Source organism: Tatumella citrea (assembly GCF_002163585.1).
In the GTDB taxonomy this organism is placed as follows: Bacteria; Pseudomonadota; Gammaproteobacteria; order Enterobacterales; family Enterobacteriaceae; genus Tatumella; species Tatumella citrea.
Genome location: NZ_CP015579.1, coordinates 2,475,420 through 2,532,273, shown reverse-complemented (window position 1 = coordinate 2,532,273; position 56,854 = coordinate 2,475,420). Strand labels below are relative to the sequence as shown.

The 56,854-nt window shown below is 49.6% G+C and carries 56 protein-coding genes (2 of these 56 only partly in view); 32 read left to right on the top strand and 24 right to left on the bottom strand.

What is annotated here, in order from left to right; translation table 11 throughout:
* Positions 1–40 carry the final stretch of a Vmh family MBL fold metallo-hydrolase gene (locus A7K98_RS12095; protein ID WP_087488789.1) on the top strand. The gene continues 815 nt to the left of window position 1, outside the view, so the window shows 40 of its 855 coding nt (coding positions 816–855); its start codon lies off the left edge, out of view; the stop codon is at positions 38–40.
* An 86-nt stretch (positions 41–126) separates the two neighbouring features.
* Here the strand turns inward: A7K98_RS12095 and A7K98_RS12090 are convergent, their stop codons facing one another.
* Genes A7K98_RS12090 through A7K98_RS12080 form a run of 3 tightly spaced genes read right to left on the bottom strand, consistent with a single transcriptional unit; the run spans position 127 to position 2,350 of the window.
* Positions 127–897: an amino acid ABC transporter substrate-binding protein gene (locus A7K98_RS12090; protein WP_087488788.1), complete on the bottom strand. Its 771-nt coding sequence runs from the start codon at positions 895–897 to the stop codon at positions 127–129.
* A 15-nt stretch (positions 898–912) separates the two neighbouring features.
* On the bottom strand, positions 913–1,674 hold the full coding sequence (locus tag A7K98_RS12085) for an amino acid ABC transporter ATP-binding protein (protein ID WP_087488787.1): 762 nt from the start codon (positions 1,672–1,674) through the stop codon (positions 913–915).
* Between the two features lie 4 nt (positions 1,675–1,678).
* Complete coding sequence (locus A7K98_RS12080; RefSeq protein ID WP_087488786.1) at positions 1,679–2,350, bottom strand: amino acid ABC transporter permease; 672 nt, start codon at positions 2,348–2,350, stop codon at positions 1,679–1,681.
* A gap of 258 nt (positions 2,351–2,608) precedes the next feature.
* Between A7K98_RS12080 and A7K98_RS12075 the strand changes: the two genes are divergently transcribed.
* Together A7K98_RS12075 and A7K98_RS12070 are read left to right on the top strand one after the other, a co-directional pair.
* Positions 2,609–2,968, top strand: coding sequence for a DUF488 domain-containing protein (locus tag A7K98_RS12075; RefSeq protein ID WP_087488785.1), 360 nt, complete (start codon positions 2,609–2,611; stop codon positions 2,966–2,968).
* A gap of 132 nt (positions 2,969–3,100) precedes the next feature.
* A complete protein-coding gene (locus A7K98_RS12070) occupies positions 3,101–5,398 on the top strand; it encodes an FdhF/YdeP family oxidoreductase (protein ID WP_087488784.1) in 2,298 nt (765 codons plus the stop codon).
* A gap of 95 nt (positions 5,399–5,493) precedes the next feature.
* On the opposite strand, the gene A7K98_RS12065 is transcribed toward A7K98_RS12070, so the two are convergent.
* The gene (locus A7K98_RS12065) at positions 5,494–5,901 is read right to left on the bottom strand and encodes a nuclear transport factor 2 family protein (RefSeq protein WP_087488783.1); all 408 of its coding nucleotides are present in this window, start codon (positions 5,899–5,901) and stop codon (positions 5,494–5,496) included.
* 96 nt (positions 5,902–5,997) lie between these two features.
* On the opposite strand from A7K98_RS12065, the gene A7K98_RS12060 reads away from it, so the two are divergent.
* The gene (locus A7K98_RS12060) at positions 5,998–6,594 is read left to right on the top strand and encodes a TetR/AcrR family transcriptional regulator (protein ID WP_087488782.1); all 597 of its coding nucleotides are present in this window, start codon (positions 5,998–6,000) and stop codon (positions 6,592–6,594) included.
* On the opposite strand, the gene A7K98_RS12055 is transcribed toward A7K98_RS12060, so the two are convergent.
* Positions 6,595–7,074, bottom strand: coding sequence for a GNAT family N-acetyltransferase (locus A7K98_RS12055; protein ID WP_087488781.1), 480 nt, complete (start codon positions 7,072–7,074; stop codon positions 6,595–6,597).
* An 83-nt stretch (positions 7,075–7,157) separates the two neighbouring features.
* On the opposite strand from A7K98_RS12055, the gene A7K98_RS12050 reads away from it, so the two are divergent.
* Positions 7,158–8,075: a LysR family transcriptional regulator gene (locus tag A7K98_RS12050; RefSeq protein ID WP_087488780.1), complete on the top strand. Its 918-nt coding sequence runs from the start codon at positions 7,158–7,160 to the stop codon at positions 8,073–8,075.
* Between the two features lie 21 nt (positions 8,076–8,096).
* On the opposite strand, the gene A7K98_RS12045 is transcribed toward A7K98_RS12050, so the two are convergent.
* The 3 genes from A7K98_RS12045 to A7K98_RS12035 all read right to left on the bottom strand — a co-directional run bounded on the left by A7K98_RS12045 (position 8,097) and on the right by A7K98_RS12035 (position 9,950).
* Entirely contained in the window at positions 8,097–8,450 is a 354-nt protein-coding gene (locus tag A7K98_RS12045) for a PTS fructose-like transporter subunit IIB (protein WP_087488779.1), read from the bottom strand.
* A gap of 92 nt (positions 8,451–8,542) precedes the next feature.
* Positions 8,543–8,857, bottom strand: coding sequence for a PTS fructose-like transporter subunit IIB (locus tag A7K98_RS12040; protein WP_087488778.1), 315 nt, complete (start codon positions 8,855–8,857; stop codon positions 8,543–8,545).
* A 10-nt stretch (positions 8,858–8,867) separates the two neighbouring features.
* Positions 8,868–9,950: a PTS fructose transporter subunit EIIC gene (locus tag A7K98_RS12035; RefSeq protein WP_087488777.1), complete on the bottom strand. Its 1,083-nt coding sequence runs from the start codon at positions 9,948–9,950 to the stop codon at positions 8,868–8,870.
* Between the two features lie 308 nt (positions 9,951–10,258).
* Here A7K98_RS12035 and ptsP point away from each other — a divergent pair, with 308 nt between their 5' ends.
* Both ptsP and A7K98_RS12025 read left to right on the top strand, forming a co-directional pair.
* Entirely contained in the window at positions 10,259–12,760 is a 2,502-nt protein-coding gene (ptsP, locus tag A7K98_RS12030; protein WP_087488776.1) for a phosphoenolpyruvate--protein phosphotransferase, read from the top strand.
* A gap of 184 nt (positions 12,761–12,944) precedes the next feature.
* On the top strand, positions 12,945–13,439 hold the full coding sequence (locus tag A7K98_RS12025) for a DUF2938 domain-containing protein (protein WP_169715415.1): 495 nt from the start codon (positions 12,945–12,947) through the stop codon (positions 13,437–13,439).
* Positions 13,440–13,448: 9 nt separating this feature from the next.
* On the opposite strand, the gene A7K98_RS12020 is transcribed toward A7K98_RS12025, so the two are convergent.
* Complete coding sequence (locus A7K98_RS12020; protein ID WP_087488775.1) at positions 13,449–14,279, bottom strand: helix-turn-helix transcriptional regulator; 831 nt, start codon at positions 14,277–14,279, stop codon at positions 13,449–13,451.
* Positions 14,280–14,437: 158 nt separating this feature from the next.
* Here A7K98_RS12020 and A7K98_RS12015 point away from each other — a divergent pair, with 158 nt between their 5' ends.
* A complete protein-coding gene (locus A7K98_RS12015) occupies positions 14,438–15,205 on the top strand; it encodes a phytanoyl-CoA dioxygenase family protein (protein ID WP_087490485.1) in 768 nt (255 codons plus the stop codon).
* A 247-nt stretch (positions 15,206–15,452) separates the two neighbouring features.
* On the opposite strand, the gene A7K98_RS12010 is transcribed toward A7K98_RS12015, so the two are convergent.
* Both A7K98_RS12010 and A7K98_RS12005 read right to left on the bottom strand, forming a co-directional pair.
* Positions 15,453–16,841, bottom strand: a complete 1,389-nt coding sequence (locus tag A7K98_RS12010) for an APC family permease (protein WP_087488774.1) — start codon at positions 16,839–16,841, stop codon at positions 15,453–15,455.
* Between the two features lie 146 nt (positions 16,842–16,987).
* On the bottom strand, positions 16,988–17,818 hold the full coding sequence (locus tag A7K98_RS12005; RefSeq protein WP_087488773.1) for an AraC family transcriptional regulator: 831 nt from the start codon (positions 17,816–17,818) through the stop codon (positions 16,988–16,990).
* Between the two features lie 207 nt (positions 17,819–18,025).
* Here A7K98_RS12005 and A7K98_RS12000 point away from each other — a divergent pair, with 207 nt between their 5' ends.
* The 5 genes from A7K98_RS12000 to A7K98_RS11980 all read left to right on the top strand — a co-directional run bounded on the left by A7K98_RS12000 (position 18,026) and on the right by A7K98_RS11980 (position 23,159).
* Complete coding sequence (locus A7K98_RS12000; protein ID WP_087488772.1) at positions 18,026–19,165, top strand: tyramine oxidase subunit B; 1,140 nt, start codon at positions 18,026–18,028, stop codon at positions 19,163–19,165.
* Positions 19,166–19,186: 21 nt separating this feature from the next.
* Positions 19,187–19,609 carry a RidA family protein gene (locus A7K98_RS11995; RefSeq protein ID WP_087488771.1) on the top strand — a complete coding sequence of 141 codons (423 nt, stop codon included), beginning with the start codon at positions 19,187–19,189 and terminating at the stop codon, positions 19,607–19,609.
* A gap of 16 nt (positions 19,610–19,625) precedes the next feature.
* A complete protein-coding gene (locus tag A7K98_RS11990) occupies positions 19,626–20,921 on the top strand; it encodes an NAD(P)/FAD-dependent oxidoreductase (RefSeq protein ID WP_087488770.1) in 1,296 nt (431 codons plus the stop codon).
* Between the two features lie 293 nt (positions 20,922–21,214).
* Positions 21,215–22,594 (top strand): GGDEF domain-containing protein, encoded by a 1,380-nt coding sequence (locus A7K98_RS11985; RefSeq protein WP_157665944.1) that lies wholly within the window; start codon positions 21,215–21,217, stop codon positions 22,592–22,594.
* Positions 22,595–22,742: 148 nt separating this feature from the next.
* A complete protein-coding gene (locus A7K98_RS11980) occupies positions 22,743–23,159 on the top strand; it encodes an NUDIX hydrolase (protein WP_087488768.1) in 417 nt (138 codons plus the stop codon).
* On the opposite strand, the gene A7K98_RS11975 is transcribed toward A7K98_RS11980, so the two are convergent.
* Positions 23,149–23,940, bottom strand: a complete 792-nt coding sequence (locus A7K98_RS11975) for an IclR family transcriptional regulator (RefSeq protein ID WP_087488767.1) — start codon at positions 23,938–23,940, stop codon at positions 23,149–23,151. The two genes, A7K98_RS11980 and A7K98_RS11975, sit on opposite strands and share 11 nt — an antisense overlap.
* Before the next feature lie 138 nt (positions 23,941–24,078).
* Here A7K98_RS11975 and A7K98_RS11970 point away from each other — a divergent pair, with 138 nt between their 5' ends.
* The 4 genes from A7K98_RS11970 to A7K98_RS11955 all read left to right on the top strand — a co-directional run bounded on the left by A7K98_RS11970 (position 24,079) and on the right by A7K98_RS11955 (position 29,614).
* The gene (locus A7K98_RS11970; RefSeq protein WP_087488766.1) at positions 24,079–25,533 is read left to right on the top strand and encodes an NAD-dependent succinate-semialdehyde dehydrogenase; all 1,455 of its coding nucleotides are present in this window, start codon (positions 24,079–24,081) and stop codon (positions 25,531–25,533) included.
* 61 nt (positions 25,534–25,594) lie between these two features.
* A complete protein-coding gene (locus tag A7K98_RS11965) occupies positions 25,595–26,761 on the top strand; it encodes an iron-containing alcohol dehydrogenase (protein WP_087488765.1) in 1,167 nt (388 codons plus the stop codon).
* 48 nt (positions 26,762–26,809) lie between these two features.
* A complete protein-coding gene (gene attM / locus A7K98_RS11960; protein ID WP_198361106.1) occupies positions 26,810–27,601 on the top strand; it encodes an AttM family quorum-quenching N-acyl homoserine lactonase in 792 nt (263 codons plus the stop codon).
* Between the two features lie 732 nt (positions 27,602–28,333).
* Positions 28,334–29,614, top strand: coding sequence for a hypothetical protein (locus A7K98_RS11955; RefSeq protein ID WP_087488764.1), 1,281 nt, complete (start codon positions 28,334–28,336; stop codon positions 29,612–29,614).
* Positions 29,615–29,707: 93 nt separating this feature from the next.
* Here A7K98_RS11955 and A7K98_RS11950 read toward each other — a convergent pair whose 3' ends face one another.
* Together A7K98_RS11950 and yajD are read right to left on the bottom strand one after the other, a co-directional pair.
* Positions 29,708–30,295, bottom strand: coding sequence for a hypothetical protein (locus tag A7K98_RS11950; RefSeq protein ID WP_087488763.1), 588 nt, complete (start codon positions 30,293–30,295; stop codon positions 29,708–29,710).
* A 122-nt stretch (positions 30,296–30,417) separates the two neighbouring features.
* Positions 30,418–30,765, bottom strand: coding sequence for an HNH nuclease YajD (gene yajD, locus A7K98_RS11945; RefSeq protein ID WP_157665942.1), 348 nt, complete (start codon positions 30,763–30,765; stop codon positions 30,418–30,420).
* A gap of 461 nt (positions 30,766–31,226) precedes the next feature.
* Between yajD and A7K98_RS11940 the strand changes: the two genes are divergently transcribed.
* Positions 31,227–31,916, top strand: a complete 690-nt coding sequence (locus A7K98_RS11940) for a lipopolysaccharide core heptose(II) kinase RfaY (protein ID WP_157665940.1) — start codon at positions 31,227–31,229, stop codon at positions 31,914–31,916.
* Positions 31,917–32,265: 349 nt separating this feature from the next.
* On the opposite strand, the gene A7K98_RS11935 is transcribed toward A7K98_RS11940, so the two are convergent.
* The 3 genes from A7K98_RS11935 to A7K98_RS11925 all read right to left on the bottom strand — a co-directional run bounded on the left by A7K98_RS11935 (position 32,266) and on the right by A7K98_RS11925 (position 34,652).
* On the bottom strand, positions 32,266–33,111 hold the full coding sequence (locus tag A7K98_RS11935) for a fumarylacetoacetate hydrolase family protein (protein WP_087488760.1): 846 nt from the start codon (positions 33,109–33,111) through the stop codon (positions 32,266–32,268).
* Positions 33,112–33,629: 518 nt separating this feature from the next.
* Complete coding sequence (locus A7K98_RS11930) at positions 33,630–34,085, bottom strand: nuclear transport factor 2 family protein (protein WP_198361105.1); 456 nt, start codon at positions 34,083–34,085, stop codon at positions 33,630–33,632.
* 12 nt (positions 34,086–34,097) lie between these two features.
* Positions 34,098–34,652, bottom strand: coding sequence for a VOC family protein (locus A7K98_RS11925; protein ID WP_087490482.1), 555 nt, complete (start codon positions 34,650–34,652; stop codon positions 34,098–34,100).
* A gap of 137 nt (positions 34,653–34,789) precedes the next feature.
* Here A7K98_RS11925 and A7K98_RS11920 point away from each other — a divergent pair, with 137 nt between their 5' ends.
* From A7K98_RS11920 to A7K98_RS11910, 3 genes are all read left to right on the top strand, one after another.
* Positions 34,790–35,698, top strand: coding sequence for a LysR family transcriptional regulator (locus tag A7K98_RS11920; protein WP_087488759.1), 909 nt, complete (start codon positions 34,790–34,792; stop codon positions 35,696–35,698).
* 147 nt (positions 35,699–35,845) lie between these two features.
* On the top strand, positions 35,846–36,250 hold the full coding sequence (locus A7K98_RS11915; RefSeq protein ID WP_087488758.1) for a nuclear transport factor 2 family protein: 405 nt from the start codon (positions 35,846–35,848) through the stop codon (positions 36,248–36,250).
* A 52-nt stretch (positions 36,251–36,302) separates the two neighbouring features.
* Positions 36,303–36,686, top strand: coding sequence for a putative quinol monooxygenase (locus A7K98_RS11910; RefSeq protein ID WP_087488757.1), 384 nt, complete (start codon positions 36,303–36,305; stop codon positions 36,684–36,686).
* A gap of 66 nt (positions 36,687–36,752) precedes the next feature.
* Here A7K98_RS11910 and A7K98_RS21350 read toward each other — a convergent pair whose 3' ends face one another.
* Positions 36,753–36,896, bottom strand: coding sequence for a hypothetical protein (locus A7K98_RS21350; protein ID WP_157665938.1), 144 nt, complete (start codon positions 36,894–36,896; stop codon positions 36,753–36,755).
* A gap of 99 nt (positions 36,897–36,995) precedes the next feature.
* On the opposite strand from A7K98_RS21350, the gene A7K98_RS11905 reads away from it, so the two are divergent.
* Both A7K98_RS11905 and A7K98_RS11900 read left to right on the top strand, forming a co-directional pair.
* On the top strand, positions 36,996–37,946 hold the full coding sequence (locus A7K98_RS11905; RefSeq protein WP_087490481.1) for an AraC family transcriptional regulator: 951 nt from the start codon (positions 36,996–36,998) through the stop codon (positions 37,944–37,946).
* 200 nt (positions 37,947–38,146) lie between these two features.
* Positions 38,147–39,526, top strand: coding sequence for an MFS transporter (locus A7K98_RS11900; protein ID WP_087488756.1), 1,380 nt, complete (start codon positions 38,147–38,149; stop codon positions 39,524–39,526).
* Positions 39,527–39,665: 139 nt separating this feature from the next.
* Here A7K98_RS11900 and A7K98_RS11895 read toward each other — a convergent pair whose 3' ends face one another.
* Positions 39,666–40,412, bottom strand: a complete 747-nt coding sequence (locus A7K98_RS11895; protein ID WP_087488755.1) for an SDR family oxidoreductase — start codon at positions 40,410–40,412, stop codon at positions 39,666–39,668.
* A gap of 590 nt (positions 40,413–41,002) precedes the next feature.
* On the opposite strand from A7K98_RS11895, the gene A7K98_RS11890 reads away from it, so the two are divergent.
* Positions 41,003–41,704 carry a zinc-binding dehydrogenase gene (locus A7K98_RS11890; RefSeq protein ID WP_322787356.1) on the top strand — a complete coding sequence of 234 codons (702 nt, stop codon included), beginning with the start codon at positions 41,003–41,005 and terminating at the stop codon, positions 41,702–41,704.
* Between the two features lie 264 nt (positions 41,705–41,968).
* Here the strand turns inward: A7K98_RS11890 and A7K98_RS11885 are convergent, their stop codons facing one another.
* On the bottom strand, positions 41,969–43,207 hold the full coding sequence (locus A7K98_RS11885; RefSeq protein WP_087488754.1) for an MFS transporter: 1,239 nt from the start codon (positions 43,205–43,207) through the stop codon (positions 41,969–41,971).
* 494 nt (positions 43,208–43,701) lie between these two features.
* On the opposite strand from A7K98_RS11885, the gene A7K98_RS11880 reads away from it, so the two are divergent.
* From A7K98_RS11880 to A7K98_RS11865, 4 genes are all read left to right on the top strand, one after another.
* Complete coding sequence (locus A7K98_RS11880; RefSeq protein ID WP_087488753.1) at positions 43,702–45,936, top strand: xanthine dehydrogenase family protein molybdopterin-binding subunit; 2,235 nt, start codon at positions 43,702–43,704, stop codon at positions 45,934–45,936.
* Positions 45,937–45,938: 2 nt separating this feature from the next.
* A complete protein-coding gene (locus tag A7K98_RS11875; protein ID WP_087488752.1) occupies positions 45,939–46,412 on the top strand; it encodes a (2Fe-2S)-binding protein in 474 nt (157 codons plus the stop codon).
* On the top strand, positions 46,409–47,713 hold the full coding sequence (locus A7K98_RS11870) for a c-type cytochrome (protein WP_087488751.1): 1,305 nt from the start codon (positions 46,409–46,411) through the stop codon (positions 47,711–47,713). Before A7K98_RS11875 ends, A7K98_RS11870 begins: the two co-directional genes overlap by 4 nt.
* Positions 47,714–47,926: 213 nt before the next feature.
* Positions 47,927–48,904, top strand: a complete 978-nt coding sequence (locus tag A7K98_RS11865; protein ID WP_087488750.1) for an XdhC family protein — start codon at positions 47,927–47,929, stop codon at positions 48,902–48,904.
* A gap of 398 nt (positions 48,905–49,302) precedes the next feature.
* On the opposite strand, the gene A7K98_RS11860 is transcribed toward A7K98_RS11865, so the two are convergent.
* Positions 49,303–50,067, bottom strand: a complete 765-nt coding sequence (locus tag A7K98_RS11860; RefSeq protein WP_087493481.1) for an SDR family oxidoreductase — start codon at positions 50,065–50,067, stop codon at positions 49,303–49,305.
* A 165-nt stretch (positions 50,068–50,232) separates the two neighbouring features.
* Here A7K98_RS11860 and A7K98_RS11855 point away from each other — a divergent pair, with 165 nt between their 5' ends.
* A complete protein-coding gene (locus tag A7K98_RS11855) occupies positions 50,233–51,123 on the top strand; it encodes a LysR family transcriptional regulator (protein WP_087488748.1) in 891 nt (296 codons plus the stop codon).
* Positions 51,124–51,159: 36 nt separating this feature from the next.
* Here the strand turns inward: A7K98_RS11855 and A7K98_RS11850 are convergent, their stop codons facing one another.
* Positions 51,160–52,137, bottom strand: coding sequence for an aldo/keto reductase (locus tag A7K98_RS11850; protein WP_157665936.1), 978 nt, complete (start codon positions 52,135–52,137; stop codon positions 51,160–51,162).
* 26 nt (positions 52,138–52,163) lie between these two features.
* Entirely contained in the window at positions 52,164–53,015 is an 852-nt protein-coding gene (locus tag A7K98_RS11845; protein WP_087490480.1) for an aldo/keto reductase, read from the bottom strand.
* Positions 53,016–53,730: 715 nt separating this feature from the next.
* Between A7K98_RS11845 and A7K98_RS11840 the strand changes: the two genes are divergently transcribed.
* The 3 genes from A7K98_RS11840 to A7K98_RS11830 all read left to right on the top strand — a co-directional run bounded on the left by A7K98_RS11840 (position 53,731) and on the right by A7K98_RS11830 (position 56,216).
* Positions 53,731–54,780, top strand: a complete 1,050-nt coding sequence (locus A7K98_RS11840; protein ID WP_087488746.1) for an NAD(P)-dependent alcohol dehydrogenase — start codon at positions 53,731–53,733, stop codon at positions 54,778–54,780.
* A gap of 249 nt (positions 54,781–55,029) precedes the next feature.
* Positions 55,030–55,428 (top strand): (R)-mandelonitrile lyase, encoded by a 399-nt coding sequence (locus tag A7K98_RS11835; RefSeq protein WP_087488745.1) that lies wholly within the window; start codon positions 55,030–55,032, stop codon positions 55,426–55,428.
* Positions 55,425–56,216, top strand: coding sequence for a carboxymuconolactone decarboxylase family protein (locus A7K98_RS11830; protein WP_087488744.1), 792 nt, complete (start codon positions 55,425–55,427; stop codon positions 56,214–56,216). Before A7K98_RS11835 ends, A7K98_RS11830 begins: the two co-directional genes overlap by 4 nt.
* A gap of 89 nt (positions 56,217–56,305) precedes the next feature.
* Here A7K98_RS11830 and A7K98_RS11825 read toward each other — a convergent pair whose 3' ends face one another.
* On the bottom strand, positions 56,306–56,854 hold the 3' portion of the coding sequence (locus A7K98_RS11825) for a LysR family transcriptional regulator (RefSeq protein WP_087488743.1). 351 nt of this gene lie beyond the right edge of the window; 549 of the gene's 900 nt are visible here — the last part of the coding sequence; its start codon lies off the right edge, out of view; it ends in the stop codon at positions 56,306–56,308.

The window sequence follows — 56,854 nt, the reverse complement described above, 5'->3', positions numbered from 1 at the left end:
GAGTGCTAAAGTGAATACCGGAGAAATGCGCTGGCCGTAAGGGTAACACTGCCTGCAGAGGATAATGCCGGATAAAAAATGGCAGGCTCAGAGGCCTGCCATCACCTTTAAAAGTCTGTCGGACGATTAATGCGACACATCTTCACCGAAATATTTTTCGGAGATTTTTTCATAAGTACCGTCTTTCTTAATGGTCGCCAGAGCGTCATTAATGGCGCTCTGCAGGGTAGATTCATCTTTACGCAACAACACCGCAGAAGCACTGGCATTATCTTCAGAAGCGACGATTTTCACTGGCGCATCAGGACGGTGCTTTTTGAAATCCAGGAATGACAGTTTGTCATTCACAGTCGCATCAGCACGGCCCTGTACCACCAGGTCGATTGACTGGTTAAACCCGTCGGTGCTGACCAGGTTTGCGCCATACTGACGGGCAATTTGGGCGTAGTTACTGGTCAGTGACTGGGCAGAGTTTTTCCCTTTCAGATCGGCGAAACTGTGAATGCTGGTATTGTCATTCTTAACCACCACCACGGCTTTAGAGACGATGTAAGGTGTGGAATAGTCATATTTTTTCTGACGTTCCGGAGTCACACCCACTTCATTAATCACTACATCATAACGTTTGGCATCCAGACCAGCGATCAGACCGTCCCATTTGCCTTCAACAAATACCGGTTTAACGTGCAGTTGCTGTGCAATGGCACGGCCGATTTCCACATCAAACCCGGTCAGATCTCCGGAAATTGTATGAAAGGTAAACGGAGCATAGGTCCCTTCAGTACCAATTTTCAGTTCGCCTGCAGCTTTAACGCGTGCCAGGGCATCGTCTGCCAGTGCCGCATGCGCAAAGCTTAATGACATCAGTGCAGACAATAACAACGTAGTTTTTTTCATTTTTATACTCCTGGATTATGCCGGGCCGACAGGCAGGCCGTCGGTCAGGGTGGCAATATATTTGGCGGTTCTGGGTTTTTGAGGATGACGGAACAGAGTCTCTGAGTCGCCGGTTTCCACAATCTCACCCGATTCAAGAAAAATAGTATGACTGGCGACCGAGGCAGCGAGCCGTAAATCATGGGTTGCCATCAGCATGGTGGTGCCTTCATCAGCCAGTTGGCGAAGCACAGCGACAACTTCCACCGACAGTTCCGGGTCCAGCGCAGAGGTTGGCTCATCACACAGCAAGACTTTGGGTGAGGGGGCCAGTGCCCGGGCAATCGCGACACGCTGCTGCTGTCCACCGGACAAGGTCACCGGCATCACATCACGTTTGTGAAGCAACCCGACTTTATCCAGCAATTCATCAGCCCGTGCGGCAGCGTCTGCTTTTGACCATTTATGCACCACAATCAGCCCTTCAGTAATATTTTCCAGCACACTTTTATGCGGGAACAACGAGAAGTTCTGAAATACCATACCGGTCTGACGACTGATACGTTGGATATCTTTGCTGCGCAGCGGCTTGTTATGAAATTCCAGCGTTTCCTGATCCAGTGTCAGTGAACCGGATTGCGGTATTTCCAGCAGATTAACGCAGCGCAGTAGCGTACTTTTGCCACTGCCGGAAGGGCCAATCAGCGCAGTTACCGACCCTTTAGGCAAATTCAGCGAAATATCCTTCAGGACATGGTTATCCTGAAAAAACTTGTTAATTCCGGTTAATGAAATCATCAGGTTACGACTCCGCCTTCTCTTCGCGGGAGAAGTGAATCTCCAGTTTATTTTGCAGTGCTGACAACAGGGTGCTGAAAAACAGATAAATCACCGCCGCTTCGGTATACAAAATCAGTGGCTGGTATGTCACTGCGGCAATTCTCTGTGCTGCCAGAAACATCTCCGGAACGGTAATTACCGAGGCGAGTGACGTATCTTTGACCAGTGAGATAAAGGTATTAGACAGAGGCGGAACCGCAATCCTTGCTGCCTGAGGCAAAATAATCCTGACCAACGCCTGGCGCCAGCTCATTCCGATAGAATGGGCCGCTTCCCACTGGCTGGTTGGTACTGATTTAATGGTGGCACGAATGATTTCAGAGGAATATGCGCCGATATTCAGCGTAAATCCAATCACGGCAGCCGGGAACGCGGCAATGGTGATACCGGCACTGGGCAGGGCATAGAAAATCAAAAACAGCTGCACCAGCAGCGGCGTACCCCGAAGTAACCAGACATAAAAACGCGCCACTGCAACCAGCGGTTTAGGCCCGTACAGACGGATCAGCGCAATAATGAAACCAAGAGACAGCCCGAGAACGAAAGAGAGTAACGTTAAAGGGATAGTAAACGTCAATCCGGCATGTAACATCGGCCAGAATGATTCTGCTGCAAGATTCAGCCATGCTGGCACAGTACACCTTCCAAACAATTGATGAAAAAAATGGGCCAGCCACCGGGCTGACCTTTTCGCTTATTTTAGGCAGTAAATTATCACAGGGAAATATTATTTGTGCATATCTTTATATTATAAATGAGCTGCTATGGATTTATCTGCTATGAGTTGGTGATCAGATGACAGGTTATCTCATTGCTCATTTAATTTTTGAATTTAACCGCTACCCGGCGTTAAGATGATGAAATGTTGTGTGGAAACCCCCGGGAGGAACAAATGATCCGCTATAAACGTGTTTATGATCCGGCTGAACAGGAAGATGGCTGGCGGGTATTAGCTGACCGGCTATGGCCGCGTGGTGTGAGTAAAACTCTGCTCAGGTCAGATGAATGGTGTAAAACCCTGGCCCCGTCAACGCAACTCCGTCAGCATTTCCATCAGCAAACCATTAGTTACTCCCGTTTTGCCACCCTCTACCGGGCTGAGCTGGCAGCCCCCGAACTGCAGGCTGAATTACAACAACTGGCGGCGCGGGCATCCGTTGGAACAGTAACGCTGCTTAGTGCTGTCAAAGATCTGCAAAACAGCCATCTGACAGTGCTGGCTGAGGCATTGCAACATCAGCTTAAACTTTAATGTATTCCTCCGGCGTCATTCAATGCCAGCACAGGCTAGCTTTGCAATGCTCTGCTACCCTTAACAGTAACTATCCGCAGAGATAATCCGCAGCATAACCTGCAATGACTGTGAGCAACCGGAGGCAATGAAATGGCTAAAAGACGTAGCGTGCCTGGAATTCACCCTTATGATGGCCCCGCCGGAGGGTGGGGAGCACTGAAAGCAACGGCCATTGCCGTTCGTACTCAGATGGATATTCTCACCGCCCCGCCAACCTTGTTACGCACCAACCAGCCGGATGGTTTTGACTGCCCGGGATGTGCATGGCCTGATAAGGATCATCGTTCAACCTTTCAGTTTTGCGAAAATGGCGCCAAGGCCGTGACCTGGGAAGCAACCAGTAAACGGGTGACCGCTGATTTTCTGGCGGCTAATACGGTGAGCTCGTTGCTGGAAAAGTCAGATTATGAGCTGGAAAACTACGGACGGCTGACCACTCCGCTGGCCTACGATCCTGCCAGCGATACCCTGAAGCCCGTCAGCTGGGATGAAGCCATGCATCAGATTGGCGGGGTACTGCAAGGTCTGGAACCTGATCAGGTCGAATTTTATACCTCCGGTCGTGCATCCAATGAGGCGGCCTGGTTATTTCAGTTGTTCGCCCGTGAATATGGCACTAATAATTTTCCCGACTGTTCGAATATGTGCCACGAAGCCACCAGTGTTGGCCTGCCGCAGTCAATCGGTATTGGTAAAGGCACCGTTTCTCTGGATGACTTTGACCACGCAGAACTGGTGATCTCGATTGGCCATAACCCGGGTACCAACCATCCACGGATGATGGGTACTTTACATGAACTGTCACGCAAGAATGTCCCGATCATCGTGTTTAACCCGTTGCGTGAAAGGGCGCTTGAACGTTTTGCCGATCCGCAGAATGTTGCAGAAATGGCGACTTACAGCTCAACGGATATCGCTTCCGGTTATTATCAGGTCAAAGCCGGAGGAGATGCGGCAGCTCTTAAAGGAATCGCTAAAGCCTTGCTGGAATCCGAAGCGCTGCAGGGCGGTGTGATTGATAGTGATTTTATCGCTGAACATACCCACGGCTTTGAGGCGTTCTGTGGTGACTTGCAGGCTACCGGCTGGCAGGAGATAGAGCGGGAAAGTGGTCTGAAACAGGAAGAACTTGAATCTGTTGCCGCCATCTATGCCAAATCAAATGCCACCATTATCACTTACGGAATGGGGATCACTCAGCATAATAAAGGCACAGAAAATGTGCGGCTCATCGCTGACCTGTTACTGATGCGCGGCAACATCGGCAAGCCAGGTGCAGGTATTTGTCCGCTGCGAGGGCACTCGAATGTGCAGGGGAACCGGACGGTTGGAATTACCGAGAAACCATCAGCAGATTTTCTGTCCCGACTGGAAAAACAGTTCGGCTTTACTCCGCCAAAGCAACATGGTCACGATGCTGTAAAAGCGATGCAGTCAATGATTGATGGTAGTGCCCGTGCTTTGCTGTGTCTTGGGGGAAATTTTGCGGTGGCATTGCCGGATTCACAGGCCTGCTTTCCTGCAATGAAAGCTCTGGATCTGAGCGTACATATTGGAACCAAACTGAACCGCAGCCATTTGCTGGTGGCCCGTCAGACCTACATTTTGCCTTGCCTCGGCAGAACCGAGCTGGATATTCAGTCCTCCGGGCGTCAGTCAGTGACCGTAGAAGATTCAATGTCGATGGTTCATGCTTCCTCCGGAAAACTTAAACCTGCATCACCAGAACTGCGTTCTGAACCGGCCATTGTCGCGGCGATGGCAATCAGTACTTTGCCAGCAACGAAAGTGGCATGGAATGAGCTGGTGGCAGACTACGACCGGATTCGTGACCTGATCGAAAAAACCGTTCCCGGCTTTGATGACTATAATCAGCGGATCCGCCAGCCCGGGGGATTCCGTATGCCTCTGCCACCCACTGAACGGCACTGGCCAACCGCGTCCGGTAAAGCGGAGTTTTCGGTGTTTCGCGGTATTCATGAAAATATCCAGGTGGAAGGCGACAACATTCTGCGACTGATCACCTTACGCAGCCATGATCAATACAACACCACCATCTACGCGCTGGATGACCGCTATCGCGGGGTGTTTGGCCGGAGGGATATCTTATTTATGAGCGATAACGATCTTGATCGTCTCGGGCTGGAGCATGGTGATGTGGTTGATATTGAAACTGCGTTGCCGGGCAGCGGGTTAAAAATGGAAGGGATCACTGTGGTCGCCTATAACATCGCCGATGGTTCGGTGGGTGCTTATTATCCGGAAGCAAACGTGCTGGTGCCGCTGGATTATAATGACCCGCAGAGCGGTACCCCGTCTTATAAGTCAGTACCGGTGAAGGTCAGCCTGCGCTCTAAAGAACTGGCTGAGTTACCCCGTTCCGCCTGACCGTTGTTTTGCCGGAGACATGCCGTGATATGGGGTGTGTCGCCGTTTTACGGGGAGCGGGTGGCTGTCCTGACAGCCACCCGCTATTTACTCGACTATTTGCGGCAGGCTTCAGATACAGCATAACTGTCTTCAAATAACCGGAAGGCGCTAATCTGCTGCTGTTCAACCAGCAAGCTGAACACGAATTCTGTCTCAATCAGCTTACCGGTACTTTTCACCCTTGAAGCCAGCTCGCCTAACACCACCACGCGATCTCCTTCGGCTAGCATCTGATGAATGGTAAATTTTTCAGACTGAATATACTCCCTTATCTGCCGGTAGAACTCAGCAACTCCCTCCGGCCCTGTTTTTCGGCCAATCCACGGTACCCGGGAGGTGTCTCCGGCGATATACCAGTCAATATTCTCGCTAACCAGTGGGGCAAGTTCACTGAGGTCATCAGCGGTGGCTGCGGTATGAAAAAATGCGCGGACAATATCGGCAGGCGATCGGTTTTGCATGTCATTTCCTTTCTGTAGTGAGTATTATGAAAATATATCAGGCAGCGGCCGGCAGCAATCATTAATGTAATATTTGCTACATAAATAAGGGTGTTTATGAGTACACGGGGAAGACCACGGAAATTTGACCGTCTGCAGGCGTTGGAAAAAATACTGATTCAGTTCCGGGAAAAGGGCTACGAAGGGGCAACCCTGGTGGACCTCATCACAGCAGCCGGAATTGCGCCACCCAGTTTTTACGCGGCATTTGGCTCCAAACAGGCTGTATTTTGCGAAGCTGTTGATCACTACATTGCCACCACTGCGGCCCCGGTTATTGCTGCATTACAGCAGGAAACCACACTGCATCAGGCACTGTCGGGAATGTTGCAGCAAAGTATAGAGGTCGCATTGTCCTGTCAGCCGGGCGGGTGTCTGCTGATTGTCGGGGTTGTGAACTGTTTGCCTGAAAATCAGCAAGCCCGTGAGTATCTTAAATCGATGCGGGCACTGACCCGGCGATTTATTCGTGAACGTGCAGAACTGGCTCGTGAACAGGGCGAGATTCGTAGTGAGGCTGATTGTGGATTACTGGCGGACTATTTTCATGGGGTAATGCAGATGATCTCTTTGCAGGCCAGAGAGGGTGCCACCCGTAATGAGCTGTTGGCACTGATCGCTCCGGCCCTGCAAAGTCTTAGTTTTTTTCAGTAATCAGCTGTTAGCAAAGCTATGCAGTGCTTCACCATCCAGACGATAACGTACCCATTCACTTTGTGGCAGGGCACCAATGCTTTTATAAAAATCGATGGCTGGTGTATTCCAGTCAAGCACACTCCACTCTAAGCGACCGCACTGACGTTGAACGGCCAGCCCGGCAATATGCTTAATCAGTGCCTTTCCGGCGCCCTGACCACGGGCTGCCGGTGAAACATACAGATCTTCCAGGTAGATACCGTTACGTCCGAGCCAGGTGGAGTAACTGGTGAAAAAGACCGCATAACCAATGATTTTTCCGTCAGCTTCGCTGATCAGTGCTTCGGTTTTGCTGTCTGCCCCAAACAATGTGGCGCGAATTTCTTCCGGCGAAGTAACAACCTGTTCCGGAGCTTTTTCATAAATAGCCAGTTCGGTAATCATATCGAAGATAATCTGGCTGTCGTCAGGCTTTGCCTGGCGGATACGCAGGGTCATTAGTGATCCTTAATAAGTCAGTGATTGCAGGTGATAAGCATAATCGTTATGCTCCGAAGAATTAAGTGCAATGAAATCACTGAATGATGAATATTATGCATCCTGTATTACGTCGTCTGGATTTGAATCTGCTGCTGGTTCTGGATGCCGTCCACCGGCATGCCTCAGTCAGGCGTGCGGCTGAAGAACTTTCCATGAGCACTTCTGCCCTAAGCCATGCGCTTTCCCGGTTAAGGGAATCACTGAATGATCCACTGTTTTACCGTGAAGGTCACCGGATGATCCCAAGCGTGTTTGCCACAGCATTAGCACCTTCGGTCAGCCAGTTGCTGGGGCAGCTTAATCATGTACTGGCACCCCAGCCAGCCTTTAACCCATTGACCAGTCAGGAATGTTTTACCATGGGCATTACGGATTACACCGCAGCCTGTGTTTTTCCGCAGTTAATGGCATCTCTGCAACAGCAGGGGCCGGCGTTAAGTTTCGATTTACGCTATCTCTCATCGGGACTGGCAATCAATGAACTACTGGCGGGTGAAATTGATCTGGCGTTGGGGTTCAGTGTACCGCATCAGCCACCGCACCCGGAGCTGGATGAAATAGACTGGATGCAGGATGAATATGTAGTCATCAGCCATCAACAGCGATCCGCGCTGACCTTTGAAGATTATCTGGCGGCTCGCCACCTGGTGGTGACTCCCTGGAATGAACGACAGAGTGTGCTGGATTTTCAGCTGGAGCAACTGGGCCATCAACGGCAGATTGCGATAAAAACACCGTCAATGCTGAGCGGCCCGTGGATAGTGGCTGAAACGGATTTACTGATGGCAATCCCGCGTCGGGCCGCGGAACGTTTACAACATTCACTGCCCGTTACTGTCTGGGAATTGCCGTTTGCGGTCGAGCCTTTCACGGTTAAAATTTTATCTCACCGACGTAGCGGTAAAAAGCAGGCGACAGACTGGCTGAAAAACCTGCTGTGTAGCATCGACAAACAGTAACCGCCTGCTGAAAATTTGCGATCAGCTGACAATCATCCGCGTCTTTTCCGGGGCTGAAAGAAGTTTTCGCACAGCACTAATCACTCTGGCCGGATCGGTCAGAAACGGGCTGATACGTGATGTCACGCAGCGGCTGTCTGCAAAGCGCTCAGCACCGTTCAGTTCAATATCGGTGATTAGCAGGACAGCATCGGCATGACGGATTAACTGTTCTGTAAGCGGATTTTCGATACCCAGAGCACCCTGGGTCTCAATGTGAATATTCCAGTTTTCTTGCTGGCAGATTTTTTCCAGCCGTTCAGCGGCCATATAAGTATGGGCAACGCCACTGACACAGGCAGTAACAGCGACTAAATTCCGTCCGGTGAGTGGCATAAATCCTCCGGGCAACACGGTTAATCATCTACGCAGCAAACGGAACCTGTGCGGCCACTGCAGGCCGCAGGCTGGGAACCGGCAGCCGTGGATTACTGGCTCAGATGTGCATCTATCTTAGTCATTATAGCGTCTGCACGTTTAACCGCATCACTGATATTGACCCTGACAATCGTTTTACCGCTAAAACGTTCTTCATATTTAATGCCAATATCTTTGGTCAGGATCACCAGATCCGCTTCACTGATATCGTTGTCTGTCAGGATATTTTCCTGGCCCAGTGATCCCTGCGTTTCGACTTTTACCTGCCAGCCACGGGATTTGGCGGCAGTTTCCAGGGCTTCGGCGGCCATATAAGTATGTGCAACACCAGAAGGGCAGGCAGTTACGGCGATAATTTTTGTCATTCAGGTTTCCTCACGGGTGAATTTCGAAGTCCAGATCCAGCGAATCTTCCGCGGCAGGTGCTGCGGAGGCTTTGTTACGGCTAAGGTGTTTCAGCAGATTGACACAGACAGCGGTCACTACCATTCCGGTCGCAACAGCTAACAGATAACCAAATTTTCCACTGACGACAGGCAGAACAATTAATCCACCCCAGCCGGCATAACATTCAGCTCCGGTCAGGGCTGCCACGACAGCCCCGCAGACCGAACCCAGCATAATCGAAGGGATGACCCGCAGAGGATCGCTGGCGGCAAACGGAATAGCGCCTTCAGTCACGCCGACGCACCCCATCACCAGCGCGGCTTTACCAGCTTCCTGCTCCTCGGCAGAGAAATTACGGCGACCTGTCAGTGTTGCCAGCCCCAGACCGAGCGGCGGAATACAGATACTGACCGCGGCAATTGCCACGACGTGATAGACACCCTGAGCGACACAAATCAGCATAAAGGCGTAGGCCACTTTATTTACCGGCCCACCCATATCAAATGCCAGCATCAGCCCCATAATGACTGCAAGGATCACCACGCTGCCTTGTTGCATACCCTGCAGCCAGACAGTCAGGCTTTTGGTCAGCATACCGACCGGCTCTCCCAGGCCCCACATCATGATTCCTGCGGTGATAAGAGTGCCAATTACAGGGATAACAAAGATAGGCATTACCGAGCGCAGCACTTTATGTACGGGGATTTTTTTCAGGTAATACACCACAATCCCGCCAATAATTCCGGCAATCAGTGCCCCGAAGAAACCCGCCCCGAAGCTGTTACCAACCCAGGCGGCAATGGCACAGGGGGCAAGTGCAGAACGTTCGGAAATTGAGTAGCCAATATAGGCAGCCAGGAAAGGCACCATCAGTGTCAGACCAGCCACACCAATATCAAACAATTTTTTCAGATTCGCCGCCGACTCAGCATCCGGGACGGCGCCTTTACCATAAAACATCACCGCGACCGCCAGCAGAATACCGCCGGAAACGACGAACGGGATCATATAAGAGACACCGGTCATCAGGTGCTGCCGGGTATTTTTTAGTATCAATGCTAATTCGCTCATAGATTGCTCCGGACCCTGAGAACGCCAGCTATGCAGGCAGATGATCGCAACAATAGAGAATCCGGAGACAGCCAGACAGGGGAGAAAACAGGGATTTGCTGGATTTTTGTTGTATCCGTTCGGAAATGAGAGGGAATTCAAAATAAATCATATTTAGCTACATTAACTGATGTTATTTAACATGTGAGCTGAGTCCCGGTTTCAGACTCTGCATACAATTGTCCAGTATTTGGCAGCTTTGTGAGATATCCGGCAGGACAGCGGTTACTTAACCTGTGCTGACGATCAGTATTTTGCGGAGAGGGGCGATGGTAGAAACAATTGAGTTTGTCTGTGAGTTAAATGAAGGGGTTCATGCCCGTCCGGCCAGCCAGATTGAGGCGGTATGCAACCGGTACCGCTGTGATATTGAATGGCATAACCTTAGGAGCGGACGCAACGGGAATGCCAAAAGTGCCTTATCACTGATTGGTACTGATACGCTGAAAGGCGACAACTGCCGGCTGATAATTTCCGGAAATGACCAACAGCAGGCTTACCAGTTTCTGTATGACTGGATAAAAGAGGAATTTCCGCGTTGCGATTCACCGGTCAGTGCTGCGCCGGTACTACAGCGCGAACCGCTACCTGAATCACTGAGCCGGCTAAATCCGCACTGTTTCCCCGGCCAGCCGGTCAGCCAGGGAAGCAGTGCCGGTCGCCTGACATTGCTGGCGGCATTTGATTTCGAAAACCCGGGGGAGCTCCCTGAGGCTGATGAGATTTCCCGGGAGCAGGTGCGGTTGGCGGGGGGGCTGGCGATGCTGGTGAAAACCCTGAAACTACAGTTGCTGGACAACGAAGGCACCGCGACAGCGGTTCTGGAAGCCCATCTGTCGCTGGCAGGTGATCTGTTGTGGCAACAACAACTGACCGGCCATGTTGCTGAGGGTAACAGCTGTGCACAGGCGATAGTGTTGACCACCGACCATTTTTGTCGTCAGTTTAATCGATCTGACAGCGGTTACCTGAGGGAGCGGGTGCTGGATATTCGTGATCTTGGCTTTCGGCTGCTGCAACAGATTTATGGCGAGCAACGTTTTCCGTCTGCCGGAAAACTGACGTCGCCTTCCATCTGCCTGTGCGAAGAACTCACCCCCGGACAGTTTCTGGAACTGGACAAAAGTCTGCTGAAAGGACTGGTGTTAAAAAGCGCCGGCACCACATCACATACCGTGATCCTTGCCCGGTCATTTAATATTCCTACGCTGGCAGGGGTGAATGTCGCGGCGCTGCTGCCAAAACTTAACTCTGATGTCTATCTGGATGCGGACGCCGGGGTGGTGATTACTGATCCTTCGGAAGCTATTCACCGCTATTACCGCCAGCAATCCCGGGTGCAGGAAAGCCTGCGTCGTCAGCAAAGTGTCTGGAAAGATGCTCCGGGAAAAACTGCCGATGGCCGGAATCTTGAAGTCGCTGCCAATATTGCACTGTCAGTCGAAGCTGCCGGTGCGTTTGCCAACGGTGCTGAGTCGATAGGTCTGTTTCGTACCGAAATGCTGTATATGGACAGGAGTAGTGCACCAGGCGAAAGTGAGCTTTACAACATCTTCTGCCATGCTCTGGAATCCGCTGCCGGGCGCAGCATTATTGTCCGCACAATGGATATTGGTGGTGATAAACCAGTGCCTTATCTGCCCATACCTGCGGAGAATAACCCGTTTCTGGGCTATCGTGCGGTTCGCATCTATCCGGAATTTCTGTCACTGTTTACCAGTCAGTTACGGGCAATTCTGCGGGCCTCGGCTCACGGTGAACTAAAGATTATGATCCCGATGATTTCATCTATGGAGGAAATTCTCTGGGTCAAAGAAAAACTGCAGGAAGTGAAGCAGCAGTTGCGGGAACAACAAATTCCGTTTGATGAGCGCATTTCTCTGGGAATTATGCTGGAGGTGCCGTCGGTGATGTTTATCATTGACCAGTGCTGTGAAGAAGTAGATTTCTTCAGTATTGGCAGTAACGATCTGACGCAGTATCTGCTGGCTGTCGATCGTGACAATGCCAAAGTTGACCATCTGTATAACAGCTTTAACCCTGCGTTCCTGCGGGCGCTGGATTTTGTGGTTCAGGCTGTACACCGGCAGGGCAAATGGATAGGTCTGTGTGGGGAGTTGGGTGGGAAAGTCTCAGCGTTGCCGTTGCTGGTAGGGCTGGGGCTGGATGAAATCAGTATGAGTGCTCCGGCGATTCCGGCAGTAAAAGCCGCACTTGCCCGGATGGATGCGAAAGCCTGCCGCCAGCTGCTTAATCAGGTGATGAATTGCAGGACGCCACTGGAAGCCGGGCATCTGCTGGCACAGTTCAGAATGACTCAGCATGACGCACCGCTGATCACCACTCAGTGCATTGAGCTGAACAGCGACTGGCAAAGTAAAGAGGAGGTGATCAAAGGGATGACGGATAACCTGCTACTGGCCGGACGCAGCCGCTATCCACGCAAACTTGAAGCCGATTTATGGGCCAGAGAAGCGGTCTTTTCTACCGGGCTGGGTTTCAGTTTTGCGATTCCGCACAGTAAGTCTGAGCATATCGAACAATCCACCATTAGCGTGGCTAAGTTGGCCGAACCAGTGGCCTGGGGAGATGAACAGGCACAGTTTATTATTATGCTCACCCTGAATAAGCATGAAGTAGGGGATCAGCACATGCGTATTTTCTCACGGCTGGCAAGGCGTATTATGCATCAGGATTTTCGTGACCGTCTGAACCACGCCGGGTCAGCCGCAGCAATAGCTGCCTTACTGGAGCAGGAACTCGCTGTCTGATTGCCGACAGGGAGTTTTCCGCCAACCCCTTCAAAATAAATACACACCGCACATCACTGTGTGCGGTGTGCTTTGGTGTCTGATTCTGCCAGCCGGTCACCGGCTCAAATTAACTATTGACTTAAAGTTGACATTAAGTTGCACACTGGACTGCGATTTTATCAGCAACGACGGAATACAACTTATGACAACTGACAATGTAGTTATGATTATCTGTTCAGGATTGGGGGCGACTTTACTGACCGATATCTGGGCGCTGTTCCAGAAACGAATACTGAAGATTCCCGGACTGAATTATGCGCTGGTGGGGCGCTGGGCTCTGTGGATGGCCGACGGTCGGTTTTGTCATCAGACAATTATTTCGTCCGCGACGCGCAAAGGCGAAACCGTTACCGGCTGGCTGATCCATTACCTGAGCGGAGCTTTACTGGCGTTTATTCCTCTGGCGATTGCCGGCGAAGGCTGGCTGCAACAGCCGAAAATCAGTGTTGCGCTGGTATCCGGTATTATCAGTCTGGCGGCTCCTTTTCTGTTGATGCAACCTGCTCTCGGGTTTGGCATTGCCGCGTCTAAAACCCCGAATCCTCCCCGGGCAAGGCTGCTCAGCCTGGCCACTCATCTGGTGTTTGGCTGTGGGCTGTATCTGACCCTGTACTTACTGAATTGCCTGTTTTACTGACAGCGCAGGTCACAGCGTCCGGCAATGACGACGATATTCCGAAGGTGAACGATCAGTATGCTTTCGGAAAATCCGACAGAAGTAGTTACTGTCTTCAAAGCCACACTGGTGGGCAATTTCTTTAATCTTCAGCTCATACCCACGCAACATTTTCTTAGCCAGTTCCAGCCGCACAGCCGTGAGATATTCATTAAACCCGACCGAGCCAGCTTTCTGGAACAGGTGAGACAGATAGTTAGGCGTAATGTGAAATTTAACAGCAACATTATCGCGGTTAAGCGGCTGGAAGGCGTGTTCATCAATATATTCCTTGATGGCCAAAAATAGCTCTTTGCTCTTACTCAGCGTATCCGCCAGATGAGTCATTTGATCGATACTGTGGCTGAGTAATCCTGCCAGGGTGATTTGTACCGTCGGCATTGTCGGTGCCAGGGCCAGTTCATTCATCGCCATCAGCAGGTAAGAACCGACCCGGGGACCAAGCCGGGCCACATGTTGTTTGCGCAGGCTGACCAACGTTTTACCGTCCCACTGCTGCAGGCTGAATCCGAGTTTTTGTTTGCCAAACAGAATGCTCAGTGTGGTGGCCGGAGCCTGCCACTGCGGCAAATTCCATTTTCCGGCCGGAATATACAACGCCGCGGGAGCCCTCAGTGGTGGCGTATGTAACGGCAGACACCCGTCAGCAACTTCTCCGGCAACGATCAGTTCCAGCCGGGGAAAGGGAACGGTTAACGCCAGCCGGGGAGCTGGTTGCTGAGTCGCAGGAAAATGCACACTAATTTCTGATTGTTTGCTGACCAGTTGTTCAAGTAAGGCGACGAGGTTGATGTCCGACATAGCTGCTCCGGTTATTTTTATGCTGGATTTGAGTCACGTCACACATTGCTGCAGCGGACACAATAATCCAGTGTTGTGTAGCTATCTCATACAGAATGTTGGCCGGAATTACAGTAATTTTCTTACATGTTGTGAAATGGTTAACAAAAGAGGTGGGTATGCAAAATCAATCTGCGGTATGGCTCGATGCCCTGGGGGCAAATGCTGAACTGACCGAGACCATGAAGCACCAGCTTGACACTCTGGGCTATACCATTGTGCCAAATGTAGCGGATGCTGACTGGCTGGCCGCGATGCGTGAACACATTGATATGCTGGTGGCGCGTGAAGGGGATAACCTGGCGATTGAACATCACCAGGAGGCTACTGCTACACGGGTGGCGAATCTGGTGAACAAAGGGGTTATCTGGGAAAAGGTCTGGGCTCATCCGCTTATCCTTTCTGCCTGCAAATATGTATTTCAGGGAGATTTCAAAGTTTCCAGCCTGAACGCCCGTGAAGCGCTGTTTAACGGTGGATTACAGCCGCTGCATGCTGACTGGAAGAAACAACGTCCTGATTTTCCTAAAGTGCACCTCGTCAACACTATCTGGGCACTGGATGATCTCTCTGCGGCTAACGGTGCACCAAGAATTATTCCTGCCACCCATTTACGTCCTGAACTGCCTGAAGACGTGCTGGCAGATACTCATGCAACACATCCGGATGAAGTTGTGTTTGCTGCTCCGGCCGGTAGTGTGATGATCTACAACGCCCATACCTGGCACGGCGGTACCACCAATACCACCGGCGAACGCCGCCGGGTGCTGCACGGTCTGTATATCGACCGTGCAGATACGGCACAACAGGACCAGCAACGCTGGCTTACCCCTGAGACAGCCAGTCGTCTGACACCGGCGCAGAAATGGCTGCTGGCAGTGGAATGACGAGAAAAGAAAGCTTCCGGTTTCCGGTTATGGTCATGAATGCCGGAGACCGGAAGAATCTGGGCGAATGCAATCCTACTGTTGCGAGGTAGCAGGAGTTTTCAGTGAATTTAAAATAACGGAGTCAGCGGGTTAAAATTATGAATCAAAAGTTTACTCACTTCGTGCCGGTTTCTGATACAAAGTTAAATACTCATTGTCTCCGGCTGTCTGTCTGACAGCCGCGAGAAGATCAATCAGGTTATTATCAGACGCTAACTTTCACCGTCCTGCGTGCTGACAACAGATAGGCCGCAACCACACAGGCCAGGATAAACCACGGAATTAGCGTAATGACTTCCGAATCGCTACCGCTGAGGGTTTGCAGATTATTGATCACCAGAATAATGGTGATCGCCATGCAGATAAACGACAGTACCGGGGCCCAGAATACGGTAAATGCCTGGTGTGATGATTTTCTCTGACGAAAGAACATCATAACCGCCACACAAACTCCCAGTTGCAGGACCAGAATACACAGGGTAGCGAGTGCCGAACCGACCGCGAAAATATGTACCATGGGATCGAGACCGACGCCGCCGATACCGGCCAGTAATAACAGCATAATGGCGCTATGCAGGTGGCTGGCGTTGTGTGGGGTGCCGTTAGACGGGTGGGTTTTGCACAACTCTTTCCAGATGAGTCCGTCACGGCTGATATTGAAGATATAGCGCGAGATATTGTTGTGAAATGCCAGGGTAGCGGCAAACAGGCTGGTAATCAGCAGTACCGACATCGTTTCGACGGCCCACTCTCCGACATACTGGCGGGTGATGTTAAAGACAAAATTACCGGGGTCTTTTGCAGCAATGGCCACTATCTGAGAGAAACCGTAAGCCTGAATCAGTGCCCAGCTGGTAAAACAGAAGAAGCCGGTAATCAACAGTAATGCGCACAGCGTGGCATGGGGAACGGTTTTTTCCGGGTCCTTACACTCCTCGGCATAGATAGCTGTGGATTCAAAACCGATAAAACTGGCGATGGTGAAAATAAAAGCAATCCCGAGGTTTCCATGCAGAAATACCGAAGGTTCAAAAGACTGGAAACTGTAAGGCGCATTTTTCTTCACCAGCAAGGCAATATCGGTCAACAGGACAATGCCCACTTCTGCCAGCATGAGTACCCCAAGAATCTTACCGCCAATCTCGACCCGCTTAACACTCAGCATCCAGACCACCAGAATAAACAACATGCTTAACAGCCACCACGGGATATCAGCCCCTGTGTGCTGCTGAATAAACGCGGCAGTGAAATAGCCCAGCATTGCCACAATCGCAATCTGAATCGAAATATAAGCCATCAGTGCCAGCACCGAGGCAGATGCCCCCCAGTCTTTACCTATTCCGGTAGCAATATAAGTGTAAAACGCCCCCGAATTTTTGACGTGTCGGCTCATGGCTATAAACCCGACCGAAAACAGCATCAGGATAATGCAGGAAAAAATATAAAACACCGGAATACCGGCACCGTTACCGGAAATAATAGCCACAGGCAGTCCGCCGACTACCCCGGTCAGAGGGGATGCAGCAGCGACAACAAAGAAGACCAGGGAGAAAAGACCTAATGTATTTTTACGTAATCCGGAGTGCTCGCTCATCGCTGATACCTCTGTCAGAAGAGAAATCGCTCAGGCGATAAAGCCAACCTGAGACAGGTAATTTCCTGCATCATTTCTCAGCGACTGCGGCGGCGTATAGAATAAATCGGACAGGTGAACAGTGCAGCGCTGCACTGTTTTAGGGATTAATGGAAACGTAACCGGTGCTGATATTTATCACCTGCGATATGTTTCTGATAGTCGCCAGGCGTGGTACTCACCGACTTCTTAAATTCCCGCAGAAAATGGGACTGATCACTGAACCCCAGGTCGAATGCCAAATCACTGAATGACACGCTTTGCTGGCTGTGAAGACTGTTCAGTGCCGACTGGCACCTGAGGATTTTGCAAAATGCCTTAGGTGACAGGCCTGTATCCTGACGGAACTGGCGCTGTATGGTCCGACAGGAGTAGCCGGTGAGCGTTTCTAACTCGTCAATCCGGATATTGCCCTTGTATTGTTGCATGGTATTTATTACCTGGCTGGTCAGAGGGGAGGATTTTCTGACCAGTCGCGGGGTAAAAAACGCATTAAACAGGGCAATTTTTCTCTGGAAATCAGAGGTCTGAATAATCAGCTCAAAGGCCTGGCGCGCATCCGGGACCACATCCATAAAGCTGAACTCACGATCCGGAATTTCTCCGGCGCTGACATCCAGGAAGTCGGGGATCACGCCGGGGGCGAAGCGTACACCAAAATAATGATGGTGATGTTTCATATCAGCCCCACGGGCTTCCAGGGTGGTACCGCACACTCTGCCGCAAGGATTCAGTGCATCACAGTCAAATACTATATCCACACAGCCATCCGGGACTGCCAGAGTCACTTCTGCCGAAGGAGCGATATCAAAACTGTAAAAATGCGAGATGGCCGGATTGGCCGAGCCCAGCAACGAGTAGTGGCGGGCGGCATTCAGGACAAACCAGGGCTGTTCCGGCTGAAAACATCCTGATCTCACATAACTATTGCTCTGCATACATCACCCTGCACGGGAAGTTAAAAATAAGTTAAAGCAATTCCTGTGCCAGCGTTTTTATGGCGATGTCGCAAATATTCAATACAGCCCAGCCAGCGTCGCGGTATTTCTGTCAGCACCGTTGGTCACTGGGATGCTGTACCCGGATGTTCAACACTTAATCCGACTTTCTGAATATTGCGGCTCGAAGCCGTCCGGGAGATCAACATGAGTGATTCAACCAGGATTGATTTTATCTATTTATCTGAGCAGGACATGATCCGTGCCGGTGTGACAGACATGGCTGCCTGTGTCGACACGATGGAAGAGATGTTCGGGTTGTTGTATCACGGAGATTACCGTATGGCGGGTCCGAACAGCGACTCCCACGGCGCTATGGTGACCTTCCCCGAAAACTCGCCATTTCCGTCAATGCCGAAACCTACTGCCGATCGCCGGATGATGGCCATGCCAGCTTATCTGGGAGGGAATTTTGGAACTTCCGGAGTGAAATGGTACGGCTCAAATATTGCGAACCGGGAAAAAGGTCTGCCACGTTCCATTTTGCTGATGACCCTGAATGATGCCGATACCGGAGCGCCTCTGGCGCATATGTCGGCTAATCTGCTGTCGGCTTACCGTACCGGCGCGATTCCCGGGGTAGGAGCAAGGCATCTGGCACGTAAAGATTCACGGGTAGTGGGGCTGCTGGGGCCCGGGGTCATGGGTAAAACCACGCTGGCGGCATTTATGGCTGTCTGCCCACAGATTGATACCCTGAAAGTGAAAGGACGTGGTCAGCACAGTCTGGATAAATTTCTGAGCTGGGTTGCTCAAAGCTACCCACAGATCACCACAGTGCAGGTAGTAGATAGCCTGGAAGCGTTGGTGCGCGACAGTGACATTGTGACCTACTGTAATTCAGGAGAAACCGGAGACCCTTCTGCTTACCCGCTGGTTAAACGGGAGTGGGTCAAAGCGGGCGCATTCCTGGCTATGCCTGCGCTATGCAACATCGATGAAGCTATGGAACAACCTGATATTCGTAAAGTTCTTGATAACACCCGTCTGTACGAAGCCTGGGCAGAAGAGGTTCCGGCACCCGCCCACAATACTATTCCAATTATCGGCGTTCGTTTTATGGACATGATTGCCGAAGGCAAACTGCAACCACAGCAGCTTGAAGATATGGGGAAAATTGTCGCCGGTGCTGCCCCGGGACGTACTAACGATCAGGAGATCATCATTATGTCTGTCGGCGGGATGCCGGTCGAAGATGTTGCCTGGGCGACGGTGATTTACCGCAATGCTAAATCGCGTGGGATTGGTGTCACTCTGAATTTATGGGAAACCCCTGAACTTAGCTAACTGATAATACGAGGAAAGATAATGACTACTGTGACACGTTTAACCACCGGTTCTGAATTTGAAAAAAAAGCCAGCTACTCACGTATTGTGGCGGTAGATAACTGGATCTTTGTATCGAATACTGCGGGACGTAATCCGCTGACTAAACAAATCCCTGAGGATTTAAAGCAACAGACGCTGCAGGTATTTGCCAATATTGAGGCCGCACTGACGGCCGTGGATTCTTCTCTAAAAGATGTTGTTTGCTCACGGGTGTTTATTCAGCAACCTGACGATGTTGCACAGGTGATGGAAATCATTGGTGAGAAGTTCCGTGGCATCAACCCGGCAACCACCGTCACCTGCCCGCCGCTGGGTTCCACTGTCTATAAAGTGGAGTTAGAAGTCACCGCTTTCCGGGGTGCCGGAACGGCAGAAATCAGAGAGATCACTCTGTCACAGTAATCTGGAGAAAGCAGCTATGGCACCTGCAATACAGCCGGTTACAACCTCGTCAGGGATGCCGGCAGAAACCACAGTGGTGATTATCGGCGGAGGGATTGTCGGGCTGACTGCAGCACTCTGTCTGGCCGAACGCGGGATACCGGTGGTGGTTCTGGAAAAAGGCAGAATTGCCGCAGAACAGTCATCACGTAATCTGGGATGGATTCGTAAAACCAGCCGGGCAGCAGATGATGTTCCGCTGGCACAGGCGGCTGACCGGTTATGGGCAGCGATGGCTGAACGAACCGGTCATGATGTTGGGTATCGCCAGTCCGGAATTATGTTTGTTGCGCGCAATGAAGTGCAGATGGCTTTGCATGAAAAATGGCACTCCGGTGTCAGCGGCCTGTCGCTGGATACCCGCATATTATCAGCAAGTGAGATCGACCGTCTGGTGCCCGGCGGAAACAGTCGCTGGGCCGGAGGGATTTATACCGCTTCCGACGGACGTGCGGAACCGACTCTGGCGGCACCGGCTATTGCAGCAGCTGCGATGAAAAAGGGCGCAATTATACTGGAGCATTGTGCTGTCAGAACAGTGGTCACTAGTGGTGGCAATGTCTCGGGTGTTATCACAGAACAGGGTGAGATTCGTTGTGAACAGGTGCTGCTGGCTACCGGAGCCTGGTCGCGGCGCTTTCTCGGTAATCTGGGAATTAACCTGCCGACATTACCGTTGATTTGTTCTGTTCTTCGTACCCGACCGTTGCAGGGTCCCGGTGAGATTGCACTCGGCGCCCCGGACTTTTCGTTTCGGCGGCATTACAGTGGCGGCTATATAGTGACTCAGCGCGGAGCACTGGATGCTCCATTAACTCTTGACCATTTGCGGCTGGGCAGACGTTATCTGCCCCAGTTGAAACAGGCACGGGATAATCTGCGCATTTCACTGGGACGCGATTTTATTACCGATCTTGCCACGGCACGGCGCTGGTGCAGCCATCAGACCACCCCGTTTGAGCGGCAGAGGGTGCTTGACCCGGCAGCCAATCCGAAGTTAAACCAGGAAGCGCTGACTAACCTTCGGGCAGCCTGGCCGGTATTTGATCAGGCGACAGTCGCTGAATCCTGGGCGGGGGTAATTGATGTCACCCCTGACTCCACTCCGGTTATCGGCCCGGTAGATTCATTACCCGGGCTGACGCTGGCCTGTGGCTTTTCCGGACATGGTTTTGGAACTTCACCGGCGGCAGGTCAGCTGGCCGCCGATCTGGTCAGTGGTGAGACGCCACTGGTGGATCCGGTACCTTATCGTTTCTCCAGGTTGGCCTGATTCAGGAGTCCGGAATGCCGGTTATCAGTCATAGAATAGATGCTGACTGATAACCGGAACACCTGACCGTAGCGTTCACGGGGTTGGTGAGCCATGGTCATTTACTGGCATGGTTACCAGTAAGCTTAATAATCCGGGGGGGGGGGGGGGGGGGCTGATTAAGATTTTTACGATTTTAACTGGATTACCTGAAATTATTGAACTAACTTAACCCGCAATATGCAGTTTCTTTTTCTGATTATTGCCGCCAGATATTGCAGGGTTAGCTCACTATGCCGTTTAATTCAGGCTTGATGAAGTCGTCTATCATATTCTTTTTAGTCACCTTTATACTTTTTATTATTCCATTAAGCCTTGCTCAGACCAATAATATTGTATTTTTCTGGCCGGTAAATACAGTTTCGGCGTTGCTGATATTGTATATTTCGAGGAAAAAGTCTAAATATCGCCGGGTGACGGCTATTTTTCTTTATTGTTTGTATCTGCTGGCCGGAATTCTGGCATCACTAATTGCAGATGACTATAATTCTCTTTCTCAGTTACTGACACTGGTATGGATTAACTCTCTGCAGTTACTCTTTATCCCGCTGGTGGTCGCCATATTAGTGAAAAAACACTGGCTTATTTTTCCTTACCGAAAAACCATGTTAATGCTGATTCCGGTGGTCTGTGCCAGCCTGCTACAGTCATTATGTTATGCGGTATTTGCTGCTTATATCCAACAGCATCTGTCACTATTTGGTCTGATCGAATGGACCAGTGAGCAACTGGCCACCGGCCTGATGATGGTGATGATTGTCTACCCTTGTTTTTTTCGAAATGCTTTACGGGTTACAGGTATTAACAGACGACGTTTTATATTGCTGTTTGGTCTGATGGTACTGGTGCAGGTGCTGATGTTTTTTAACTACTGGCTGGGGGTTTCATCAATTGCCGCCCTGGCGCTGTTTATTTCAGCCCGTTATCTTAGTTTCTATGCGGCAGTATTTTATAACGGCATGTTTTTATTAATGTGTTCGTTGATGCGAGGCTATTACTATCTGAAAACCGATGCTGTTAGCTATGGCGGAAGTATATACCGGGAGATATTCTCTCATCGTCTGGAGGATATTTCTCTGGCAGTTATTTCTGTGTTTCTGTGTGAGTTGATGCACTGGAAGCAACGAGCGGTAAACAGGATGACCCGGCAGTCTCAAACAGATTTTTTAACCAGACTGTATAACCGGCGTTACGTATTTTCCAACAAAAACATGATAGCTTCGGGCCGGCAACAAGGATTTATTTTGCTGGATATCGATAATTTCAAAAGTATTAATGACAATTACGGGCACGATTGCGGAGATGATGTACTGAAGGCCATTTCTGCGACCTTAAAAGAGTTGCGCACTCCCGGAGTGATATTATCCCGTTGGGGAGGGGAGGAATTTTTTGTGACGTTAAGCAGTCAGCACCGCCATGAATTTATCGCATTTTGTGACCAGTTGCTGGAAACGGTAAGAGCAACAAAAATTATCAGTCAGGAAACGGAAATCCCACCGGTGACGGTAAGTTGTGGTGCGGTATTTAACCCTGTTTATCAGGGGAATTTTGAAGAGATGATCTCTGTTGCTGACAAAATGCTTTATCAGGCAAAGGCGCAGGGTAAAGATCGTTATGTTATCTGTGATATCTGACTGACCGGGTGATATTTACTGCCAGCCATTCTGCTTCGGATGCTTTAATCCGGAAGACATCAGACGCGAGCCTGTCGTCAGGCACCATAAATCAGGGTATGCTGACCGGCGTATTTCATTTCGTTTGCTGATTTATCCCGGAGTTTTCATGTCTGAAACCAACGTTATCCGTATTGCCGCCGCGGTTATCACCGATCAACAACAACGCATGCTGCTGGTCAGGAAAAAAAACACCCGTTATTTTATGCAGCCCGGCGGTAAAATCGAGCCACAGGAGTCGGCTCAGGCCGCTGTCATCAGGGAACTTCAGGAAGAGCTTAACCTGTCGCTGGAGGCGGATGAGCTGATTCCGATGGGACAGTTTAGCGACAATGCCGCTAATGAACCGGGCTATATCGTACAGGCCACGTTGTTTCGCACCGAACAACCGCTGAGTGAAGTGACGGCAGCAGCAGAAATCGAAGAAGTTCGCTGGCTCTCACGCGAGGAAGCCAACACGATACTGCTGGCTCCGCTAACTCAAAATATTATTATTCCGCGTGTATGGGGAGAAATTACCGGTTAACTTCCCGACCGAGTCTGGCTGAGAGTGAGGCAGCAATCTCAAGCAACTTCTGACCGACGGTTTCAATGGTCTGTGGGCCGGCTTCCTGTTGTAGCAGGCTGACGGCCAGACCGGCCACCGCCTGACCGGAAAAATCTCTTACCGGAGCGCCGATACACAACATACCCTCGCGGATCTGCCCATTGTCTATCGAATAGCCACATTGTCGTACCCGGGCGAGCTCCGTGGTTAAGGCACTGGCAGATTTCACACTGTGGCTGGTGAGTGATTCCGGCCAGCGATCAGCAAAACGTCGGCCAATCTCCTCATCACTCAGGGTACTGAGAATAGCTTTACCGGTGGCGGTAAAAGGAGCTGGCAGCCGCATGCCGATACTGAAAGTAAAGCCCAGAGCGGCTTTGCTGTTAGAACAGGCAATATAGACCACCTGACAATCATCCAGTACCGTAAGGGTTACAGTAAATCCGCGTAACTCATTTCTCCCCTGCAACAGCTGCTGAAATTCAGCGATCAAATCAGTCTGATCGAGGAAAGCATTGGCCCAGCTCATAATTCGGGAACCGACCCGGTAAGTACCGTCATTAGTGCGTATCAACAGCCCTTCATCCACCAGTGCAGCACAGAGTCCGTGTACCGAACTTTTGGGTAACCCTAACTGGCTGACAATGCCGGTAAAACTTAGTGGTGTGGCGGACTGACTGACCAAATCAAGAATCTGCACTGACCGGCGTAATGCCGGTACTGTCGTTCCCTGGCTCTCTTCTGATGAATTTTTAGGCATCGATCCCACTTCTTTAACAGTAATTTGACGTTTTGTTTATAATTACGCAAAATTCATTCTAATGAATTTAGTTCAATAGGTTGAACTTTGTCCACTAAAACTGCCCGGTCAGGCTGGTCAGTAAAAACGGAGAAAATGATGCTTAAGTTACGTGATCCTTCCCTGTTCAGGGAAACCTGCCTGCTGGCAGGTGAATGGCGTTCGGCGGCTGATGGCGCCACCCTCCCGGTAAACAACCCGGCAACCCTCGGGATAATAGCCAATGTTCCCCGTCTTGCACAGGCAGAAGCTGAACTGGCGGTGGTTTCTGCTCAGCAAGCCTTTGTTCAGTGGCGACAACAAACTGCCAGTCAGCGTTGTGCCTTGCTGCGCCGCTGGTTCGAACTGATTGTTGAAAATCGTGAAGATCTGGCAGCGATTATGACCGCTGAACAGGGCAAGCCGCTGGCTGAATCACGCGGCGAAGTGAGCTACGCGGCATCATTTATCGACTGGTTCGCTGAAGAAGGTAAGCGCATTTATGGTGATGTCATTCCACCCACCCAACCAGATAAACGGTTGCTGGTGATCAAACAGCCGGTGGGCGTCTGTGCCGCTATCACACCGTGGAATTTTCCTGCCGCTATGATCACCCGTAAAGCCGCGCCTGCACTGGCTGCAGGTTGTGTGATGATCGTCAAACCCGCAGAACAGACTCCTTTAACAGCACTGGCTCTGGGAGAACTGGCGGTGCGTGCGGGAATTCCGGCAGGGGTACTGCAGGTAATTACCGGTGATGCCAAAGTGATTGGCGAGGTACTGACCCGCAGCGATGTGGTCAGAAAATTATCATTCACCGGCTCAACTGCAGTAGGCCGGTTATTAATGGCCCAGTGCGCACCAACAATTAAACGTTTGTCTCTGGAGCTGGGGGGAAATGCCCCGTTTATTGTCTTCGATGATGCAGATCTCGAGGCGGCTGTGGATGGTGCAATCCAGTCAAAATACCGCAACGCAGGGCAGACCTGCGTGTGCACTAATCGCTTTCTGGTGCAGTCAGGGATTTATGACCGCTTTGCACAACGACTGGCAGAGAAAGTCGCTGCACTTAAAACCGGTGATGGCACGGCAGAGGGAGTGCAGATTGGCCCGTTAATTGATGAGGACGCAGTAGCCAAAGTACAACAGCATCTGCAGGATGCGCAGCAAAAGGGCGGTAAGGTCATTATCGGCGGTGAACGCCTGACCCCGCAGGGGCTGTTTATCACCCCGGCGATAATTGTAAATGCTGAGCGTGGGATGCTGATTGCCCGGGAAGAGACCTTCGGGCCGGTGGCTCCTCTGTTCCGTTTTGATACCGAACAGCAGGCGATTGAAATGGCGAACGATACCGAATTCGGTCTGGCGGCTTATTTTTATACCGAAAGTAGCCGACGGATGTGGCGGGTCTCAGAGGCCCTGGAATATGGCATGGTCGGACACAATACCGGACTGATTTCTAACGAGGTCGCGCCGTTTGGCGGGATCAAGCAATCAGGCATCGGCCGAGAAGGTTCAAAATACGGTATCGAAGAGTATCTGGAGATTAAGTATCTCTGCACTACCACAGGCTAAGTAGTCACTTTTACTCCCTGAGACATTATCGCGGCAATAGCCGGTCAGTAAGGAACCCTTTATGTCAGAGTTTAATAAGCCTTTTGAATTTACTACAGTGCCTTCCATTCTCGTGGAATGGGAAGGCGCTCGTCGTCTGGGCGAGATTCTTGCCGGACGTTTTACTGAACGCCAGGTACTGATTGTTACCGATGGCGGGTTGGTGAAAGCGGGGCTACTGGAGCCGGTAGAGCAAAGCCTGCGCAGCCACGGGTTTGAGGTAACAGTGTTTGATCGGGTGGTGGCCGATCCTCCGGAAGCACTGGTACTGGAGTCAGCACAACTGGCAAGAGATCACCAAATCAATCTGGTGGTTGGCTTAGGCGGTGGTTCATCGCTGGATGTGGCAAAACTTACGGCAATTCTGGCCAATTCTTCGCAGGAGCTCAGTGGATTATACGGAATAGATAATGTCCGGGGACAACGTCTGCCTCTGGTACAAATCCCGACCACCGCAGGAACAGGGTCAGAAGTCACTAATATTTCGATCCTCACTACTGGCGAAACTACCAAAATGGGGGTTGTTTCACGCCAGCTGTACTGCGATTTTGTGCTGCTGGATGCTCAGCTCACTGTGGGGCTGCCGGCAACCCATACCGCTGCGACCGGAATCGATGCGATGGTGCACGCCATTGAAGCCTACACCAGTCAGCATAAAAAGAATCCATTGTCAGATGCGCTGGCGCGTGAAGCATTACGTCTGATTTCCGGGCAACTGGTGATTGCCTGCCGCAATGGCAGCGACCGCAAAGCCCGTGAAGCGGTGCTGCTGGGCGCGACTCTGGCTGGACAGGCATTTTCGAATTCACCGGTAGCCGCTGTGCATGCGCTGGCTTACCCGCTGGGCGGGCATTATCACATCCCTCATGGTCTCTCAAACGCGCTGATGCTGGGTGCGGTACTGCGTTACAACGCCAGGCAGGCAGCACCTTTATACGCAGAACTGGCGGATGTGCTGAATGTTGCTGCGGGAGGAGATGTTAACGCGCGTTGTGATGCTTTTATCGAAGAAATGATCCGCATTATGGATGAAAGCGGTGCGCCAAGACGTTTACGTGATGTCGGAGTGAAAGAAGATACCCTGCCGTTACTGGCCTCTGACGCGATGAAACAGACACGTTTGCTGATAAATAACCCAGTAGAGGTTACTGAAGCCGACGCGCTGGACCTGTACCGGCAGGCTTTTTAAGCCGCAGCCACTGTACCCTACGTACTGAAAGCTAAAGGACATCTCACCATGACTGATATTCGCTTATATATGTTTCAGACCGGCTCGCTGAAATGCAAAGTACACAACATCAAAATGAATCAGGGCGATGGCGCTGATTATGAAATCCCGGTGCCATTTTTTCTGCTCACTCATCCGCAAGGTCATACGCTGATTGATGGCGGAAATGCTGTGGAAACAGCCACCGATCCTAAAGGTTACTGGGGAGGCATTACCGATGTTTACTGGCCGGTAATGCATGAGGACCAGGGGTGCGTGGCGCAACTGAAAAAAATGGGCATACAACCGGAAGATATTCGCTACGTTCTGCAGTCACATCTGCATCTTGATCATACCGGCGCCGTAGGGCGGTTCCCGAATGCCACTCATATTGTTCAGCGCCGCGAATATGAATATGCCTTTACTCCGGACTGGTTTGCCGCAGGCGGATATATCCGCAACGATTTCGATCGTCCCGGCCTGAAATGGGAATTTCTCAACGGAGAGAACAATGATTTTTATGATATTTACGGAGACGGCACCCTGAAAACGGTCTTTACCCCCGGCCACTCACCCGGCCACCAGTCGGTACTGGTGACATTGCCAAACAACGGCCCGCTGCTACTGACCATTGATGCTGCCTACACCATGGATCACTGGGATGAAAAAGCGCTGCCTGGCTTTATGTCGTCGGCGGTAGAAGCGGTACGCTCGGTGCAAAAGATGCACAGTGTAGTAGACCGCACCGGGGCCAAAGTAGTCACCGGCCACGACCCTGATGCCTGGCCATCATTCCGCCATGCTCCGGAATATTATGATTAAAAGTTGTGTCAATTATCAATTCGCGCGGGAAAATCCTGCGCGAAAAGTCATATGGTATAATTGTTTGGAATTTAAATACGTAAGATTAATTTACAATCAACAGACTAATTATAAATCTAGAAGGATTTGTACACTACTTGGTACAATTCCTTTTATCCCTTATCGTCAGCATATTGCTGAAAATTGCATACTAAATATTGTCGGGCGCTTGAGCACAATACTTCATCACCCTATCCTTAGGATATCTGAGGTACGCTGAAAACAAGGAATTTCCCATCAGTATTATAACGTAACTGGAAAACTATGGGGTCGCGCATTGCACATCAGATCTTCGATTAGCTCAATGCTGACTAGGCGAAAAATTTTTTAAATCATTGAAAGAAAAAATCATAAAGTGGATCTCTATGTCTTTTAATTCGTTATACAGTGCATTGTGGATGGATATCGAACTTTTTTTAGATTTGGTATTGATAATGTACATACTATGCAAAAGAAAAATTCAGAAATTAAAGGCATCGAGTTTTCGTATCTTATCAGCGTGAGTGAGCACGGTTTTCTGGAAGTTGATATTAAGAGTTTTGATGGTTAGTATATTAAGAGTTACTGTTTTTTAACGTGTTAAGTCAGAGCGTTTAGCCTTAACAGAATGAAAAATTTGATGATTGTTCGAATTATAGTAGTGACTTTAGCTTGCCTGAAATGGGCTGGAAATACCATCTAGGAGGGTAATATATGGAATATATAAAAAAACAATTGGTAATGGATATTGGTAATCAGGAGGAACTATCCGCTTCTTTAGACATGTACAATATGTTTCACCACCTGATTCCTGAGTATAAATTTGTTTTTTCTTCCCCAAAAGGACCGTATCCTGGGTTTTCATCTAATAAAAAATTCAAAAATGGGGCATCCATTAGGTCATTATTCAATGATGAGCATGTAATAGTAATGGACCCAGAAACTATAGCGGAGATGTTTAGTGAAAAGGGATGTTCGACCTTCAAAATTGATTATTCTATATCATTAGACACACAGGCGTTGAGCTACCTTCATCCTTATGTCAATGGCAAGAAAGCAGGGATTAATGACGACATAGAGGAAATATTCAATTTTATCTCTAATGAAGACACTCAGGTTGATTCTGTTTTATATGAAATTGAAAATTTAAAAAGTATGGATAGTGATGACAACCACCATAAGATATTTGACAAGTTACTAGGCTATGAGTTTATAAAAGAATTTGATGCAAGTAAATTTCATCAGACAGGTTGTTTAAGTAGCAAGAAATCAAAGGCTGAACTTCTCATGAATACGGACAGGCATTTTAGAAATATGCTGGATAAAAATAAAAATGAAGAGTTTAGAAAAGCTATGCTTGAAAGATATAACTGCATATACATATATATTCTTAAAATAAGCATTATCCAAATAAGTTCACCTTCTCGATCGTTTAAAAATAAAATGCTGGAGTTGTTAAGGTTTGCTCATGAGAAAGCTTCCTTCTTTGCTACTCGAGAGTTAATTGTTGCTGCTGAATTTTTTGAAAAAGGCACAGGTTTTAAATTTTTTAGTAAGGTACACAAAAATTCGAAAAACATTTGGCAAGCCCTTCGGGGAATGACTTGGGATCTGGCTCATTATAGGTACCTGGAGCAAGCAATAACTTTTAACATGGGAAATGGAGAAAGGTATTTTTTCCCAGGTTTACTATCCTGTGATAAGGGGTTTATCGAGGTTATGGAACTTACCTCTTTAAAAGCAGTGGCTTTTAACTCTAATGAAGGACCACCTATTCTTTTCTACCACTCTAAAGACATGGAGAAAATAACCGCGAATTTACCTGAGTTATATGAGTTCTACATGAAACTGAGCACTATCGAAAACGTTGAGCTAAGAGGGAATGTACGTAATTCAGTAGAATACAACTTAAATTCAATTGTCACTGAACTTGAGGAAGAACTAGAGATTGTTTCAAATGTTGCTCGTCCGAATAATATTATCTTAGATAGCTGAAGTCACTTGTTGTCTTGATTTATATTAATATACTGATTTAAAGATAATCATATATGATTTGATATTTTTTAACCACGTCCATCGTTATGCCGGTTAAAATATAACTTTTCCAGGGCTTAAACTTCCGGGCCATTGCCAGCCCATTGTTGTTACAGAGTCTATTACATCACAAGCCAGTGATACAGTTGATTTTTGTATTTGTATCAGATAATTGGTGTCAATTTCTGTGTTAAAGACGTTCTGTTTTTTGTCAACGAATAAGGGAATTGAGCGACCATGTTTGTCGGGGGCCTGCCAGAAAGCATGACATAGTACGTTTCTAAATTGTCGTAGTTGATTAATGTCTTCACATAATTCATCGATATAATCAATTTTAACATTAGGATTTGATTTTACTGACTTTTTATATGATTCAGTAAGATCGTAAAGTTGGTCGGAAAGAGCTTTTTGGAGTTTGATAAACCATTTACTGTATTCCTCCTCAATATCATCAGGAGAGTAGGGAGTGGTTGCAGTAAAAGAAAATATTGCTTTAGCGAGAGTTTCTTCCAGAAAGCCGAATGTTGCGATAGTCCTGCCTAACTGCTCACAAAAATGGCTATCGTGTCTGTGGGTAGGAAAATTTTCAGGGAGTTTCGCTCTGTCTACAATATGAGCGGGTTGTTTTGGTGAGCTTTTCATCTTCTTCCTTGAACAGTTAAGATCTTACAATTTTTGTAGGTTCAGGATGGTGTTATAACTATCTAAATTCGTTGGCACGAAATGAAACAGGGCATTCTCACAGCCCTGTTACTCACACAAACTCACTTCTTCTTATTCAGCATCGCCTGCAAATCGGCAAACGGATTGTAGGTGGCTGCACCGACATCTTTCTGTGCATCGTCACCGGCAACAACACGGGTACCGTACTGATCGGCTTCAGTATACTTTGAATGTTCATGGTCATGACAGTACAGACACAATAATTCCCAGTTACTGCCGTCTTCCGGGTTATTGGTGTGATCATGATCGATATGGTGAACTGTCAGTTCGCGCAGGTTTGAATAGACAAACTCCCGCGAGCACCGGCCACATATCCACGGGTATATTTTTAATGCTTTCTCGCGATAACCGCTTTCCAGCCGTGCGTAGTTTTTTGGGATCAATGCCATTGCTGATGCTACCTGTGAACAAGATAAAGTGAGACAAGCCGCTACTATAGCCTAACCCAACCAATAATGGGAACGGGCAGGGGGCAGGATCGCGTGTTACTCAACTGACGGTCCGGTGGAAGCGCATGTTTCAGAATCTGCCGCCAGCCCCGGAGAATGATATTCCCTTTACGTCCGACTGTTCGTTGGCTACCCCTTCTTTTATCTGCCAGGTCCACGCAAAAGCGAGAATAGCTTCCTGTTAAGGGTCTCTGCAGGGTAAATACCGTCGTATTACCGTGCTTAACTCATTATTGCACGTTGGTGCAGCACGCCGGGAAATTATTATCCCTCAGTGATTATCATCACTGGTAATTATCACTGTTCTGTGAATCAGATAAATAGCAATAAATGTTAAGGTCTTGTCTGCCTGAAAGATATAATTTCTTAACTTTACATTAAGAATAATAAATGGTTACATTTTGTTGATAAATAAAACAAAATCTTTTGGCTATGATATTTACTTCACTGAAGAGGGTGCGATTTTCCATGACCTTATCTTTAGCGATAATTTTGAACGGTTTGTGGTTAAAAAATTCCCCAGCGGAAATGCGCTGCGGGATGTTTATCTGGTCAGGTATATTTCGAAGTATTTCATTGTAAAACGCGACAGAGAAATAGACGGGCGACTGGAGAAGCGGTTGCAGAACTTTATTTATAGTTCAGCGAACCTGCGTTTAATGCGTTATTTAAATAAAGGCCGTGACTGGCTGCTGAATTACACCCCCAATGTCTACTTTATCGCCGAAAAGAGAAAATTCAGACAATGCGTTGATAGCTATGCTGTTTTTGAGTTTATTGATGGATCGTCGATTGGTGAAATTAATCACTCCAACATTAGCAATGTCAGTGATTGCATCTCGGCACTTCATAAAGGCGGGTTATCTTCCAATGATATCCATGCGGGCAATTTTATTGTCAGCAGCGAAGGGCAACTGAAAGTGATCGATTTATCCTTTAAAGGCAGCCTGGCGATGTGTAAAGCGAATGATACGCTGATTCTGGAGAGCAAGTATCAGGTGAAGGCCGCCCGAAAAACTTTTTATTATTACCTGATCAAAATAAGAAATAATCTCCGCTCTCTGTCGCGGAAAGTACGCGGTAAATCCTGACTATTTGCCGCAGTATTTACTCATAGTGTCAGTTTTTTCAATGAAATAACGCTTTGACTGGCAGGTAAATTATAAATCTTCGTTGTTGGTTATTGTTAGCGGGTGAATTATCTGTTGGTCCATCATCTGCCAGTTAGCGCTTCTTCCTGCCTCTGATACCTGAAAATATCACTGGTGCCGTTTATCTCTGGTATTTATCTTTATATGTTACGTAACATTCGGGCTAACTTTGATTCTGAATGGATCTTTTATACTGTGATAAGCGATTTTTTTCGCAAGTTGCTGTCTGATATCAGCCAGCAGCTATCATCAGGCCGGTACGCAGACCAACCTGACAAGATGGTGCGGCTTAAGGCTGACGGGTAACCCGTTGATTCTGATAACCCAGTTTTTCAATATGAATACGAATCTGGTCACCGTTTTGCAGCCATATCGGTTCCGGTTTCATCCCCAGACCAACACCTGCCGGCGTTCCGGTTGCGATAAGATCGCCGGGATATAGCGTCATATACTGGCTGACATAAGAAACAATATCTGCCACCGAAAAAATCATTTGTGAAGTGTTACTGTCCTGTCGCTTCTCACCGTTAACCTCAAGCCAGATCGCCAGAGACTGGGGGTCACCGGCCTCTTCTTTGGTTACAATGTAAGGTCCGGCAGGTCCAAAGGTGTCACAACCTTTGCCTTTATCCCACTGTGAACACTGGAACTGGAATCCACGGTCCGACACATCGTTAACGATACAGTAGCCTGCGACGAAAGAGAGTGCATCCTGTTTACTGACCTGCTTAGCCGTCCGGCCAATGACAATTCCCAGTTCCGCTTCCCAGTCCAGTTTGGTGGAGTGAGGAGGGGCAATAATATCGTCGTCCGGTCCATTCAGGCAGCCAGGGGCTTTAAAGAAAATCACCGGCTCTTCCGGTACCGGCAGATTTGCCTCTTTGGCATGATCCAGATAGTTAAGTCCGATACCGATAAACTTACTGACAGATTTCAGTGGTGAACCAAACCGCTGCTCTCCCTCGACCACCGGCAGGGAGGCAACAGAAGCTTCATTACTGATAAATTCAAGCACCGTGGTTAACGTTTCCGGCGAAATATCATCGATAACTGAAGACAAGTCGCGTAACTGCTGGTGACCGTCAATCACGCCGGGCTTTTCATGACCGGCATCACCATAACGACAGATTTTCATGTACACCTCATTGATGAGAAAGAAAAAGAACGGCTATCGTCAGTGCAGACTGGTCTCTGAGAGCTGTTTACCGGAACCGGATATAGGTTTCCAGGCAGGGCTGCTACTGACAGAGTCGAAACGACAGAGTCTACCGTATTCATCAGGGTGAAAACTGTGATGTGCTGTAAGAGTTTATTCAGGGAAGGTTTATCCGGAAGTGATTAACCATTTCATCAGCGGTCGTCAGCCGAATGCTGGTCAGAAAAAACCGACAAGCAGAGGCATATCTGAGCAAGATAAATCAGGCGGGCTAATTTTTCTGCTTACTTAGCCGCACATCGCCACCAGTGATGATTCCGTCGTCAGGGGCAGGACGGCCTGCCGGATGCCTGGTTTTAGTGCGACCACAACAGCCAGAAAGATTCTGAACTACCCTGAGTGGATTATTGCTTGCCCTTCATGCTGCCAGGCGGCAGACAAAAGCAGCCTGTATTCACGATTCTGTACCGATTCGTGGGTTATACCGGCCTGTCGCCTTATTTCTCCAGGAAAACCCGGGCACTGGATAATTTGTTGTGAGTTACCGTAAAGATGTCTTCTCCACGGACCAAAAAGGGGTTGCTCGCGGGGCCGTATCCCCAACTGACACGGGCAATGCCATGATTCCACTGTACCGGAGCGGGGGTGAAGATAAAGCAGCTGTGCAGGGACTGCACTTTACTGATCGCCGCATTGACCTGTGCCATACCCTGATTCAGACCGTTCTCGTCAGCGACAAAAAAGTCATGGGTATAGACCTCCGGAAATTTTTTCGCCCGTTCAGCAGAATGGGTATCGTTCCAGATGGCAAAATGGCTGTCAATCAACTGCTGTAATCCTGCAGGTTCTGGCTGAGTTGTTTCGATATTCACGGGAGTCTCCTTTGCACTTGCATAATGAGTACCGGTCAGTAACGCGCTGGCCAGCAGAATATGGCTGAATATGTTCTTCATCCGGAGTTCCTCTTAACCCGCTGTTTTTACTTTGCCAGTCAGTTCAATCTGAGAACCCCAGGGAGTCAGAAAATAGAACCACTGAGTGCCGTCAGCATTAGTCACCGGTGAGCTTAATGTTTTTAGTCCGGCTTTTTTCACCGCCTGATATCCAGCCATGACATCGCTGGTTTTCAGGGCAATATGGGTTTCGGCATCGTCATCCTGATGTGGGCGATGATGATCAATCTGCTTTCCGCTGTACTGGAACAGTTCTATACCGGTACCGTTCGGTAAACGCACCATGGCAAAATGCTTAAGTTCGCTGGACTGATGCCAGTGGTAGGCCGTTTTCCAGGCTGCCGGGATAGTCCCCGGAGCCATATCGGATTCCAGCGTGGCCCCAAAAGTGGTCCGGAAAAAGCTGACCGCCTGATTCAGGTCAGGAACGTTAATTCCCACATGGTCTAAACCGGCAACCGTCACTATTGGAGTTTGTGTGGCACTGAACGCCGGGACTGAAAAACTGCCTGCACCCAGTAGCAGTGAAGAGGCGAACAGCAGTGAAGTGATTTTCTGGTGGCTCATTTTAATTTCCTTCTGATAAGTCATTCACCTGACGAATCTTTTCTGCTGACCGCCGGTGTCGTTTGATGTAAACAGCATATCGACGCAGAGCGATTTTCAAAATAGAATGATTTGAAATTCATCATTGCAGATTTGAAATGAATAAATTCCCGGATTTTGAAGGGCTCGCGATGTTTGCCAAAGTCGCAGAAGAAGGATCTTTCGCTGCGGCGGCCAGAGTGATGGGAGTGTCGGTTCCCACCGTATCACGTGCTGTAGCAAGACTTGAGGAGCGGTTAGGCGGTCGGTTGTTTAACCGTACCTCGCGTCAGTTATCACTGACAGAGTTTGGTCAAAGCATGGCGGCAAAAGCATCTGACATCTACCGCCAGGCGGAAGAGGTGGAAAGTGAAGCACATGAGCTTTCGGTTCAACCGCGCGGCCAGATCCGTTTAGCGGTGCCGATGTCATTTGGTCTGCGCTGGATTGCGCCATTGCTACCGGAACTTATTGCTCAGTTTCCCGAACTGAGCATCGATCTTCATCTGTCCGATGCCTCCGTTGATTTAATCGCGGACGGTTTCGACGCGGCATTACGCATCGCGGCGTTACCGGATTCTTCGCTGGTAGCCCGTAAGATCTGTAATGTGTCGCAGTACCTGCTGGCATCGCCGGACTATCTTGCCCGAGAGGGTATACCTCAGCACCCGCGGGAATTATCTGCCAGGACATGCTTTAGCTATGCTTATCGTGCCCGTAGCCAGGTGTGGCGTTTTACTCATCCCTCGGGTGGCCAGGAAGATGTAGTTCCCAATGGCCCGCTGCGGGTAACCAATTCGGATGCATTACTGCCACCGTTACTGGCGGGGTTAGGGATTGCCGAATTGCCGGGTTTTATGGCCGCTGAGTATCTGAAAACAGGGCAACTTATTCATCTGCTGGATGAATGGTCAATGACTCAGGGAGGGCTCTATTTTGTCACCCCGACAGCCCGCACCCGCCCGCTAAAAGTAAAGGTGTTATCAGATTTCTTTGTTAAGCATCTGAGCGATCCTGACTGGGGTTAAGCCTAGACAGTATCGTTTATCAGACACTGTAATCATTTCATTTTTGCAATGATGACTTTCGTTATTTTCTATTTTGTGGTTTTCAGGATTCCTTTATTGTTGTCTTATGCCGCAGACAGCCGGCTTCAAAACAGAAGGGCATCACTCATGAAAACAGCCGTACAGTTACTTCAAAACTATCTGGACAGTATCCGGGACCCAAAAGCCGCTGCTGCACTTTTTGCCGCTGAGGGTGCTCTGGAATTACCGTATCTGCAGACTCTGGGCCAGCAACACAGGGTACAGGGACCAGCAGCTATCGAAAGCTTTATTGGCGGGCTGCTCAGTAAAGTTCCTGAGTTTCGTTTCCGTAATATCCGGTTTTTTATCGAAACACCGACCCAGGCTTTCGCCGAATACAGCGTGGAAGCTCCTGTCGAAGGAACCGGACGGATATACAAACAGACCTATGCCGGGCGGCTGGTGGCGGAGGATGGAAAGATAGTTTTACTGCGCGAATCACTGGATACCCTTGCTGCCTGGCGTGCTTTTCACGGCAAAGATCCTTCCTGATTTTATCCTGTGGCCTGTAGCTGAATTCAACATTAGCCTTACGGAGAAAATAATGAGCCTTAACCCTAAAATTAGTACCGCGGGTGATCATGATAAAACTCAGCCGACCGAAATCATCGTCAGCGCGTACTACCGTGTGCATCCTGAAGACCGCCAAACCTTTATCGATGCGGTAAAACCGGAGATGCAGGCAGCACAGCAGCTACCTGGCTGTGTTTTTTATGCTTTTTCCCAGGACCTGGTCAATCCGGATGCTTTTCATCTGTCTGAGGGCTGGGCGGATATTGAAGCCTATGAACGCCATGAGAATTCTGAAACTTTTTTAAAAGCACTGGCCAGCGTGGTGAAAAACGTCCGTATCCTGCACCGTGAAGGGATTCGTTATGATGTGGCCAAACAGCATATTGATGATCCACGTGGTAAAGTCACTTCCTGAGGGGCTGGTCATTTACCGCAGTAGCTGCCGCAGTAGTTTCACCTGATTACGTGGCGTAATTACCGGTCAACGACAACCGCTGGCGGTCAACCGATACATCGTACCCGCCAGTGTCCTGCAATTCTGTATATGCGCTTTGGCCGCGCCGTAGCGGTTTTCGCTGCCGGTGGAACGGTATTGTGAACCGCCTAACGAATCCTGCCTTGCCACTGGCAGAGAATCCTGACCGAAGGTCAATGAGTCACGTGAATCCGCAGAAAAATGGTATTTTAGTCTCCACTCATCACAATGAATTATTCGGGAATTTTAATGGACCCATTATCTGATGTCCTGCAACTGTTGTCGGCCAGCAGTTATATCACCAGCGGTCAGTCCGCAGGACCTTGTTGGTCTATGCGTTACCCGGGGTTCTCCGGCATGAAATTTATCTCTCTGCGTAAAGGTTCGCTATGGTTTCGCCTGGAAGCAGAACAGCAGTGGCATCAAATGTCCCCCGGTGACGGATTTATTCTGACCCGATCAGCGCCTTTTCTGATGGCAACTGACCCAGGTTTGCCTGCAGTCTCTTCTGAGAGCGTCCCGTATCAGCGACGTCATGGTATTGCAGATTACGGCGGTGACGACAGTATCCTGTTGGCCGGTAAAATGGAGATTGACCCAATGCCGGCCAGCCAGTTACTGAGTATGTTACCGGTGCTAATCCCGATGAAAACAGGCACTGAATACTCCTCAACACTTTACTGGCTGATGGCGAGGCTTCACGAAGAAAATTTATCCCCGCTTCCGGGGTCGTCACTGGCGGGCAACCATCTGATGCAGCTCATTATGATTGAAGGCATTCGCGGCTGGATTCTTTCTGAAGGTTCAGGTCTGAGTGGCTGGATGGGGGCATTGAGTGAACCACGTATTCTCAAAGCGCTTGAAGCTATGCATAGTCACCCGGAAAAAAACTGGCAACTGGCTGAACTGGCTGCTGTTGCCGGGATGTCGCGGGCGGGATTTGCGCGACGCTTTAGTGAGTCAACCGGAACTACCCCTTTAAGTTACCTGACTCACTGGCGAATGCAAATTGCCAGCAGGGCGTTGAGACTTAGCAGGGAGCCGGTAAAACATCTGGCTTTCAGACTGGGCTACGCGAACGAAAGTACCTTCAGTACCGTGTTTAAACGGGTATATGGGATATCTCCTACTGCACATCGGGCTCAATATAGTGAAGGGCCAGTCTATCCTCTTCTCCCTTATCAGCATAAAACACTGTGATATCGGTTTGACTGTGCCGTTTTGATACTCTTAAGTAAGTGTTGTGGACTTTTGATTATTATCAGTCTCATTCAGCCGGGGTATTCTTTCCCGTATTCATCAGCGGGTGTGCGTTCCTGATTCAGGAGGTCACCAGCTGGCTGAAATAAATGATCTTTTCCGTCAACGGACGGAAGACTATCTGCTAACGGGAAAATAAAATGATTACAAAACAGGCCAGTAAACGATGGTTTACTGCGGCATCCTGCCTGGGGATTGTCCTGGTTCAGCTTGACGTAAGCATAGTCAATGTTGGTTTACATTCGCTTAAGCAAGCCTACAACGCTTCGGTGTCCGATCTGGAATGGGTCATTAATGCTTATGCGCTGGTTTTCGCTGCACTGATGCTAAGTTCAGGCAGTATTGTTGACCGCTTTGGTTCTAAAAAAACCTTTATCAGCGGAGTGCTGATTTTCATCGTGGCATCGGTATGCTGTGCGTTAGCGCCGACCATTGGCTGGCTTGATTTTACCCGCGGCCTTCAGGGGATAGGTGCTGCACTTTTACTCCCCAGTTCGCTGACCTTGCTTCGTCAGTATTTTTCCGATTCGCATGAACGGTCATCTGCTATTGCCATGTGGGCGGCTGCCGGTTCGCTGGCACTTGTGGCAGGGCCGGTAGCGGGAGGATTGCTAATCAGGTTTTTTGGCTGGAAGAGTCTGTTTCTCATCAACTTTCCTCTGGGTATTTTAAGTGTCATGATTATCCAACGTCTGGCGCCAGCCAGTCCGCAATCCCAGGCTAAAATTAATCTGCCCGGCCAGGCGCTGATTGTTGCAGGGTTAGCTATGCTGACATTTACCCTGACCGGGGCCGGGAATTACGGCTGGACCAACCCGGTTATTCTGGCCACCTTGTTGCCTGGTGTCGCACTAATGGTGGTTTTTCATCGTGTCGATAGCCGTTCGACGATACCGGTGATTGCAAGAAGTGTCAGAGACAATCCATTGATGATCAGTGCGGTCGTCATTGGCTTTTTGTGTAATCTGGTGTTTTACGGAGCTGTCTTTATCTTCAGCATCTTCTTTCAGAACCGGTTACATCTGTCGGCTCTGGAAACAGGTATCGCGTTTATGCCGATGATGGCGTTAACCGCGCTGGTTAACTTTTGCTCAAGATGGTTCATTTCATGGAGCTCGATCCGGACACTCTCTCTGCTTGGGAGCCTTATCAGCCTGTTGGGATTTGTGATAATTCTCTTCATCACTGCGGGCTGGACTGCTGACCAGTTGTTCATACCGATGATACTTCTGGGAAGCGGGACCTCCTTTGCTATGCCAGTGATGACCAATATAGTGATATCGCAGGCAACGCAGAATTCTGCGGGATCAGCATCGGCTTTCTTTAACTGTGCAAGACAAATGGGCGGAGTGACCGGGGTTGCCGTATTTGGGCTTATCCTGAGTGCAGGTAGCGATAATATGACTCAGGGATTACGGCTGATCGCCACTGCGGCGGCAATGGTGGTCGTTGCCTGGATCATCATCAGTCTGAAAAAGCTCCCGGCTCTTAAGCTACGCGAGCTTTCTTCTCATGAGTAAAAACGCCTTATCCGGTCATAATATCCGGTTTAATTACAGACCTGACGCTGCTGTCTGAAATCTGTGTTGGCCAGGGCCGCCACAGCGGCCCTGGCTAAACACCGGCCACACTAAGAATTTAAGACAGAATCTCAGACTATTATAATTCCTGAGCTGTGGGTCTGAAGATAATTTCACTCACTCCAACGTCTTCAGGTTCATTAATCACAAAAGCGACCATGCGAGCAAAGGTTTCTGCAGGCACTCCGACATTTTCAACATAATCCTGATTTGCCTGCTTAACATCTATATCGGAGATATGGTCAAGGAGTTCAGTTTTTACCGCGCCAGGGGAGATTAATGTGGCACGAATATTATGCACCGCCATTTCCTGACGCAAACCTTCGGTTAAAGCCCGGACAGCAAATTTGGTCGCTGAATAGACAGCAGAACTCTCGAAAACCAGGTGTGCAGCAACTGATGCGGTGTTTATGATGTGGCCTGATTTTTGTGATTTCATATAAGGCAGTACTGCAGCAATCCCGTGTAGAACGCCACGCAGATTGACATCAATCATCTGATTCCATTCATCAATATTGCCCTGTTCAAGGCGTGAAAGCGGCATTACACCGGCATTATTGATCAGTACATCCACACGACCGAATTTATTTATCGTGGTCTGAATGAGGTGGTTGACGTCGTCCGCTTTCGTCACATCAGTAGCGACAGCAATGACATTTTTATCCTGCTGTTGTAGTTCGCTGGCCAGAGCAGCGATACGATCGGTTCTGCGCGCTGCCATAACCACCTTCGCTCCTTTTTCTGCAAGGTGACGTGCTGCAGCCTCACCCATACCGCTGGATGCGCCGGTAATGACAACTACTTTGTCTTTAATATTATCGGTCATTTTACTCTCCTGAAAAGATGATTGGCGGTAGTCGTGTTGAGCTGACAGAATTCTGATTCCACTATTTCAGCATCCCGAAAACCAATGTCAGAACGAGGAGATCTTAGCAGGCGCGTATTGATTCGATAATCCTGATAAAATACTAGCATTTATTAATAAAACTCATGAATTTATCCGGGAAAGCAGAGGGGGGGGAACAGATGAGGTTTTATTTAAGAAATACTATACTGCTTTTTCCGGTGAGAGCTTCAACCGACGGGAGGCCCGGGGGTGGTCAGCAGGGTAATGACTCACCGTATTTTTCCCTGAAAACAACATGATTAAGTTGCCACAATGATTAATACAGCACTTATTTACCGGAGATTTGGCGAACCAGAACAGGTTCTGCAGTCTGAGGGTGTTTTAAAACAACAACGTTCAGCACAGCATCTGCGCGTCAGGATGTTGTACTCGCCAGTGAATGCGTCCGATTTAATTCCCATCACAGTCCCATCACAGGAGCATACCGGCACCGGATTACCTTACCCGCTACGGCAGGATATGAAGGGGTTGGGATAGTCATTGAAGCGCCAGCCGAATTCTCACCGCTTGTGGGGAAGCGGGTACTCCCGTTACGTGGTGAAGGAACCTGGCAGACTTATACTGATTGCCTTCCTGAAATGGCGGTTCAGGTGCCTGATGATATTGATGATATCCTGGCTTCAAGAGCCTACATCAATCCTTTCGCTGCCCGGTTAATGCTGCGTTATTATCCCCCGACAAAAAAATCCATAATGCTGACTGCTGCCAACGCCGATTGTGCACTTCTGTTGGGGCAATGGGCTTTGCAAATGGGCGCTTGTTGTGTGTATGGTGTTTATCGTTCCCCTCAGCATAGAGATAAACTTCAACGTTGTGGGATAAACCCGGTACCGCTGGATGACAGGGTTCATCTTGCCAGCAGCGCCAGAGACAGTGATATTGTATATGACGCCGTTGGCGGCTCGCTGGCAGAGTTTTTGCTGGACAGTATGAAGCGTGATGGACGATTTGTTTCCTACGGTTTGCTCTCGGGCCAGCCCTATAAAATCCAGTCTGTCTCTCCGGCGACATGTTGGTTTCATATTCGTAATTATCTTGACGACTTCAGTAATAGCGACTGGCAGCAAGAGTTCAGTGATATCTGGCCACTTCTGCAAAGCAGTGAACTGAATGAATATCGGCTTTATTCGTCGGTTCAGTGGCGGGAGGCAATTAACAGTTACTATAAGAGCGGGCGCTTGCTTAAACCCGTGTTGATGTTAAATGAATAATCCTTCATGATCTCCATTGCACAGCGTAAGCCCCCCGATGCCGGCAGAAATTCCGCCATCACAGATGCCAGACAGAACGGCGCGTCATCCTGTCTCTGGTCAGAGTAAACAGTAAGTTAACCCTTCGGGATAAGTGAGACTTCAGTTGCGGCGGTAAGAGAAACCCGGGGGGATTTTACTATGACCCCGGAGGTTATATAAAACCGAAGATAAAGCCGCTGAATCACCCTTCCAAAGTGTTTAGCGGCATACCTGTAACGTATTTTATTTTTTCAGGCTCTTCCTGGTATCCGGCATAAACAACGTGATAAATCCCAACAACGGCAGGAAAGCACACAGGCTGTAAACCCAGTCGATGCCGTGGATATCGGCCAGTTTGCCCAGACCCGCAGCGGCCAAACCACCTATACCAAACATGGTACCAAACATGATTCCGGCTACCATTCCTGAGCGACCAGGGATGATCTCCTGAGCATAAACCACCAGTGCAGAGAAAGCCGAAGACAGAATCAGGCCAATAATAATGGTAAACACGATAGTCCAGTGCAGATCGACATAAGGCAGCGCCAGCGAGAACGGAATAACGCCTAAAAATGAGATCCACACTACCGCTTTACGCCCTAAACGATCACCGACCGGCCCGCCGGCAAAAGTCCCGACCGCCACCGCTGCAAGAAAAGCAAACAGGCAGAGCTGTGCTTTTTCCAGTGGCAGACTGAAGTGATGTACCAGGTAAAAGGTGAAATAATTGCTCAGTGACGCGATGTAGGTAAATTTGGCGAACATCAGAATGCCGACTACCACCAGCGCCTGGAATACTTTGGCCCGGCTGAGTTGCTGCACTACGGCACTGTTATGGCGTTTCATATGCATCTGGCCGTAGTGTGCAGACCAGTGGCTGAGTTTAGTCAGAATGACAATCGCGATGAATGCGCAAACCATCAGCCAGGCCACAGACAACTGGCCATGAGGAATAATCAACAAGGCTGCCAGCAGAGGCCCGAAAGAAGAGCCGGTATTTCCGCCCACCTGAAAGGCAGACTGCGCGGTGCCAAACCGTCCACCTGACGCCATACGGGCAATACGGGATGCCTCCGGGTGGAAGACAGATGAACCCACACCAACCATCGCTGCGGCAATTAATATGGTTAAGAAATTCCCGGCTATAGCCAGTAAGCCAATGCCCAGCAGAGTCACCCCCATCCCCGATGGCAATAACAAGGGTTTAGGGTGCTTATCAGTATACAACCCTATCCATGGCTGAAGCAGTGAGGCAGTTATCTGGTACACAAGGGATATCAACCCAATTTGCGTATAGCTGAGGGTAAAGTTCGCCTTAAGCATTGGGTAGATTGAAGGCAATACCGACTGGATCATGTCATTACAACCATGAGCGAGAGCGGTGGCCCCGACAATGCTGACCAGGAAACCCCGGGCTGATTCTGAGCTGGCTGAGTCTGGTATCGCGGTGGGATGCCCGGGTTCAGTGGTATGCGACGTCATATTAATGTCTCTTTACAGATGAAGATAAGCTGGTTTATGAGTTGCCTGTTTCAACAGCTTCCCGAAATACCGATATTCCGCCGTTTTCGACGCTATCAGCAGAATAATCATAAGTGCAAAACTTAAATCTGAAATGCCAAATTATATAGATAAAGCGCCAGCAGGGGCATTGTCACCTGAAACTTCCCTGACATTGTTTTATGGGCCGAATTCTCTCCCGTTATTCCTCTGTGGATAAATATCCACCGGCAGAGATGTCACTTTTACCGGCCGGGATCATTATGGCCCGGAGGAGTGTGGTATCTGGTCATTATTAAGGGCTGACGGCCGGAAAAATTGCAGCGAATTAATTAATAATACTCATAACCCTTATCGATATATGGCTATTAACCCGTGGCTGGCTAAATGCTAGTTTGAAACGCTGGTCGATTTGTTTCTTAAAAATAAAAGTATAACAAAGTTAACACTCTTTTCTCTGTGTGGAGCATGGTGCGATGGATATTCCAGATATTCAGTTTTCAAGGCGTCGGTTTATGGCCGGCGCAGGCGCGTTACTCATTGGTGCCTGGTTACCTGCAAAAGCGAAGATGGCAGCGATGACGCTGACGGGTGAAATGCCTGCTTCTGACGCAATGACCGGGCAATTTAAGGCGAATGCCTTTGTACAAATAGGTACTGATGACATTGTCACGGTACTAAGTAAACATACTGAAGTAGGACAGGGCGTCTATACCGGAATGGCAACACTGGTTGCTGAAGAACTGGACGCTGACTGGTCTAGGGTCAGGGTTATTGCTGCGCCTGTAGACACGAATGTCTATAAAAATATGAAACTGGGCGTCCAGGGGACCGGTGGCTCCAGTGCCGTTGCCAATGCTTATGAACAGATGCGCCAGATGGGGGCCATCGCACGTATGATGCTGGTGAGCGCTGCGGCCCGTGAATGGCAGGTGCCTGTCCGGGAAATTACAGTGCAGCGTGGCATTATCTCCCACACCGGAAGTGGTCGTTCCGGCTCCTTTGGGCAGTTTGCGACCCTGGCCTCCACCATGCCCGCTCCGGCGTTGGAGAATGTTCATCTCAAGGACGCCGCCAGCTTTACTCTGATAGGCAAACTTCGTACTACTCCCCGCCTGGATTCGCCAGCCAAAACCAACGGTAGTGCTTATTTCTCTCAGGATATTCATGAAAAGGATATGCTGACGGTGACGATTAAAAAACCCTCTTACTTTGGGGCGAAATTAGAGTCGTTTGATGCCAGTGAAGCATTGAAAGTTCCTGGTGTCGTCACGGTTAAAGCAACGGATACCGGCGTGGCGGTTTACGCACGTTCTTCATGGGCAGCTATTCGGGGTCGCGAAAAGCTGCAAACGGTCTGGGATGAATCTGCTGCTGAAAAACGCAGTACCGATGAGCTGTTTGCTGAATTCAGGTCAAAGGCGCAATCAACAGGAGCTGTGGCGGCACAAACCGGTAATCCTGACGAGGCGTTCAATGGCGCCGACAAGGTCATCGAGGCCGAATATACCTTCCCCTGGATAGCCCACGCGCCGATGGAGCCGCTGGCCGCTTATCTCTACTGGGATGGTGAGAGCGTACATGCCAAATATGGCTGCCAGATCCAGACACTCGATCAAAATCAGTTCTGCGAATATTTCAAGCTTCCCGCTGAGAAAGTGCATATCGAAACCATACTTGCCGGGGGTAGCTTCGGGCGGCGGATTGACCTGGGTAATAAAGTACTGGGTCCCGACCTGGCGGCGGACCTGTCGGGTGTTGCCAAAGCTATCGGGCCTGGTCAGGGGGTCAAACTGATCTCTACCCGGGAGGATGATCTGACTGGCGGCTGGTATCGTCCGATGATACTGCACCGTTTTCGCGCGGCCATCAAAGACAACCACATTGTCGCCTGGACCAACACGGTGGCCGGTCAGTCTTTTCTCGTAAATAGTGCCTTTGCCGGGATGCTGAAAGACGGGGTGGACGGGACCATGGTGGAAGGAGCAAAAGATACCCCTTACACCTTTGAGAATTTTCGTTGCGATGCTCATATTGTCACGAGCAAAATCCCGGTCACGTCATTGCGTTCCGTGGGGAGTACCCACACGGGTCATGCTGTCGAAAGCTTTATCGATCAGTTGTTACAGGAGACCGGACAGGACCCTGTTGAAGGTCGGCTGGCACTGATGAAGGAAGCACCTCGTGAAGCAGGCGTTCTGCGTGCGGTAGCCAAAGCCGCAAACTGGCAGGGACCTGAGGCTGCCGACGGCAGAATGCGTGGCGTGGGTGTGGCGAAAGCCTTTGACACCAGGGTGGCACAGATTGCTGAAGTCTCTATTGGCCCTGGCGGGATACCCAAAGTGCATAAAGTCTGGTGCGCAGTTGACTGCGGCATCGCGGTTAATCCGGATGTCATCAAGGCACAAATTGAAGGTGGGATTGGCTATGGTCTTAGCATCGCACTTTACGGCAATATTTCGATGAAAGAGGGGCGCATCGAGCAGTCAAACTTCAACAGTTACCGGCCATTACGTATAAACGAAATGCCTGAGATTGAGGTTGTCATTGTTCCATCCACTGAAGCCCCAAGTGGCGTCGGTGAACTGGGTGTACCCACTATTGCGCCAGCCGTTGGAAATGCTCTGGCTCGTCTGGGCCGTCCCCGTAGCAGTTTAAGTCTTCCTTTTCATCGTCCCGGTTCATCGTCGACGCAACAATCAGAGGCATAATCATGACCACATTAACCATCAATAATAATTCCGTGCCATTTGACGATGATGAACAAATGCCTTTGCTGTGGTTCCTGCGTGATGCGGCGGGTCTTACCGGGACTAAATTTGGCTGCGGTATTGCCATGTGCGGCGCCTGTACGGTGCATCTGGATGGTGTCCCTGTCCGGGCCTGTCAGACTACCGTGGCAGCAGCAAAAGGTAAGCACATAACAACTATCGAAGGTATCAGTGCTAGCTCTGTCGGTCAGATTGTGCAGAAAGCCTGGGTCGATCTGGATGTCGTGCAGTGCGGATACTGCCAGTCCGGACAGATTATGTCGGCCACGGCGTTACTGACACAAAAACACAATCCCAGCGATGCAGATATCGATGCTGCAATGAGCGGCAATATCTGCCGCTGCGCCACCTATGCACGTATTCGCGCGGCTATCCATCAGGCAGCGACAAATTTGACTGAGGAGAGCAACGGATGAGAACAGGAGTGAAGCGAATATCCGGGCTGATTGGCGTACTGGTGCTGGTAGTCATTGTTTACTGTGGATACCAGATCCTGAAGCCTGAAGGTGCCGAGCCGGTTCCCCCGATTTCCGGCGCACCTGCCACGATGACCAGCCAGATACAGCGCGGTGAATATCTTGCCAAAGCGGCTGACTGTGTCGCCTGCCATACCGCACCAGGCGGTAAACCCTTTGCCGGAGGATTTCGTTTTTCTCTGCCTTTCGGCGCAATTTATGGCACTAATATTACCGCTGATAAAGAAACCGGTATCGGTAACTGGAGCGATGATCAGTTTGTTGCTGCGGTAAGAGAGGGCGTCAGCCCGCACGGCAATCTCTACCCGGCGATGCCTTATACCTCCTACACCGGTATGAGCCGTGATGATGTACTTGCTATCAAAGCCTGGCTGTTCAGCCTGCCGCCGGTGAAACAGGCTAACCGTACCAATGAACTCTCGTTTCCCTTCAATCAGCGCTGGGGCATGGCCTTCTGGAATCTGGTCTTTTTTAATCATCAGCGGTTTGCGCCAAATCCTCAGCAGGATGCAGAATGGAATCGCGGAGCGTATCTGGCCGGACCTCTCGGACATTGTGCGGAATGCCATACTCCCCGAAATATCGGTTTTGGCCTGAAGAGCGGCAAGGCATTGAGCGGAGAGGTAGTGCAGGGATGGTTTGCTGGCAACATCACTCCTGATAAGCAAACCGGTATTGGCGGGTGGACCGATGCACAGCTTTCGCAATTCCTGGCCGTAGGACACGCCGAGGGCAGAAGTAGCGCCTCCGGGCCGATGGCAGAAGTCGTGCAAAACAGTACCCAGTATCTGACGCCGGAAGACAATGCGGCACTGGTTAAGTATCTGCGAAATATTGAACCTGTTGCCACTGAGGCCAGTGCTCAGGTTAATTTGCAGCCAGAGGGTGCGGTGAACTCCAGTGCAATTCTGCCTGCGTCTGCAACTCAGTCTCAGGGGCAACAGCTTTTTGCCGGTGACTGTAGCGGTTGTCACTTATGGAATGGTGCTGGACGCCAGACACCGTATGCTTCGTTAAAAGGTAGCACGGCAGTTAACGATCCACAGGGTCGCAGTGTTGTGCAGGCAATTTTGCGCGGCAGCCACCTGAATGTGAAGGATCAGGTGTTGATGATGCCTGGATTTGGCGACAAATATTCCGATGAGGAAGTGGCAGCGGTAGCGAACTACGTGCTGCGTCAGTTTGGTGACAAGCAGGGAACGGTGACCGCCAAACAGGTGGCTGAGCAGCGTAAGAATTAGGCCTTGAAAGTAGAGGGTGGATATCCTGTGACTGGCGGTGGGTTCCTGCCAGAAATTTTATCCTCTCCTGCTTTTTTATCCTCTCCTGATAAGTGACAGGACGATACCGATGTCAGGACAGACAATACTATCTGAACGGATTGCACTGACGGACCCTGGTTACCCGCTGGCTATTGACCGGCCTGCCGATATTTTTATATGAGATAAAAAGTAATGATGACACTCGACCAGCGTGTGGTGAATGCAGCACTGAACTGGCATCAGTCTAATCAGCCGGTATGGGTCTGTACCGTTCTGAGCACGTATGGCTCGTCGCCTCGCGCCCCGGGAACCCTTATGGCAGTAAACCACAAGGGCGAATACTGTGGCTCACTGTCTGGTGGCTGCATTGAAGAGGATTTTCTGGCGCAGCTGGCGGCCGGGCATTACCGCGAGTGGAGCCAGATAATTCGGTACGGTGAGGGAGGAATGCGTCCTGATGTTCAACTACCCTGTGGAGGACGGCTGGATGTATTAATTGAATATCTGCCGCCTGACGCAACCAGTTTAACGATATTGCAGGCGATGCAGCAGGCCCTGTCTGGCAGAATACAGATGGTGAAAGGAGTCGCTGAGGGGGCCAGAGCTGACTGGAATTCTCTTCCATCCGGACAGGAATTGCCTGCGTTGGACTACCGCGGTAGCGACCAGCCGATTCTTCTGCCGGTGGGCGCTGTTCCGGAATTGCTGATAGCGGGCTACTCTACAGTGGCGTTTGAGTGTATCCGCCTTGGCCAGCTGTTGGGGTTCCATGTTCGCGTCTGTGAACACCGGCAGGATATGTTGAACGAACTGGAAGTGCATTTTTCCGCTGCCGATAATGTCACGATTGTACCTCAGCATCCCGCCCGTTGGCTTGAGCTTAACGGAGCCCCCCCTACAGCCGCTATAGTATCCCTGACTCATGATCCCCGTATTGATGAGTTAACAATGATGGAAGCCATCAGTACGCATGCTTTTTATATTGGCATCATGGGTTCGGCCAAAAACAGCGCAAAAAGAAAGCAGCGTCTGCAGACTATTGGTGGTATGCAACCTGAAGATCTTGCCCGGATTAAAGCGCCGATTGGTCTGGCGATAGGGAGTAAAACGCCAGCCGAAATTGCTCTGTCGGTGATGGCCGATATTGTAAAAACCCGAAACAGGGTTTAGGTTAACAGCAGGATTTATACCTAAAGCATATCCTGTTAACCAGTTCCTCTGATAATGGTAATGCAGATTCAGGTCATATCTTGCGACATGCGGTGGGTAACAAACACGGATTCGCTTTATATAATAATGACAGTGGATGATGTAGCGCAGCCGACACCGGGGTAAATATCACCCCTAAGATAAAGTCAGCCGTTATTTAACCCCCTGAACCGGGCATTAGCGTATTGAGTGCCTGAGATTTCGCTCCTGATATTATTCTGTGGTCAGTTAGCGGGGATTCTCAGCCGTGCTGGCTCAAAGAAATATCCTGGCGTAGTCACCAAATACTCAACCGGGTAGTACTGACAAAAAGCTGACCAGGCTATGACAAAAATATCAGGGTTCTGGCGTTGATATTTTTATAACATACTAAGATCGTTAATAATGCACTCAGGTTCTTTACTGAGAGGCATATTATCCTGGTCTAAAACTCCATCATTTTTAAGTGGGCTATCAGTCTGCAACTCTGCAAACAATGGAGTCAGGTCTTGCTGTGCTTCTCCTTGAATTGCTATCAGCTCGAACGTTTTATTTTTTGCTGCATCATTGCTCAGGGCACTGACCAGAACCCGGGCGATTTGTTTGCGAGCAATCACACCATCTTCCGGGGTTCCGGTATGGCGTTTGTCCCCCTGAAGCATAACGATTCTGTGTTCGTCCGGGTTATTGTAATCAAACCAGCCGGGCCGGACGATGGTATAGGGGTGACCACTGGCCCGGACCAGACGTTCGGCACGCCTTTTCCAGTCATGGACCTCAGTGCGTTGATTCCAACTGCTGAGCCGTTCTGTTACTCCAATGGCCGTCATTAAGCCAATACGAACCGAAGTATTCCTGAAGATACGTAATATATTACGCACACCGCCATAATCTATCGCTCTGGCACCAATACGCCCCAGTCCATCGGAACCGTGAGTAAAAATGATGCTATCAATATCTTTCGGTAAACCGCTGAGTGTCTCAGGTAATGAAATATCTCCGTAGAACACCTCTGTTCCACGAGGAAGTAATTTAATTTTCTGTTTATTTCTGACCAGGGCCAAAGGCTGATGGCCCATTTCAATCGCGGTATTCACGACATTGAGACCAATGCTGCCCGTTGATCCTACAATAAGTATTTTCATGATAAATCTTCTGCTAAATTAAGCTTAACTTTGCATCCAGAATATCAATGATCGTTATTGCCAGTCATAGGTTTAAAATGATTGTGTCTATGAATAACCTTCATGAGTCTGGCCTGAAGGTAATGCTATTATTCTGCGGGTAATGCCACTATAAGGAAATCACCCATGCTCAAAGAGAATTTCAACGATCTGCAAATTTTTCTCGTGGTGGCAAGAGAGCGAAGTTTTACCAAAGCAGCGGGCAAACTGGGAGTTTCTCAGTCTGCACTCAGTCATGCGATGAAAGCCCTGGAAGAAAGACTCAATATCCGTCTTCTGACCCGCACGACCCGCAGCGTAGCCCCTACTGAAGCCGGTGAGCGGATTATTGCCTGCCTCGAACCCCGTATTGCCGATCTTGAACAGGAGCTGGAATCACTGGTTCAACTGAACTGTATCGCCTCCGGCAATATTCGTTTATCTGCCGGAGAGCATGCCGCGCGAAGCCTGGTATGGCCTAAGTTAAAACCCTTCCTCGCGGAATACCCGGAAATTAACGTGGAACTGGTGGTGGATAACGGCTTTGTCAATATTGTTGAGGGGCGTTTTGATGCGGGTATCCGTCTGGGCGAAAGCGTGGATAAGGATATGATTGCTGTAAGGATTGGGCCAGAGATGAGGATGGCAATAGTGGGATCACCGTCCTATTTTGCCGCAAATCCCGCCCCTCTGACACCGCATGATCTACAAACTCACCGATGTATCAATATGCGGCTGCCCACTGCTGGTGGACTTTACCACTGGGAGTTTGAGAAGGAGGGTAAGCCGCTACGGGTCAGAGTGGAAGGACAGGTAACGTTTAATTTGCAGGCGGAAAGGATTGATGCGGCTTTATCCGGTTTTGGCCTTGCCTGTATACCTGATGACAGGGTAGAGGATTATATAAAATCCGGGGAACTTATTCGGGTTCTGCAAGACTGGTGTCCATTTTTTCCTGGCTATTATCTTTACTATCCCAGCCGTAAACAGCATCCCCCGGCTTTTGCACTGATGATAGATGCCCTCCGCTATACGTAATAACGGGGCCGCTACTGACTGCGGACCCGTCCGGTATTAACGACCTACACGAGCCTGATGTTCAGGAGAATAACGTTCGCCGACGACGTTAATCGTTTCAAGCGCCCGGGTTATCTGTTGCAAGTCATCCTGAGAAAGGATGATGTCGGCGGCCCCGAGGTTTTCCTCCAGCCGGTGCAGTTTGGTGGTACCGGGAATTGGAACAATCCACGGTTTTTGTGCCAGTAGCCAGGCCAGAGCGATTTGTGCGGAGCTTACACCTTTCGCAGCAGCCAGTTCACCCAGCAATGTAACCAGCTTCTCATTGGCTTCAATCGCCTGTTCAGCGAAACGCGGCACAGTGCTGCGGTAATCATCCTTCCCAAAAATTGTTCCGGGCTTAATCGATCCTGTCAGGAAGCCTTTACCTAATGGGCTGAACGGAACAAAACCAATGCCCAGTTCTTCCAGTAACGGCAGGATCTCCTGCTCAGGTTCGCGCCACCACATGGAGTATTCACTTTGCAACGCAGTAACCGGTTGTACGGCATGCGCACGACGAATGGTTTGTGCGCCCGCTTCGGACAGACCGAAATGTTTAACTTTGCCTTCAGCTATCAGGTCTTTTACTGTACCCGCAACATCTTCAATAGGGACATCCGGGTCGACGCGGTGGATCAATAACATCCGTTTGAAGACGGCGTAAAGAGCCTTCCACAGCTTCACTGATATGCTCAGGACGGTGTTTAAAATCTGCTGCTTATTGTCCGCACCGAAGGTAAAACCAAACTTGGTGGCAATGATTACACGGTCACGAAACGGCTTTAAGGCCTCTCCGACCACCTCTTCATTAAGAAACGGACCATACACTTCAGCGGTATCGAAGAACGTGACACCACGTTCAACCGCAGCGCGAATCAACCCGATTGCCTGACGGGTATCGGTCGCCGGGCCATAGCCGTGGCTTAAACCCATACAACCCAGCCCAGGCGCGGAAACTTCAAGACCGGATTTACCAAGATAACGTGTTTGCATTGAATAAATACCTCTTCTATCGCGACTTAAACATCCAGTTTGCGGCCAGTCAGCCATTCCACCATCGCCGGGTCGCGGTGAGAGAAGAAGGCGCTGGTGGCGGTGTCGAGGGCAGTAATCTGCAGCATCTCTTCAGAGCTGAGTTCAAAGTCGAGAATGTTGATGTTCTCCTGCATGCGTTCTTTTCGGACCGATTTGGCCAATGAAACGATGCCTCGCTGGAAGATCCAGCGCAGTACTACCTGGCCTACGCTTTTGCCGTACTTCTGACCTATTGCCGTCAGCACGGGATGCTGGAACAGGCCATTTTTACCCTCAGCAAACGGAGCCCAGGCTTCGGGCTGAATACCACGGCTTTGCATCCATGGCACGGCATGAAGCTGCTGGTTAAAGGGGTTAACTTCAATCTGGTTTACCGCAGGGGCAACTTTGTTGAAGGCGATAAGGTCAGCCAGTCGGTCAGGATGGAAGTTGCTGACGCCAATAGCACGAATTTTGCCAGCCTGTTGTAATTCTTCCATGGCACGCCACGCCCCGTGGACATCACCGTAAGGCTGGTGAATCAGGTACAGGTCAACGTAATCAAGTTGCAGTCGATTCAGGGAGCGTTCGAACTGTGCTTTAGCGCCTTCGTAATGAGTATCCTGCAACCACAGTTTGGTGGTGACAAACAGTTCGTCACGAGCGATATCGGTCTGTTTCAGTGCGTTCCCGACCTGGGTTTCATTCTGGTAAGACGCGGCGGTATAGATCAGGCGGTATCCTGTATCGATAGCATCAAGTACGGCTCTTTCGCATTCAGCGGCATCAGACATCTGAAACACACCAAAGCCCAGCAGGGGCATTTCAATACCGTTGTTCAGTTTTACAGTTTGCATGACGTTATCCTGTGATTGTTGAGTAGTAAAAGGATAGCGCAAAGTTATTTATGCGATTAGATGGGGTAATTAGCTAGGGTTTATCAGATGTGTTCATTAATTTGGAGCAGGTAACCGGAATGCCTTCGGCAAATATCGCAGCAGCATAAATACCAGCAAACAGGGTTAATCGCGGTGAATCTGCTAAACCCGCATAAGCATCCGCCTGGTAATTTATATCCCTGGCTGTCGATACCTTATTAACGCTCAGACAATAACAACCATAGCATCGTCCTCAATTCCCTCATAGCAGAGCTCCTCAGTTATCCGTTAAGTGACATGTCCGGCTCCGGGCAGGTTAGCTCTCCGGATTGTAAAATGAGTGTCCCGGTCTGCTTTTAAATGGTGCAGTGGTGTTATCCTGACTCTCTGCGATTTATTATTTTTTTTCATTAATGAAATCGCAATTGTGCGGTTGTGCGGATAAAACCGATGTTGTTACTGTAAGGCATGTTTTGATCAATATTCTTTGCATCTGTCATGGCGCCTTCAGCCATTCCCGTGTCCCTGGCCGGGGAACCGGAGGCGCTAACCAGAGGCTTTCCTGATTTTGATACCGGAACTAAAAAGGGCGTGAGTAATAACAGTCAGTTGCAGGCGGTAATGTGTCGTCTGTCGTCATTATCTGATTGAATATGAACAGCGACACTTTTCTCCGTCACGATATGAGGTAGTTATGAAAACGATTGGTTATGCAGCGCACGATTCTGACGCGAAACTTGTTCCCTATCATTTTGAACGTCGCGATTTACGTGAAAACGATGTCGCCATTGAAATTCTCTACTGCGGCGTTTGTCATTCAGACTTGCATACGGTCAATGGCGACTGGGGTCCGCAGGCTTATCCATTGATCCCCGGACACGAGATAGTAGGGGTCGTCACGTCCGTGGCGCAGAACGTCAAAAAATATCATGCAGGTGATCATGTTGCCGTTGGCTGCATGGTGGATAGCTGTATGCACTGTGATCAGTGTGAGCATGGCGAAGAGCAATTTTGTCGTAACGGTATGACGCCTACCTATGGCGCACCGGACCGCATTAGCGGTGAAGTCACTCAGGGTGGATACTCCAAACATATTGTCGTACGTGAAGAGTTTGTTCTGCGCGTACCGGAAAATATGGACCTGGCAAAGACCGCACCTATCCTCTGTGCTGGTATTACTACCTTCTCTCCGCTGCGTACCTGGAATGTTGGTCCGGGAAGCCGTATTGGCGTGATAGGTTTAGGTGGCCTGGGCCATATGGCGGTTAAGCTGGCCGTCGCGATGGGGGCCGTGGTGACCGTCATCAGCCGCAATAAGAACAAGGAAGACGAAGCAAAAGCGCTGGGTGCGAAAGGTATTCTGCCTTCCTCTGATCCGCAGGCATTACAGGACTCAGCCGCCGCATTCGATTTAATTATTGATACAGTGCCCGTTAAGCATGACCTGAATATCTATACTCCGCTATTAGATATTGATGGTTCATTAGTTATTGTAGGTCAGGTGGGGATGATGGATGAACCACTCACTATCCCTCTGGTCATGGGGCGCCGCCGCGTCGCTGGCTCGCTTATCGGTGGCATTGCAGAAACTCAGGAAGTCCTGGATTTCTGTGCAAAGCATGATGTCTATCCTGAGTGCGAAATGATTAATATCGACAGTATAAACGATGCGTTCGCCCGTCTTGCCGAGGGTGACATGGCCCACCGCTTCGTCATTGATATGGCTTCGCTTAGCGCAGAATAAATACTGATAGACAAGCGGTCGCGTGCGTTTGCTGCCGCTTGCACAACTTCTCTTCAGCAGTAATAACTGTCGCGATTCATGAATTTTGTTCATTTTTCTATTCTGATAACAGCGATTAACAAGCTGTTCTTTTCTGATAAAAATAGTGTCCACCCGCTTCGGTTGAGCGGTTGCTCATATTTTTAGCGGTCTTTCAGGATGGAGTCTGCGGGGCCTGACAGGCATATTTTGGCAACAATCAGCGCGTAGATTACAGAGGAACTAACGATTGCTGAACCCGCTGACCACTTTACCGGGCGTGCTTACATTGACCCACTTTTTTCACCGGTTGCACCGCAAAGAACCGGAGCAGCCTATGTCACTTTCGTTCCGGGTGCGCGATCTGACTGGCATACTCATCCGCTTGGGCAGACGCTGGTGATAACCTCCGGTACCGGCTGGGTACAGGAGTGGGGTGGAGAACGGAAAACGGTGCACGCAGGGGATGTTGTTCAATGCCCACCGGGGGTTAAGCACTGGCACGGCGCTACGGATAACACCACGATGGTTCATATGGCCATTCAGGAATCGAATGACAAAGGTGAAAACGTAAACTGGCTTGAAAAAGTCAGTGATGATCAGTATCTGCAGGCGGGAGAACATGAATGATAAACAGGGTATTACTGGCTATTGTTCCTCTGTTATTGATGAGCGGATGCATTTCCCATACCACGCAAAACAGGAGTTCAAAAATGATACCACAAGATGCACATGGCGCTGTTGCTGAAGTCGCACCCGCTATGGCGGCGTATGCTCAACGATTTATTGAGAAAGATCTCTGGAATCGTCCGGAGCTATCGCGCCGTGATCGCAGTCTGGTCACGGTTGCAGCACTCATCAGCCGTAATGATACCGCTGAGCTTCCATACTATCTTAATGTGGCGCTGGATAGCGGCGTAAAACCCGCTGAAATTTCGGAGGTCATTACTCACCTGGCATTTTATGCTGGCTGGCCAAATGCTACCTCTGCGGCACTGGCTGCACGTAACGTATTTTCGCAACGCCATATTGATACGGCATCATTGCCAGGTGATAAAGTGGATTTTCTCCCACTGGATAAAGAGTCTGAAAACCAACGTGCCACCATGGTTGAGTCAAACTTTGGCGAGGTATCTCCGGGTGTAGTGAAATACACCACGGATGCGCTATTCCAGGACCTGTGGCTGCGGCCTGGTCTGGCACCACGGGACCGGAGTCTGGTCACCGTCAGCGCACTGGTGACCGCCGGACAAGTGGCACAAGTGCCTTATCATCTCAACCGTGCAATGAATAATGGTTTGACCCGGACTCAGGCCTCAGAGGTGCTGACGCAGTTGGCCTTTGTGGCGGGTTGGCCAAACATTTTCTCGGCATTACCTGTATTTAAAGAAGTATTTGCAGGCAGAAATACCGCATAACGGATGACAATGTACAAAAGCCAGTACCTGAACAGGTGCTGGCTTTTTTCTGCGAACAAGAGTAGGTGGATACTCCGGCAGGAGCATATTCAGGGATGTCTGTAGTGGCGCAGCGCGTCAATCACAAGCTCGAAAGCTTTCGAATGATTTCGATTTTCCGGGTAGTAAATGTAATAACCTTCCCAGTAAGGGCACCAGTCTTCAAGGACGCTGATCAGTTCGCCGGAGGCGAGCTGTTTCTCAGCGATATCGCGGGGAACATGTGCCAGTCCGTATCCTTCTGTCGCGGCCTGCAGATTTTGATAGATACGACTAAACACAAGCTGACCGCCGACTTTGACATTCAGGCTCTTACCCTCTTTTTCAAACTCCCAGACATACAAATTACCGTGGGTGGGAAACCGAAGATTGATGCAGTTGTGATCAATAAGATCGTTAGGGTGCTGTGGCAAAGTGTGCCGGGAAAAATAGTCTGGAGAACCCACCACAGCGAAGCGTACATCCGGGCCGATGCGCACTGAAATCATGCCATTAGATATTTGTTCACCGAGTCGTGTACCCGCGTCAAAACGGCCGGAGACAATATCCGTCAGAGCATAGTCGTCAATCAACTCCAGAGTAATATCCGGGTATTCCTT

Excerpts from the sequence above, each read along its gene's own strand:
- A7K98_RS12090 (WP_087488788.1), bottom strand. The coding sequence starts at position 897 with ATGAAAAAAACTACGTTGTTATTGTCTGCACTGATGTCATTAAGCTTT.
- A7K98_RS12085 (WP_087488787.1), bottom strand. The coding sequence starts at position 1,674 with ATGATTTCATTAACCGGAATTAACAAGTTTTTTCAGGATAACCATGTC.
- A7K98_RS12075 (WP_087488785.1), top strand. The coding sequence starts at position 2,609 with ATGATCCGCTATAAACGTGTTTATGATCCGGCTGAACAGGAAGATGGC.
- A7K98_RS12070 (WP_087488784.1), top strand. The coding sequence starts at position 3,101 with ATGGCTAAAAGACGTAGCGTGCCTGGAATTCACCCTTATGATGGCCCC.
- A7K98_RS12065 (WP_087488783.1), bottom strand. The coding sequence starts at position 5,901 with ATGCAAAACCGATCGCCTGCCGATATTGTCCGCGCATTTTTTCATACC.
- A7K98_RS12060 (WP_087488782.1), top strand. The coding sequence starts at position 5,998 with ATGAGTACACGGGGAAGACCACGGAAATTTGACCGTCTGCAGGCGTTG.
- A7K98_RS12055 (WP_087488781.1), bottom strand. The coding sequence starts at position 7,074 with ATGACCCTGCGTATCCGCCAGGCAAAGCCTGACGACAGCCAGATTATC.
- A7K98_RS12050 (WP_087488780.1), top strand. The coding sequence starts at position 7,158 with ATGATGAATATTATGCATCCTGTATTACGTCGTCTGGATTTGAATCTG.
- A7K98_RS12045 (WP_087488779.1), bottom strand. The coding sequence starts at position 8,450 with ATGCCACTCACCGGACGGAATTTAGTCGCTGTTACTGCCTGTGTCAGT.
- A7K98_RS12040 (WP_087488778.1), bottom strand. The coding sequence starts at position 8,857 with ATGACAAAAATTATCGCCGTAACTGCCTGCCCTTCTGGTGTTGCACAT.
- A7K98_RS12035 (WP_087488777.1), bottom strand. The coding sequence starts at position 9,950 with ATGAGCGAATTAGCATTGATACTAAAAAATACCCGGCAGCACCTGATG.
- ptsP (WP_087488776.1), top strand. The coding sequence starts at position 10,259 with ATGGTAGAAACAATTGAGTTTGTCTGTGAGTTAAATGAAGGGGTTCAT.
- A7K98_RS12025 (WP_169715415.1), top strand. The coding sequence starts at position 12,945 with ATGACAACTGACAATGTAGTTATGATTATCTGTTCAGGATTGGGGGCG.
- A7K98_RS12020 (WP_087488775.1), bottom strand. The coding sequence starts at position 14,279 with ATGTCGGACATCAACCTCGTCGCCTTACTTGAACAACTGGTCAGCAAA.
- A7K98_RS12015 (WP_087490485.1), top strand. The coding sequence starts at position 14,438 with ATGCAAAATCAATCTGCGGTATGGCTCGATGCCCTGGGGGCAAATGCT.
- A7K98_RS12010 (WP_087488774.1), bottom strand. The coding sequence starts at position 16,841 with ATGAGCGAGCACTCCGGATTACGTAAAAATACATTAGGTCTTTTCTCC.
- A7K98_RS12005 (WP_087488773.1), bottom strand. The coding sequence starts at position 17,818 with ATGCAGAGCAATAGTTATGTGAGATCAGGATGTTTTCAGCCGGAACAG.
- A7K98_RS12000 (WP_087488772.1), top strand. The coding sequence starts at position 18,026 with ATGAGTGATTCAACCAGGATTGATTTTATCTATTTATCTGAGCAGGAC.
- A7K98_RS11995 (WP_087488771.1), top strand. The coding sequence starts at position 19,187 with ATGACTACTGTGACACGTTTAACCACCGGTTCTGAATTTGAAAAAAAA.
- A7K98_RS11990 (WP_087488770.1), top strand. The coding sequence starts at position 19,626 with ATGGCACCTGCAATACAGCCGGTTACAACCTCGTCAGGGATGCCGGCA.
- A7K98_RS11985 (WP_157665944.1), top strand. The coding sequence starts at position 21,215 with ATGAAGTCGTCTATCATATTCTTTTTAGTCACCTTTATACTTTTTATT.
- A7K98_RS11980 (WP_087488768.1), top strand. The coding sequence starts at position 22,743 with ATGTCTGAAACCAACGTTATCCGTATTGCCGCCGCGGTTATCACCGAT.
- A7K98_RS11975 (WP_087488767.1), bottom strand. The coding sequence starts at position 23,940 with ATGCCTAAAAATTCATCAGAAGAGAGCCAGGGAACGACAGTACCGGCA.
- A7K98_RS11970 (WP_087488766.1), top strand. The coding sequence starts at position 24,079 with ATGCTTAAGTTACGTGATCCTTCCCTGTTCAGGGAAACCTGCCTGCTG.
- A7K98_RS11965 (WP_087488765.1), top strand. The coding sequence starts at position 25,595 with ATGTCAGAGTTTAATAAGCCTTTTGAATTTACTACAGTGCCTTCCATT.
- attM (WP_198361106.1), top strand. The coding sequence starts at position 26,810 with ATGACTGATATTCGCTTATATATGTTTCAGACCGGCTCGCTGAAATGC.
- A7K98_RS11955 (WP_087488764.1), top strand. The coding sequence starts at position 28,334 with ATGGAATATATAAAAAAACAATTGGTAATGGATATTGGTAATCAGGAG.
- A7K98_RS11950 (WP_087488763.1), bottom strand. The coding sequence starts at position 30,295 with ATGAAAAGCTCACCAAAACAACCCGCTCATATTGTAGACAGAGCGAAA.
- yajD (WP_157665942.1), bottom strand. The coding sequence starts at position 30,765 with ATGGCATTGATCCCAAAAAACTACGCACGGCTGGAAAGCGGTTATCGC.
- A7K98_RS11935 (WP_087488760.1), bottom strand. The coding sequence starts at position 33,111 with ATGAAAATCTGTCGTTATGGTGATGCCGGTCATGAAAAGCCCGGCGTG.
- A7K98_RS11930 (WP_198361105.1), bottom strand. The coding sequence starts at position 34,085 with ATGAAGAACATATTCAGCCATATTCTGCTGGCCAGCGCGTTACTGACC.
- A7K98_RS11925 (WP_087490482.1), bottom strand. The coding sequence starts at position 34,652 with ATGAGCCACCAGAAAATCACTTCACTGCTGTTCGCCTCTTCACTGCTA.
- A7K98_RS11920 (WP_087488759.1), top strand. The coding sequence starts at position 34,790 with ATGAATAAATTCCCGGATTTTGAAGGGCTCGCGATGTTTGCCAAAGTC.
- A7K98_RS11915 (WP_087488758.1), top strand. The coding sequence starts at position 35,846 with ATGAAAACAGCCGTACAGTTACTTCAAAACTATCTGGACAGTATCCGG.
- A7K98_RS11910 (WP_087488757.1), top strand. The coding sequence starts at position 36,303 with ATGAGCCTTAACCCTAAAATTAGTACCGCGGGTGATCATGATAAAACT.
- A7K98_RS11905 (WP_087490481.1), top strand. The coding sequence starts at position 36,996 with ATGGACCCATTATCTGATGTCCTGCAACTGTTGTCGGCCAGCAGTTAT.
- A7K98_RS11900 (WP_087488756.1), top strand. The coding sequence starts at position 38,147 with ATGATTACAAAACAGGCCAGTAAACGATGGTTTACTGCGGCATCCTGC.
- A7K98_RS11895 (WP_087488755.1), bottom strand. The coding sequence starts at position 40,412 with ATGACCGATAATATTAAAGACAAAGTAGTTGTCATTACCGGCGCATCC.
- A7K98_RS11885 (WP_087488754.1), bottom strand. The coding sequence starts at position 43,207 with ATGACGTCGCATACCACTGAACCCGGGCATCCCACCGCGATACCAGAC.
- A7K98_RS11880 (WP_087488753.1), top strand. The coding sequence starts at position 43,702 with ATGGATATTCCAGATATTCAGTTTTCAAGGCGTCGGTTTATGGCCGGC.
- A7K98_RS11875 (WP_087488752.1), top strand. The coding sequence starts at position 45,939 with ATGACCACATTAACCATCAATAATAATTCCGTGCCATTTGACGATGAT.
- A7K98_RS11870 (WP_087488751.1), top strand. The coding sequence starts at position 46,409 with ATGAGAACAGGAGTGAAGCGAATATCCGGGCTGATTGGCGTACTGGTG.
- A7K98_RS11865 (WP_087488750.1), top strand. The coding sequence starts at position 47,927 with ATGATGACACTCGACCAGCGTGTGGTGAATGCAGCACTGAACTGGCAT.
- A7K98_RS11860 (WP_087493481.1), bottom strand. The coding sequence starts at position 50,067 with ATGAAAATACTTATTGTAGGATCAACGGGCAGCATTGGTCTCAATGTC.
- A7K98_RS11855 (WP_087488748.1), top strand. The coding sequence starts at position 50,233 with ATGCTCAAAGAGAATTTCAACGATCTGCAAATTTTTCTCGTGGTGGCA.
- A7K98_RS11850 (WP_157665936.1), bottom strand. The coding sequence starts at position 52,137 with ATGCAAACACGTTATCTTGGTAAATCCGGTCTTGAAGTTTCCGCGCCT.
- A7K98_RS11845 (WP_087490480.1), bottom strand. The coding sequence starts at position 53,015 with ATGCAAACTGTAAAACTGAACAACGGTATTGAAATGCCCCTGCTGGGC.
- A7K98_RS11840 (WP_087488746.1), top strand. The coding sequence starts at position 53,731 with ATGAAAACGATTGGTTATGCAGCGCACGATTCTGACGCGAAACTTGTT.
- A7K98_RS11830 (WP_087488744.1), top strand. The coding sequence starts at position 55,425 with ATGATAAACAGGGTATTACTGGCTATTGTTCCTCTGTTATTGATGAGC.